60 protein-coding genes (2 of these 60 only partly in view) are annotated in these 56705 nt (G+C 54.4%); 13 read left to right on the top strand and 47 right to left on the bottom strand.

What is annotated here, in order from left to right; translation table 11 throughout:
- The 4 genes from plsX to C7459_RS11805 all read right to left on the bottom strand — a co-directional run.
- Window positions 1-224, bottom strand: partial view of a phosphate acyltransferase PlsX gene (gene plsX, locus C7459_RS11790; RefSeq protein ID WP_109689473.1) — the 5' end (the start) only. The gene continues 772 nt to the left of window position 1, outside the view; 224 of the gene's 996 nt are visible here — the first part of the coding sequence; its start codon is at window positions 222-224; the stop codon falls past the left edge of the window.
- Window positions 225-258: 34 nt separating this feature from the next.
- Window positions 259-810, bottom strand: coding sequence for a transcription factor FapR (gene fapR / locus C7459_RS11795; protein ID WP_245884511.1), 552 nt, complete (start codon window positions 808-810; stop codon window positions 259-261).
- Window positions 811-1006: 196 nt separating this feature from the next.
- Window positions 1007-1183: a 50S ribosomal protein L32 gene (rpmF, locus tag C7459_RS11800; RefSeq protein ID WP_109689477.1), complete on the bottom strand. Its 177-nt coding sequence runs from the start codon at window positions 1181-1183 to the stop codon at window positions 1007-1009.
- 38 nt (window positions 1184-1221) lie between these two features.
- Window positions 1222-1746, bottom strand: a complete 525-nt coding sequence (locus C7459_RS11805; protein WP_170119428.1) for a YceD family protein — start codon at window positions 1744-1746, stop codon at window positions 1222-1224.
- A 121-nt stretch (window positions 1747-1867) separates the two neighbouring features.
- Here C7459_RS11805 and C7459_RS11810 point away from each other — a divergent pair, with 121 nt between their 5' ends.
- Complete coding sequence (locus tag C7459_RS11810) at window positions 1868-3088, top strand: nucleotidyltransferase (RefSeq protein WP_109689481.1); 1221 nt, start codon at window positions 1868-1870, stop codon at window positions 3086-3088.
- A 38-nt stretch (window positions 3089-3126) separates the two neighbouring features.
- Here the strand turns inward: C7459_RS11810 and rluF are convergent, their stop codons facing one another.
- The 6 genes from rluF to C7459_RS11845 form a co-directional block, all read right to left on the bottom strand.
- On the bottom strand, window positions 3127-4503 hold the full coding sequence (gene rluF / locus C7459_RS11815) for a 23S rRNA pseudouridine(2604) synthase RluF (RefSeq protein ID WP_109689608.1): 1377 nt from the start codon (window positions 4501-4503) through the stop codon (window positions 3127-3129).
- A gap of 89 nt (window positions 4504-4592) precedes the next feature.
- Window positions 4593-5678 carry a SepM family pheromone-processing serine protease gene (locus tag C7459_RS11820; RefSeq protein WP_109689483.1) on the bottom strand — a complete coding sequence of 362 codons (1086 nt, stop codon included), beginning with the start codon at window positions 5676-5678 and terminating at the stop codon, window positions 4593-4595.
- Window positions 5662-6468, bottom strand: a complete 807-nt coding sequence (locus C7459_RS11825) for a patatin-like phospholipase family protein (RefSeq protein WP_109689485.1) — start codon at window positions 6466-6468, stop codon at window positions 5662-5664. Before C7459_RS11825 ends, C7459_RS11820 begins: the two co-directional genes overlap by 17 nt.
- A gap of 60 nt (window positions 6469-6528) precedes the next feature.
- Window positions 6529-7014 carry a pantetheine-phosphate adenylyltransferase gene (coaD, locus tag C7459_RS11830; protein WP_109689487.1) on the bottom strand — a complete coding sequence of 162 codons (486 nt, stop codon included), beginning with the start codon at window positions 7012-7014 and terminating at the stop codon, window positions 6529-6531.
- Entirely contained in the window at window positions 6983-7606 is a 624-nt protein-coding gene (rsmD, locus tag C7459_RS11835) for a 16S rRNA (guanine(966)-N(2))-methyltransferase RsmD (RefSeq protein ID WP_109689489.1), read from the bottom strand. The genes coaD and rsmD overlap by 32 nt, the downstream gene beginning before the upstream one ends.
- Window positions 7607-7924: 318 nt before the next feature.
- Window positions 7925-8713, bottom strand: a complete 789-nt coding sequence (locus C7459_RS11845) for a polysaccharide deacetylase family protein (RefSeq protein WP_245884513.1) — start codon at window positions 8711-8713, stop codon at window positions 7925-7927.
- A 133-nt stretch (window positions 8714-8846) separates the two neighbouring features.
- On the opposite strand from C7459_RS11845, the gene C7459_RS11850 reads away from it, so the two are divergent.
- Complete coding sequence (locus C7459_RS11850) at window positions 8847-9128, top strand: hypothetical protein (RefSeq protein WP_109689495.1); 282 nt, start codon at window positions 8847-8849, stop codon at window positions 9126-9128.
- Between the two features lie 17 nt (window positions 9129-9145).
- The gene (locus C7459_RS24000; RefSeq protein WP_281272770.1) at window positions 9146-9268 is read left to right on the top strand and encodes a hypothetical protein; all 123 of its coding nucleotides are present in this window, start codon (window positions 9146-9148) and stop codon (window positions 9266-9268) included.
- Here the strand turns inward: C7459_RS24000 and C7459_RS11855 are convergent, their stop codons facing one another.
- The 7 genes from C7459_RS11855 to C7459_RS11885 all read right to left on the bottom strand — a co-directional run bounded on the left by C7459_RS11855 (window position 9269) and on the right by C7459_RS11885 (window position 15643).
- Complete coding sequence (locus C7459_RS11855; RefSeq protein WP_109689496.1) at window positions 9269-9442, bottom strand: aspartyl-phosphate phosphatase Spo0E family protein; 174 nt, start codon at window positions 9440-9442, stop codon at window positions 9269-9271.
- 127 nt (window positions 9443-9569) lie between these two features.
- Window positions 9570-9761 (bottom strand): small, acid-soluble spore protein, alpha/beta type, encoded by a 192-nt coding sequence (locus C7459_RS11860; protein ID WP_170119430.1) that lies wholly within the window; start codon window positions 9759-9761, stop codon window positions 9570-9572.
- A 62-nt stretch (window positions 9762-9823) separates the two neighbouring features.
- The gene (gene recG / locus C7459_RS11865) at window positions 9824-11908 is read right to left on the bottom strand and encodes an ATP-dependent DNA helicase RecG (RefSeq protein ID WP_109689609.1); all 2085 of its coding nucleotides are present in this window, start codon (window positions 11906-11908) and stop codon (window positions 9824-9826) included.
- 7 nt (window positions 11909-11915) lie between these two features.
- Complete coding sequence (gene sdaAA / locus C7459_RS11870; protein WP_109689500.1) at window positions 11916-12806, bottom strand: L-serine ammonia-lyase, iron-sulfur-dependent, subunit alpha; 891 nt, start codon at window positions 12804-12806, stop codon at window positions 11916-11918.
- 16 nt (window positions 12807-12822) lie between these two features.
- The gene (sdaAB, locus tag C7459_RS11875) at window positions 12823-13497 is read right to left on the bottom strand and encodes an L-serine ammonia-lyase, iron-sulfur-dependent subunit beta (protein ID WP_109689502.1); all 675 of its coding nucleotides are present in this window, start codon (window positions 13495-13497) and stop codon (window positions 12823-12825) included.
- 76 nt (window positions 13498-13573) lie between these two features.
- Window positions 13574-15256 carry a DAK2 domain-containing protein gene (locus tag C7459_RS11880; protein ID WP_109689504.1) on the bottom strand — a complete coding sequence of 561 codons (1683 nt, stop codon included), beginning with the start codon at window positions 15254-15256 and terminating at the stop codon, window positions 13574-13576.
- 21 nt (window positions 15257-15277) lie between these two features.
- Entirely contained in the window at window positions 15278-15643 is a 366-nt protein-coding gene (locus tag C7459_RS11885; protein ID WP_109689506.1) for an Asp23/Gls24 family envelope stress response protein, read from the bottom strand.
- A gap of 245 nt (window positions 15644-15888) precedes the next feature.
- On the opposite strand from C7459_RS11885, the gene rpmB reads away from it, so the two are divergent.
- The gene (gene rpmB, locus C7459_RS11890) at window positions 15889-16080 is read left to right on the top strand and encodes a 50S ribosomal protein L28 (protein WP_109689508.1); all 192 of its coding nucleotides are present in this window, start codon (window positions 15889-15891) and stop codon (window positions 16078-16080) included.
- A 40-nt stretch (window positions 16081-16120) separates the two neighbouring features.
- Here the strand turns inward: rpmB and spoVM are convergent, their stop codons facing one another.
- The 19 genes from spoVM to C7459_RS11975 all read right to left on the bottom strand — a co-directional run bounded on the left by spoVM (window position 16121) and on the right by C7459_RS11975 (window position 35143).
- Entirely contained in the window at window positions 16121-16204 is an 84-nt protein-coding gene (spoVM, locus tag C7459_RS11895) for a stage V sporulation protein SpoVM (RefSeq protein ID WP_038091732.1), read from the bottom strand.
- 30 nt (window positions 16205-16234) lie between these two features.
- Entirely contained in the window at window positions 16235-16408 is a 174-nt protein-coding gene (locus C7459_RS23325) for a hypothetical protein (protein WP_170119431.1), read from the bottom strand.
- A 194-nt stretch (window positions 16409-16602) separates the two neighbouring features.
- Window positions 16603-17253 carry a ribulose-phosphate 3-epimerase gene (rpe, locus tag C7459_RS11900; RefSeq protein ID WP_109689510.1) on the bottom strand — a complete coding sequence of 217 codons (651 nt, stop codon included), beginning with the start codon at window positions 17251-17253 and terminating at the stop codon, window positions 16603-16605.
- A gap of 12 nt (window positions 17254-17265) precedes the next feature.
- Window positions 17266-18144 (bottom strand): ribosome small subunit-dependent GTPase A, encoded by an 879-nt coding sequence (gene rsgA, locus C7459_RS11905; RefSeq protein ID WP_109689512.1) that lies wholly within the window; start codon window positions 18142-18144, stop codon window positions 17266-17268.
- A gap of 28 nt (window positions 18145-18172) precedes the next feature.
- Window positions 18173-20173: a Stk1 family PASTA domain-containing Ser/Thr kinase gene (pknB, locus tag C7459_RS11910; RefSeq protein WP_109689514.1), complete on the bottom strand. Its 2001-nt coding sequence runs from the start codon at window positions 20171-20173 to the stop codon at window positions 18173-18175.
- Window positions 20170-20919 carry a Stp1/IreP family PP2C-type Ser/Thr phosphatase gene (locus C7459_RS11915; RefSeq protein ID WP_109689517.1) on the bottom strand — a complete coding sequence of 250 codons (750 nt, stop codon included), beginning with the start codon at window positions 20917-20919 and terminating at the stop codon, window positions 20170-20172. The genes pknB and C7459_RS11915 overlap by 4 nt, the downstream gene beginning before the upstream one ends.
- 13 nt (window positions 20920-20932) lie before the next feature.
- Window positions 20933-22009, bottom strand: a complete 1077-nt coding sequence (gene rlmN, locus C7459_RS11920; protein WP_281272771.1) for a dual-specificity RNA methyltransferase RlmN — start codon at window positions 22007-22009, stop codon at window positions 20933-20935.
- A 30-nt stretch (window positions 22010-22039) separates the two neighbouring features.
- Window positions 22040-23398, bottom strand: coding sequence for a 16S rRNA (cytosine(967)-C(5))-methyltransferase RsmB (rsmB, locus tag C7459_RS11925; RefSeq protein ID WP_109689519.1), 1359 nt, complete (start codon window positions 23396-23398; stop codon window positions 22040-22042).
- A gap of 13 nt (window positions 23399-23411) precedes the next feature.
- A complete protein-coding gene (fmt, locus tag C7459_RS11930; protein WP_109689521.1) occupies window positions 23412-24353 on the bottom strand; it encodes a methionyl-tRNA formyltransferase in 942 nt (313 codons plus the stop codon).
- Between the two features lie 25 nt (window positions 24354-24378).
- On the bottom strand, window positions 24379-24867 hold the full coding sequence (gene def / locus C7459_RS11935) for a peptide deformylase (RefSeq protein WP_109689523.1): 489 nt from the start codon (window positions 24865-24867) through the stop codon (window positions 24379-24381).
- A 61-nt stretch (window positions 24868-24928) separates the two neighbouring features.
- Window positions 24929-27385 carry a primosomal protein N' gene (gene priA / locus C7459_RS11940; RefSeq protein ID WP_109689525.1) on the bottom strand — a complete coding sequence of 819 codons (2457 nt, stop codon included), beginning with the start codon at window positions 27383-27385 and terminating at the stop codon, window positions 24929-24931.
- Window positions 27382-28635 carry a bifunctional phosphopantothenoylcysteine decarboxylase/phosphopantothenate--cysteine ligase CoaBC gene (gene coaBC / locus C7459_RS11945; protein WP_425450725.1) on the bottom strand — a complete coding sequence of 418 codons (1254 nt, stop codon included), beginning with the start codon at window positions 28633-28635 and terminating at the stop codon, window positions 27382-27384. Before coaBC ends, priA begins: the two co-directional genes overlap by 4 nt.
- Window positions 28636-28697: 62 nt before the next feature.
- Window positions 28698-28904, bottom strand: a complete 207-nt coding sequence (gene rpoZ, locus C7459_RS23675; protein ID WP_211320384.1) for a DNA-directed RNA polymerase subunit omega — start codon at window positions 28902-28904, stop codon at window positions 28698-28700.
- Window positions 28905-29519, bottom strand: a complete 615-nt coding sequence (gene gmk, locus C7459_RS11950) for a guanylate kinase (protein ID WP_211320385.1) — start codon at window positions 29517-29519, stop codon at window positions 28905-28907.
- Between the two features lie 27 nt (window positions 29520-29546).
- The gene (gene remA, locus C7459_RS11955; protein ID WP_038091765.1) at window positions 29547-29813 is read right to left on the bottom strand and encodes an extracellular matrix/biofilm regulator RemA; all 267 of its coding nucleotides are present in this window, start codon (window positions 29811-29813) and stop codon (window positions 29547-29549) included.
- 79 nt (window positions 29814-29892) lie between these two features.
- Entirely contained in the window at window positions 29893-30774 is an 882-nt protein-coding gene (locus C7459_RS11960; RefSeq protein WP_109689529.1) for a YicC/YloC family endoribonuclease, read from the bottom strand.
- Window positions 30775-30913: 139 nt separating this feature from the next.
- Complete coding sequence (gene dapF, locus C7459_RS11965; protein WP_109689531.1) at window positions 30914-31750, bottom strand: diaminopimelate epimerase; 837 nt, start codon at window positions 31748-31750, stop codon at window positions 30914-30916.
- A gap of 40 nt (window positions 31751-31790) precedes the next feature.
- Window positions 31791-34517 (bottom strand): calcium-translocating P-type ATPase, SERCA-type, encoded by a 2727-nt coding sequence (locus tag C7459_RS11970; RefSeq protein WP_109689533.1) that lies wholly within the window; start codon window positions 34515-34517, stop codon window positions 31791-31793.
- 242 nt (window positions 34518-34759) lie between these two features.
- Window positions 34760-35143, bottom strand: a complete 384-nt coding sequence (locus tag C7459_RS11975) for a DUF192 domain-containing protein (protein ID WP_109689535.1) — start codon at window positions 35141-35143, stop codon at window positions 34760-34762.
- Between the two features lie 349 nt (window positions 35144-35492).
- Here C7459_RS11975 and C7459_RS11980 point away from each other — a divergent pair, with 349 nt between their 5' ends.
- From C7459_RS11980 to C7459_RS12005, 6 genes are all read left to right on the top strand, one after another.
- Entirely contained in the window at window positions 35493-37250 is a 1758-nt protein-coding gene (locus C7459_RS11980; RefSeq protein ID WP_109689537.1) for an Rqc2 family fibronectin-binding protein, read from the top strand.
- A 261-nt stretch (window positions 37251-37511) separates the two neighbouring features.
- The gene (locus C7459_RS11985; protein WP_109689539.1) at window positions 37512-38240 is read left to right on the top strand and encodes a CvpA family protein; all 729 of its coding nucleotides are present in this window, start codon (window positions 37512-37514) and stop codon (window positions 38238-38240) included.
- Window positions 38241-38320: 80 nt separating this feature from the next.
- Entirely contained in the window at window positions 38321-39349 is a 1029-nt protein-coding gene (locus C7459_RS11990) for an ABC transporter ATP-binding protein (RefSeq protein WP_109689611.1), read from the top strand.
- Window positions 39324-40124: an ABC transporter permease gene (locus tag C7459_RS11995; protein ID WP_109689541.1), complete on the top strand. Its 801-nt coding sequence runs from the start codon at window positions 39324-39326 to the stop codon at window positions 40122-40124. The genes C7459_RS11990 and C7459_RS11995 overlap by 26 nt, the downstream gene beginning before the upstream one ends.
- 4 nt (window positions 40125-40128) lie before the next feature.
- The gene (locus C7459_RS12000) at window positions 40129-40932 is read left to right on the top strand and encodes an ABC transporter permease (RefSeq protein ID WP_245884507.1); all 804 of its coding nucleotides are present in this window, start codon (window positions 40129-40131) and stop codon (window positions 40930-40932) included.
- 81 nt (window positions 40933-41013) lie between these two features.
- Window positions 41014-42141, top strand: a complete 1128-nt coding sequence (locus tag C7459_RS12005) for a glycosyltransferase family 4 protein (protein ID WP_109689543.1) — start codon at window positions 41014-41016, stop codon at window positions 42139-42141.
- A gap of 193 nt (window positions 42142-42334) precedes the next feature.
- Here the strand turns inward: C7459_RS12005 and C7459_RS12010 are convergent, their stop codons facing one another.
- Both C7459_RS12010 and C7459_RS12015 read right to left on the bottom strand, forming a co-directional pair.
- Window positions 42335-43153: a YheC/YheD family protein gene (locus C7459_RS12010; RefSeq protein WP_109689545.1), complete on the bottom strand. Its 819-nt coding sequence runs from the start codon at window positions 43151-43153 to the stop codon at window positions 42335-42337.
- Between the two features lie 134 nt (window positions 43154-43287).
- A complete protein-coding gene (locus tag C7459_RS12015; protein WP_109689547.1) occupies window positions 43288-44907 on the bottom strand; it encodes a hypothetical protein in 1620 nt (539 codons plus the stop codon).
- A 126-nt stretch (window positions 44908-45033) separates the two neighbouring features.
- On the opposite strand from C7459_RS12015, the gene C7459_RS12020 reads away from it, so the two are divergent.
- Both C7459_RS12020 and C7459_RS12025 read left to right on the top strand, forming a co-directional pair.
- On the top strand, window positions 45034-45777 hold the full coding sequence (locus tag C7459_RS12020) for an alpha/beta hydrolase (RefSeq protein ID WP_170119432.1): 744 nt from the start codon (window positions 45034-45036) through the stop codon (window positions 45775-45777).
- A 158-nt stretch (window positions 45778-45935) separates the two neighbouring features.
- Window positions 45936-47297: an amino acid permease gene (locus C7459_RS12025; protein WP_109689613.1), complete on the top strand. Its 1362-nt coding sequence runs from the start codon at window positions 45936-45938 to the stop codon at window positions 47295-47297.
- A 170-nt stretch (window positions 47298-47467) separates the two neighbouring features.
- Here the strand turns inward: C7459_RS12025 and C7459_RS12030 are convergent, their stop codons facing one another.
- The 8 genes from C7459_RS12030 to C7459_RS12065 all read right to left on the bottom strand — a co-directional run bounded on the left by C7459_RS12030 (window position 47468) and on the right by C7459_RS12065 (window position 55827).
- Window positions 47468-48085 carry a hypothetical protein gene (locus C7459_RS12030; protein ID WP_109689551.1) on the bottom strand — a complete coding sequence of 206 codons (618 nt, stop codon included), beginning with the start codon at window positions 48083-48085 and terminating at the stop codon, window positions 47468-47470.
- Between the two features lie 133 nt (window positions 48086-48218).
- Entirely contained in the window at window positions 48219-48695 is a 477-nt protein-coding gene (locus tag C7459_RS12035; protein ID WP_109689553.1) for an NUDIX hydrolase, read from the bottom strand.
- A gap of 140 nt (window positions 48696-48835) precedes the next feature.
- Window positions 48836-49312, bottom strand: coding sequence for a DinB family protein (locus C7459_RS12040; protein WP_109689555.1), 477 nt, complete (start codon window positions 49310-49312; stop codon window positions 48836-48838).
- 335 nt (window positions 49313-49647) lie between these two features.
- Window positions 49648-50940, bottom strand: a complete 1293-nt coding sequence (locus C7459_RS12045; RefSeq protein WP_170119433.1) for a helix-turn-helix domain-containing protein — start codon at window positions 50938-50940, stop codon at window positions 49648-49650.
- Between the two features lie 331 nt (window positions 50941-51271).
- Window positions 51272-52453, bottom strand: a complete 1182-nt coding sequence (locus C7459_RS12050) for a tetratricopeptide repeat protein (RefSeq protein WP_109689559.1) — start codon at window positions 52451-52453, stop codon at window positions 51272-51274.
- A 287-nt stretch (window positions 52454-52740) separates the two neighbouring features.
- A complete protein-coding gene (locus C7459_RS12055; RefSeq protein WP_109689560.1) occupies window positions 52741-53196 on the bottom strand; it encodes a YrhA family protein in 456 nt (151 codons plus the stop codon).
- 17 nt (window positions 53197-53213) lie between these two features.
- Window positions 53214-54719 carry a pre-toxin TG domain-containing protein gene (locus tag C7459_RS12060; protein WP_109689561.1) on the bottom strand — a complete coding sequence of 502 codons (1506 nt, stop codon included), beginning with the start codon at window positions 54717-54719 and terminating at the stop codon, window positions 53214-53216.
- Window positions 54720-55122: 403 nt separating this feature from the next.
- On the bottom strand, window positions 55123-55827 hold the full coding sequence (locus C7459_RS12065; protein WP_109689562.1) for a hypothetical protein: 705 nt from the start codon (window positions 55825-55827) through the stop codon (window positions 55123-55125).
- 253 nt (window positions 55828-56080) lie between these two features.
- On the opposite strand from C7459_RS12065, the gene C7459_RS12070 reads away from it, so the two are divergent.
- Window positions 56081-56512 carry a hypothetical protein gene (locus C7459_RS12070; protein ID WP_109689563.1) on the top strand — a complete coding sequence of 144 codons (432 nt, stop codon included), beginning with the start codon at window positions 56081-56083 and terminating at the stop codon, window positions 56510-56512.
- A 117-nt stretch (window positions 56513-56629) separates the two neighbouring features.
- On the opposite strand, the gene C7459_RS12075 is transcribed toward C7459_RS12070, so the two are convergent.
- Window positions 56630-56705, bottom strand: partial view of a VWA domain-containing protein gene (locus C7459_RS12075; protein WP_109689564.1) — the 3' portion only. The gene runs 2702 nt beyond the window's last position; only the last 76 of its 2778 coding nucleotides appear in the window; its start codon lies off the right edge, out of view; it ends in the stop codon at window positions 56630-56632.

Consider the following 56705-nt stretch of genomic DNA (forward strand, 5'->3'; position numbering starts at 1 on the left):
CGTCTGACCGAGCGCACCGGTTCATCGTCCGCGGTGATCACTTCTGTGGTATGTACAATCTCGATATTCGGGGGTCTCTCGCTGCCGAGGCACCGTTGGATTGCTTCTTCGTCACCGACGAGGACCAACGTAACATCCCGGTTCGCGCGAGCCGCCTGGAGCGTGCCTTCTACGATAGCTTGAGGGGCATTGTCACCGCCCATGGCATCGATCGCGATTCTCACAGGTTGTTACCTCCACTCTGACTGTTCCTGGTGTCTATTTGTTTTTGAAAACTACAAACTGCCCTTCAAACACGATGTCGTCGCCAACTTTGGTAGCGACATCGACGCAGGCACGATCCTCGCGGTTGTCAGCGACTACCGCTTTCGATATTAATCGTTCGCCAAGTTTCACTTGCCGGGTAAACCGCACATCCGCCGTGCCGGTCAAAACGACCTCTGCATCGATGACGGAGACGGCCAGCGAATTCGCTTGGGCGAACAGATGATGTCCTCGGGCGATCTTGGTGCGGGTAAAGACATGCTCAGGGCCGATTTCCAAGATGGAGATCGCGAGGTGGTTGAGGTCGAGCTCGATCAACTCCCCGATCACTTCCGTCAATTCCAACGAGCGTACTTTGCCGTAGTTGTTGTTGGCCACTGCCTTGATGCGCTCGCGCAGTTCCGGAATTCCCAGCGATAGTCGATCCAAGCGAATCGTCTGTACGCTGACCGCAAACCGCTCAGCCAGTTCTTCATCCGTTAAAAAGGGCTCTGTCTCGATCAGCGCGGTCAACTCCTGCTGCCGTACTTGCTTGTTTCTCGCCACCATCTGCAACCGAACCCCCATGTTGAACTTGCGTATCGTGTGTTAGTACCTAGTGCTATTAGAAGTATATAAAACAGCTTCCCGTTTTACAACTCGTTTTTGCGAAAAAATTTTTTGACACGAAATAACGAGAACTATCAAAAAAAACCAAAAAAGCAAGTATCCACAAAGGGACACTTGCTTTTGGTTCACAAAATTAGTTGGACTCCACGATCGTGCGGCCCTTGTAGGTGCCACAGTTTTTGCAAATGCGGTGAGCCAGCTTCATTTCGTGGCACTGCGGGCATTCAACCATACCCGGCAGAGTCAGTTTGAAGTGGGTGCGGCGCATACGTTTACGGGTTTTCGAAGTACGGTGCTGCGGAACTGCCATCTCTAAGTACACCTCCTTATAAAAAAGAGAGAAAAACTCTACTTGTCGGTCTCAAAAAATTTAGCAAGATCTGCTAATCGAGGGTCAATCCGTTCCGTCTTGCATGAACACGTCGTCTCATTGAGGTTCACTCCACACACTGTGCACAGACCTTTGCAGTCTGGACTATGCAACGGGGCATACGGCAACGCAAGCGCTATCTCTTGCTCGACGAACGGCGCTAATTCGATGAAGTCGCCCGCAACAGGTGTGCGGTCTTCCTCCATAGTAGCTTCGGCATCGGCCAGCTTGTCCTCATCAACTTGGACAAACTCCTCGGCAAACGGCGCGCGCAGTTTGTGAGAGTAATCGACCAGACAACGGGAACAACGGAGCGTTGCTTTGGTTCTGAGGCTACCCTTCACCGTCGCAAGTCCGAATGATTCCACGCCATGAAGGTTTACATACACAGGCTCCAAGGCAATCAACTGGAGATTCTCTTTGACTAAGTTCGGTAGTTCTACCGAATCCTGAATATGAACACCATCAGTGTTTTCGCGCAAGTCACGCCAACGCAGTTTCAACGCAATCACCTCGTAAGCAACAGAGTTCATTATAGCTAGGAGTTGGCAAATTGTCAATAAAGAGGTTGCTTGCTATAATGAGACCAGTTGGAATCGTCTATCAAGACTGGAGGAAACGCCCATGCACGTCACCGGAGTGATCGTCGAATACAATCCGATGCACAACGGGCATCTCTACCACGTGGAACAATCCCGACTCCAAACGGGCGCCGACGCGGTCGTCGCCGTGATGAGCGGGCACTTTCTGCAACGCGGCGAACCTGCGATCGTCAACAAGTGGGCACGCGCACGGATGGCGTTGCAACAAGGCGTCGACTTGGTTGTCGAGCTGCCTGTCGCCTACTCGACACAGAGTGCGATGTTGTTCGCATACGGATCAGTCGCGGTACTCGATCGGCTGGGCGCTGTCGACTCGCTCTGCTTCGGTAGCGAGAGCGGCGACATCAAATCCTTACAGACGCTAAGCTCCATCATAGTCGATGAACCCCCTCTCTTGCAATCCTACATTCAGTTAGAGTTGCAAAAAGGCGTCTCCTACCCTCGCGCCACCGGTGCAGCACTCGTGCGTTATGCCGAACAAGACCCGCATCTGGACGAACGAGTGGTCGGTCAGCCGAACAACATGTTGGGATTAGAATACCTAGCAGCCTTGCGCCGCTTGAACAGTTCCATCACGCCTGCGACGATCACACGCATCGCGGCGGGCTACAACGAGGAGCGGATCACGCATCCGAAGATCGCCAGTGCGACCGCAATCCGCAAAGCCACGCTGGAGAGCGGCGTTGAGACGGCAGCACCGCTATTGCCGGAGCTGTCCTACAGCATTCTGCGCGAGGAGTTCGCAGCAGGTCGGGGTCCGATGCGCTGGGAGAACTATCGCCAGACGTTGTTCACGCTGTTACATCGAGCGACACCCGAGCAACTCGCACGCTTCGTCGGGGTGGACGAAGGCTTGGAAGCGCGGTTGATCGAGGCAGCCCGGAGGGTCGATACGGTACAGGACTTGATCGCCCATGCCAAAACCAAGCGCTTTACGTGGACGAAGATCCAGCGGGCCTTGACTTCGATCCTGCTGGGGGTGACCCGAGAGGAGCAAGCTAGTTTGCTGGTCGAGAACGGCCCGGATTATATCCGCGTGCTCGGCTTTACGGAACGGGGCCGCGATGTGTTGCGCAGAGCCTCTGAGCGCTCTGTTGTACCTATTCTCACCAAGATGCCGCGTCAACAATCTCCGATGCTCCAACTCGACCTCCGCGCCTCGCGCATCTACTCCCAAGGGTACACCGTACCGCAGTCCGGAGCCGCATTGTGGGACTTCACCACGCCGGTCATTCGATTATAGAAAAAAGAACCTGACCGCCCGTGCGGTCAGGTTCTTTTTTATCGGCGCTTGCCTGGTTTGCCAGTTGGACGTGCAGCAGGCTTTCCTTGCCCTGCACCCCCACGCGGTTTGCCGCCATCGCGGGAGTTTCCGCCGCCTTGGTAGCCACCTTCTGAGCGAGGTTTGAAGCCACCCTCACGCGGTTTGCCTCCATCGCGGGAGTTTCCGCCGCCTTGGTAGCCACCTTCTGAGCGGGGCTTGAAGCCACCCTCCCGCGGTTTGCCACCATCGCGGGAGTTTCCGCCGCCTTGGTAGCCACCTTCTGAGCGGGGCTTGAAGCCGCCCTCACGCGGTTTGCCACCATCGCGGGAGTTTCCGCCGCCTTGGTAGCCACCTTCTGAGCGAGGTTTGAAGCCGCCCTCACGCGGTTTGCCACCACCGCGGTAGCCTCCCTCTTGGCGGGAGTTGTTGCCATTTCGAGCAAATTCCTCGATCGGCTGGCCGTCCCTGAAGCCCCCGTCTTGATGACGGGGTTTACCGCCTCTAGTGCCCGCTTCCTCGGTAGGTCTGCCACCTTTGAAGCCGCCCTCTGGTCGTGGCTTGCCCGACTTCCAGTCCTGTTGGGACTTGCCTTTGCCATTGAAGGGGCGCAGACGTTTTTGCGACCGGCGCAGATTGGTGGACTGCGGGGTGATCGGCGGTTGCGGCTTGGACTTCGGCTTGGCGATCTCACGCTCCGGCTGATAGTCCAACGCTGCGAACAGCTCCTGCAACTCCTCTTCCGTCAGATTCCGGTACTCGCCTGATTTCATCCCGGCGAGGCGGATGTTCATCACCCGCACCCGTTGCAATTTGCGCACCTCATACCCCAAGTTCTCACACATCCGGCGCACTTGACGGTTCATCCCTTGCGTCAGGATGATGCGGAACACGCGCTCACCTTCCTGCGAGACCTTGGCTGGCAAGGTCTTGGTGCCGAGAATCCGCACCCCGCTCGCCATCGAGCGTATGAACTGCTGGGTGATCGACTTGTTGACGGTGACGATGTATTCCTTCTCGTGCTTGCCTTCTTGGCGCAGAATTCGGTTGACGATGTCCCCATCGTTGGTCAACAGGATCAAACCTTCCGATTCCTTGTCCAGACGTCCAATCGGGAAGATCCGCTCCTTGTGACCGATGAAATCCACAATGTTTCCCGGTACCCCTTGCTCGGTCGTCGAGATCACGCCCGACGGCTTGTTCAACGCGAGGTACACCAACAACGGCTTTTTATCCCCAATCAGTTTTCCATTGATGTGCACATCGTCGTCCTCTTCGACCACGCTGCCAAGTTCCGCCACCTTGCCGTTGATCGTCACCCGACGTTTGGCGATCAGTTGGTCGACCTCTCGCCGCGAGCAATAACCCGTCTCGGCGATGTACTTGTTGATTCTCATGCTGCTCATCGATCCACGTCCGTTTCCTTTTTTGCTTTAGAATACCCCGCTGAGAAAAAAAGTCTCACCCTCACGAGCGAGACTTTCACCTACTGTTTCTCCGGCAGTCCCTGCAGGTAATCAATCGCGTCCTGCATCGTTTTGATCGAGACGACTTTCATCTTGGTCCCGATCTTTTTGGCCTGTTCCTCCGCCACTTTCGTGTTGGTATCATCTGGACCCACATCCGCCGGGGCAAAGAAGAGATCCGCCCCTGCTTTGTCTGCTGCCACGATCTTGTGCTCGATACCGCCGATCTGCCCCACCGTACCTGTGGCATCGATCGTGCCGGTTCCAGCGATCTTGTAACCTTTGGTCAGGTCTCCCTGCGTCAACTGGCTGTAGATCTCCAAGCTAAACATCGTCCCAGCAGACGGCCCACCGATATCCTCCGCATGAATCTGCACGTCGCGCGGCGGTTTGATCTTCATCTCATTTTCTGGAACTACACCCAGCCCCACACGATGTGTCGCTTGCTTGTTGTTCGGGTCGGTGAGGTCCATCAACGCGATCTTGCTTTCCTTTTGCTCCTGCTTGTCCTTCGTGTAGCGCGTGTACTTCAGCGTTACGGTATCACCGACCTGCTTATTGTCGTTGAGGTACTTGATCATCTCATCCGACTTGTTGACACTGTGGCCGTCAACCTCGGTGATCACATCCCCGACTTGCAAGATGCCCGCCGCCTTGGAGTTGGCGGTGATGCTGCTGACGAACACCCCATCATAGGACACGTCCACCACTTGACCCGCGGCTTTGAATCCGGAGATCACGGCATTTTGCTGGGAGGTGTCCATCATGTGTTTGAGCAGTCGGTCGTACTCGCCATCCGACAAGTTACCTTTTACTTCCTCTTCCTTGCGCAATTCCGTGTTCGGTGCAAAGTACCCATAGGCGAGGTAGTAGATATTCGTCGCATGAATCGAAAGCACCGTGGTCAACATCAGGTTGCCCTTTTCATCCTTCTCCCCACCTTCGACGGTGACCTTCGGGGCCAGCACTTCCGCTGTCCCTGGCTGGTAGAGGTAGTACGGGGTGGGGATCAGAAAGGAAGCGGCGATGACCGCTGTTAGGATCACACCTTTTAAATTGCTGCGGCTGAAAAAGCGGCGGGGCTTTTCATCATGGGGTTGTGACATCGGTGAATGCCCCTCCCTTCCATTCTTCAATGGTGGTACGAATCAACTCTGCAACACGCTCTGTCGCTTCCCGACCAAGTCGAACCGCGTCATCGATCTGCGTAAAGGCCGTGGAGGAGATATGTCCGACATCTGGTCGAATCACCACGTCGGCGTCGAGCATCCGCGAACGGAGAATCTCGCGTTCCATGATCTCAATCGATTGAAAAATCACATCAAAAATACTTTTCACCTGCGCCTCGCGGTCAAACAACCCAACGTCTACCGCAATGACGAGATCTGCGCCCATCTCGCGCGCGACATGAATCGGCACGCGGTCGATGACGCCACCGTCGATCAACAGCCGACCTTGGTAGCGATGCGGGATGAAAATTCCGGGAATCGAGATGCTCGCACGGACCGCTTGATCGATCGGTCCCTCGCGAAACACAACCCGTTCTCCCTTCTCCACATCGGTCGCCACGATCGCCAGCGGGATTTTGAGATCCTCGATGTTGTTGCCTTTGGTCAAAAACTTGATCATCTCCATGATCCGCGTGCCGTTGACGAACCCCATCTTGGGCACTGTGAAATCGATCCAGTGACGGCGCTTCAAATTGATCGCCAACTGTTCTAGATATTTGGTATCCATCCCGTTGCAATAGAAAGCACCGACCATCGACCCCATCGAACTCCCGGCGATGTAGTCGATGTGAATACCCATCTGGTCCAACACTTGCAACACACCCACATGTGCAAACCCTCTGGCGCCCCCGGCGCCGAGTGCCAACCCGATTCGCGGTTTCCGCACAGGCTCTCCCCTCCTCGTGCAACGCTTAGGTTCCCATATGTATGTTCCCGTCGTGGTGTCCTAGCTCATCATTTCGTACTTCGCACGCATCGCCGTCTCCACATGCGCGGGTACCAAGTCACCCACCGGTCCGCCGTGGCGGGCGATCTCCTTCACGATGCTGGAGCTCAGGTAGGAATGCTTTTGCGAAGTCGGCATGAACAGCGTCTCAGCGCGGTCGTTCATCTGACGGTTGAGTGCTGCCATCTGCAATTCCGACTCGAAGTCAGACACAAAGCGCAGCCCTTTGATGATCACCGTCGCGCCTTGGCGCTCTGCGTAGTTGACGAGCAGGCCAGGGAAGGAATCGACCGCTACATTCGGCAGGTGCTTCACCGCTTCCCGGATCAGTTCCTTGCGCTCGTCCTCAGTAAATAGCGGATTTTTGTGCGGATTGACCATCACCGCGACGATCAATTTGTCAAAAATTTTCGAACTGCGCTCGACAATGTCCAGATGCCCGAGCGTCAACGGGTCAAACGAGCCCGGATAAATCGCGATCCTCATCTTGTTCTGCATCCCCTTCGCCAACTTCTGTTCCCTCTGATAGTTCGTAAAAACTGATGGAGATCTCTCCGTAGCTCACCTGTCTCCAACGCACCAAGTTCCCGTAGCGATCTGGCAAGTGCACATCTGCGGCATGTTCTGCAATCACATACGCTCGCGGCTCAAACAAGTTCAAATCGAGCATTTTTACGATCAATTCCTCATAGAAGCCAGTCAATTTATAAGGAGGGTCCAAAAAGACCAAGTCAAACTTCATCCCGCGTGTCGCTAGCGTATCCAAAGCGCGGCGGGCGTCGTTTTTGTACACTTCGGCCCGGTCTTTGCCCAGTCCAAGCGTGCGAATGTTCTCGCGGACGACGTTGAACGCTTTGAAGTCCGCTTCGATGAACACCGCCTGCTGGATGCCGCGAGAGAGCGATTCGATCCCCAGCCCTCCCGTGCCTGCAAACAGGTCGAGCGCCGTGCCGCCCTCAAAGTACGGGCCGATGATGTTGAACATGGATTCCTTGACTTTATCGGTCGTCGGACGCGTGTTCTGGCCCGGAACAGCAACCAGTCTACGGCCACGAAACTCTCCTGAGATCACACGCATGCTCATTCAACTCCTTGTCCTTACTTTACCATAGAACGCCGATCGCTCCAACTTTGACCAGTTGGAGAAAAAGAAAATACGACTGCCCTGTATACGCGAGCTGGAAACTGTCCATGATGTGTAGTAGCAACGGCGTGAGCTGTTGCAGGCAACCGCGGAGAAGACTTAGTTTTCCCCATAAGCTCTTCCTCCAGTTTCTCCTCTCCCAGTTCCTGTCGTGCAAGCGATAGGCAAAAACCCGCGTATACCCGGACGCGGGTTTTTGATTTTCTCCGAAAAAAAACCGTGCTGGCTGACAGGCACGGTTTTTTTTGCGCATCACAAGGTCTGCAACATGTTCGCAAATTCTTCGATCGTCACACCACCGACGACGCGCACGCGCGAGAGCAGAACATGGTCTTCCACGGCCGAAGCCAACCCATGGTGCGTGGTGACTGCCATCGTATAGCCCGCCTGCCGCACCAAACCTGCCGCCTCAGGGATCAACCCACCACCTGGGTAGCAAAACGTCGTGACGGGCGAACTCAATCCTTGTTCGAGCGTTTTTTTACTCGCCTGCAGTTCGGACGCGATCTGATCCTGCGGAGTCAAGGTAAAGTTGGAGTGGTAGACCATATGCGAGCCGAATTCCACGCCACCCGCGTGCATCTCTTGCATCTGTCCCCACTTCATATGGTTGTCGAGCTTGATTGAATCGGTGATCACAAAAATCGTCGCCGGAAAGTGATACTTTTGCAAAATCGGCCACGCTGCCGTGTAATTGTCGAGATAGCCGTCGTCAAACGTGATCACGAGCGGTTTCCCGCCTGTCACGTCATAGGTGCCGTCCCAGTGACGACCCAATTGCCCCAGCGTGATCGGCTTGTATCCATGCTCTTGCAACCACTTCATCTGGGCATCGAAATCCTCCGGGGAGACGCGCAGGTCTGTGCCTGGCGAGATCGAGTGATACATCAAAATCGGAACCCGCGGTTCCGGTATATACTTGACCATCGTGACAGCCTCTGATGTAGATCGCTGGTAGAGCACCGTGAAAACGGCCAGCACCAACACGACCAACACACCGAGTAGCAAGCCGAATTTGCGGCGTTGGGAAGCCCTCTTCATTCGCACGCGAGTTTCTTCCTCTCCTCGTATATTCGTGACCGAATGTACCATGATCACGTAACTTTTGCAAGAAAGAACCTGCATGAGAGAACTCCCTCCCACGCATGCTACATCTAGAGGAGAGTGAGCCGTCATGACGATGAGCGAAACGTTAAAACTGATGGCGATCGCCCAATCGGCACGTCAGATTGAATATTCGCTGGGTGAACTCGAAGGCGTCACCAACGCTGTGGTTTCACCAGAGTTCAACCCGCAAGTCTTGAGCCAACGGCTACAAGACATTCGAAACCGGATGCAAAAAGAGCTGCGAAACATCGAGTACGTCGTATCGCAAGGAAATGTGCCGAAGTCACAACAGGAACTTGAAATAGGGATAAAAGTTCAAGAGGCGATCAACGAAATTTCGCAGATCTAGAAAGCGGGGGGAAGGCAATGGAATTCAAATTCACAGAAGCGGAAGTGGCGATTTTCGCCTCGCTAGTATTTATCGTCATCGTCTTATTTCAATTCTTCATCCAAATCCTCATGCCTCCAAAAGACAAGCACCGCAACTGACTATAGCTTCCGTCTGTATTCCAACACTTGAAGATGCTGAAATTGTACAATCAACTCGTCCAATTCTTTGGAGACACGGAGAACGTTCGGATGCAAAAAGTCACCGCTGTAGCGGTCGACCGTTTCGAGAAGTTGCAATCGTAAAGTCTCGATCTGTCCTGCGATCCCGTTCATCGCCACACCCTCGTCCTTTCCACCGAATATTTACCATAAATACACTATAAATCAAACGGCAGTATTATGTAAGGTGTAACTGAAAATATTTTTACTAAAAAAAGAAGGACGATCCTCGCGGACCGTCCTATTTGCTGTGTCGATCTGCCAACTCGATCATGCGCTTGACCATCGCGCCATCGACTGGGTGGATCGGCAAGGGTTTTGCCCGGGCACGATCGGGTCCCAAGTCCAATCCGATCTCTCGCGCTACTTCGGTGCGGAAGACTTCACGGGCGGCTTGGGCTCCCCGCACGAACGGGATTTTCGGCTTGCTCATCCTCATCACTCCTCGCATAAACGATCAAGGTTAGGATAACCGAAAGCACCCGATCTTATGAATCAATCTCCGGCGCGCTGGAGCAAGACTTTCTCCGACTTCAAGAAATCGACGAGTTGTTGATACGCGGGCAATGTCCAGAAGTCTGGTGCGGCCACCAAGCTCTGCACTTCCTGCCGAGCAACGCCCATGATCTTGGCATCCTCCAACAGGTCGCCGATTTTAAACTCTGGAATTCCGCTCTGGCGTACCCCGAAGAACTCACCAGGGCCGCGCAGGTGCAGGTCTTTTTCCGCGAGCACGAAACCATCCTGAGTGGCGACCATCGCCTTCATCCGTTCCTGCCCTGCTTCCGTGTCAGGTTTAGACATCAAGATGCAACAGGAGGCGTGCTCACCACGCCCAACGCGTCCGCGCAACTGGTGCAACTGCGCAAGGCCGAAGCGCTCTGCGTTGTAGACCATCATCGCGGTGGCATTGGGCACGTTCACCCCCACCTCGATGACCGTGGTGGCGACCAGCACTTGGATCTCGTTGTTCGTGAAGCGGCGCATGACCGCTTCCTTCTCGACGGGACGCAATTTGCCGTGCAAGAGGCCGACTTCGTAGCCCGCGAACCATTCCTTGAGCATCAGATAGAGATCGGTGGCGTTGACGACCCCTTCCACCTTCTCCGACTCCTCTACCAAAGGAGTGACGATGTAGACTTGTCGTCCCTTGACGAGTTCGTTGCGCACGAAACGGAGCGCCCGCTCCTCCTTGTCCGGGGTGACCCAGTAGGTCTGGATCGGCTGACGTCCCGCTGGGAGTTCGTCGACGATCGAGACATCGAGGTCGCCAAACACCGACATCGCCAGCGTCCGCGGGATCGGCGTCGCTGACATGAACAGCACGTCAGGTGCGTGACCTTTTTGCCGAAAAATCGAGCGTTGCTCGACGCCAAAGCGATGCTGTTCATCCGTGACGACCACAGAGAGCGCTTGGAATTGCACGCCCTCTTCCAAAAGCGCGTGCGTTCCAATCACCACATTGACCTCGCCGCTGGCGATCTGGGCGAGGACTTCGCGGCGTTCCCTGTCTTTTTGCGAACCGATCAGCATTCCGATCCGGCACCCGAGCGGCTCGAGCAGGTCGAGCGCAGCGCGGAAGTGCTGTTCGGCGAGAATCTCCGTCGGCACCAGCATCGCCCCTTGATGCCCTGAGCTGACGGCGATGAACAGGGCGAGAAAGGCGAGGATCGTCTTGCCCGAACCGACATCCCCTTGAATGAGGCGGTTCATCGGGACGCGCTCCGTCATGTCGCGCATGATCTCCTGCGCCACCCGTTGCTGCGCCCCGGTCATCGCAAACGGTAACCGCTTACAGAACTGCTCGAAGCTGTCACCTGCAAGGCTGTGTGCCACCCCCGGTTGTTCATGGCGGTGCAACCAGCGAAAGGCTTGGAGCTTGAGTTGGAACAGGAAAAACTCTTCAAAAATCAAGCGGCGTCGCGCTTGATGCAACCCGTCGCTGTCGGTTGGGAAGTGGATCTCCTTCATCGCGTGGCGGCGGTCGATCAACTTGTAGCGTTGACGCAAGGTCTGCGGCAAGCGCTCGGGGACGGCATCGCCGTACTTTTTCAAGGCGCTGGCGAGCATGCCGCGCAGCAACTTCGGCGTGATGTCCGCCTTCACATTGTAAACCGGAACGATGCGATCGCTGTGTACCGTCTCCCCTGCCACCACGAAATCGTGTGTTGCGACCGAGATGCTGCGCCGACGAGCGTCGTACTTGCCGGTGATCGTCAGTTTCCGCCCGGGGGTCAGTTGATCCTTCACGTAAGGCTGGTTGAACCAGACGGCGTGCAGGCGCTTGTAGTCCTCCGTCACGACGGGCACGAGCGTCGTCGAATTGCGCTTGCCTTTGTACTTGACTCCCGCCATCCCGTCGACCGTCACGCGCACCGTCACCCGCGTGCCATCGCCAAGTTCGCGCCCTGGCTGGACATTGCGGTCTTCATAGCGAAATGGATAGTATTCCAGCACATCATAGACGGTTTGTATGCCGAGCAACGCCAGTGTTTTCAACCGTTGCGGCCCCACACCAGGCAGAACGCTGACCGGGGTCGAGGCGAGGTCGAGTTTTGCTGTTTCGTTCTGTGTATTCACGATCACGTCACGCTTCCTTCGTGTCGTCTCCGTAGATCTGTTTTTCCAGTTTGCGTCCGGTCGGAGTATCGGCAAGTCCTCCGAGGGCGGTTTCGCGGAGTTCGACTGGCATTTGTTTGCCGATGTTGTACATGGCGAGAATCACTTCGTCGGGCGGGATCACGCTGCGCACGCCAGCCAGTGCCATGTCAGCACCTGCTAACGCCAGCACAGAGCCGAAACCGTTGCGGATGATGCACGGGATCTCGACAAGGCCCGCGACCGGGTCGCAGACGAGGCCGAGGACGTTTTTTAACGCCAGACCTGCCGCTTGGATCGCTTGTTCCGGCGAACCGCCTGCCAATTCCACCGCTGCTGCGGCAGCCATCGCCGTCGCAGAACCGACTTCCGCTTGGCAACCGCCACCTGCACCCGAGATCGACGCATTATTGGCCACAACAAAGCCAACGGCCGCAGCTGTGAACATGCCTAGCACCAACTGCTCCTCCGTTGCACCTAGCGATTCCTTGAGCGACGAGAGCACGCCCGGCAAGATGCCACAGGAACCCGCAGTCGGCGTCGCGACCACGAGGCCCATCGCCGCGTTGACTTCTGAGGTGGAGAGTGCCATCGCCACCGCTTCGGTCGCTTGTTTGCCGAGCAGGGTCTTGCCCTTTTGAGCGTATTCGTAGACGCGCTTCGCATCACCACCGGTCAACCCGGAGAATGAACGGATGTCCTCTGTCAAACCGCGCTCGACCGATTTCATCATCACATCAAACGATTCGGTCATCTGTTGCAAGACAGTAGCGCGCGTTGCCCCCGTCTCGTGAACGTGCTCGTCGATCATCACTTCATAGATCGGCTTGCCTTCCTGCCCGCAGAGTGCGACCAATTCTGCCAAGTTGCTAAATCTCATAGCTGTCTGTTCCTCCTCAGGAAGGATCGATGCGTGCAACACGCTTGACCGCTTCCAACTGGTGTATCTCTGCAACGGCTTCCTCCGGCGGTTGTTCATCTGTCGAAATCAACATCAGCGCCTCTGACCCGCGCCCACGGCGCGAAACTTCCATGAACGAGATGTTTAACTGGTGCTTCGATAAAATCGTCGTCACTGCCGCGATCACGCCAAACCGGTCGGCATGCGGGATGACGAGCGTCGGATACTGCCCGGTCATCTTGACTTTAAACCCGTCGATCTCCAGAATCTCCACCGCTCCGCCACCGATGGAGACGCCGAGCAGGTCGAACTTGCGCTCGCCTTTGCTCAACAGGATGCGAACGGTATTCGGGTGGTAATCGGCATTCGGCGGTCCTGGCTTCATGCTCACCTGCAAGCCCGAGTCCTGTGCGATCTGCAACGACTTCGTGATGCGCGGATCATGCGTGGCAAAATTGAGCAACCCAGCGACCAACGCCACGTCCGTTCCGTGTCCGCGGTACGTCTTGGCAAACGAGCCATAGAGCAGGATCTCAGCAACGTCCGGCTGTTCCCCGAAGAGGTTGCGGGCGATGCGACCGATCCTCGCAGCACCGGCGGTGTGCGACGAGGACGGTCCGATCATGATCGGACCGATGATGTCAAATGAATGGCGAAATGATGACGACATGCTAGTTTCCCCCTAAGCCTTACCGTAAAAAACGGCCTGCCGCACTGCGACAGGACCGTCTGTCTCCCCGAATTGCTTACTCCACCGAGAAGATATAGGAATACAGCGGTTGCCCGCCTTCATGAAGTTCGAATTCACAGTGGTCAAATTGTGCTTGTGCGGCCTCCACCAGCTCCTGAGCGACTTCCTCAGAGATCTGATCGCCGTAAAAGACGGTGACCACTTCACTGTCCTCATCCACCATTTTCTCAAGCAATGACAGCGCGGTCAAATCCAATTCCTTCCCGAGCGCAACGACCTTGCCTTCTTGCATGCCCATGAAGTCGTCTTCCTTGATCTCGAGGTCTTGGTACACCGAATCGCGCACCGCCTGTGTAATCGAGCCAGACTTGACATGCGAGATCGCGGATTTCATCGTCGTCTCGTTGGCTTCTGCGCCCGCTTGTGTGTCAAAGGACAGCGCAGCCGCGATGCCTTGCGGAATCGACTTGGTCGGGATGACCGTCACCGTGTCGCCGAGCACCGTTTTGGCCTGCTCTGCCGCCATGATGATGTTCGAGTTGTTTGGCAGGATGAACACATGTTCCGCGTGCAGTTGTTTCACCGCGTTGATGATGTCCTCTGTGCTCGGGTTCATCGTCTGTCCACCCTCGATGATCCCCTCAACGCCAAGCGACTTGAAGACATCGACCAGACCCGTACCGGTCGTGACCGTCACGATCCCGTAGGGCTTTTGCACAGTTGCTTCTGCCGGAGCCTGCTCCGCAGTCGCTTCTGCCACTTCCGCTTGGTCCATCAAGCGCAGGTTGTGGTTCTGCTCGGTCATGTTGTCGATCTTGATGCGGGTGAGCGCGCCAAATCCCATCGCGGCGTTGAGCACGTTGCCTGGTTGCAGCGCGTGGATGTGGACTTTGACCAACTCATCCGCTGCCACGACGAGCATCGAATCACCCAGTTCCATCAGCGCATCGCGAACGCGTTTCTCCAGAGCTTGCTCGTCAGGTGCCGCACTCTCGAGTCGGATGATGAATTCTGTACAATAACCATATTCCGAATCCTCGTCCCCGTGTGCATACGCACCCGCCGGAGTCAGCGCTTGTGCCTTCGCCGGTTGCACATCCGCCAGCGTCTCCGTGACATCCTCGCCCTTGAGCGCAGCCAGCCACCCACGGTAGATGCAGACCAGACCTTGTCCACCCGAATCGACGACACCTGCCTGCTTGAGCACAGGCAACAGGTCAGGCGTGCGCTTGAGCGAGGCTTCCGCTTCCGCCATCGTGGCTTCCATGACGCTGAGCACGGTCGCGTGCGAATGCTTGGCCGCTTCCAGAGCAGCCTTCGCCGCGTCCTTGGCAACCGTGAGAATCGTGCCTTCCACCGGCTTGACGACCGCCGAGTAGGCGGTGGTGACGCCGTTTTGCAACGCGTCGGCGAATTTCTTCGCATCGATGCTCGCCAGCTTGGCAACCGCTTTGGAGAATCCTCTGTACAATTGAGAGAGGATGACGCCCGAATTCCCGCGAGCGCCCATCAGCAAGCCCGTAGAGACCGCTTCAGCCGCTCGATACAACGGTTCGTTTATGTAGCGACGTAGCTCGTTGACACCGGATGTCATCGACAAGCTCATGTTCGTTCCGGTATCACCATCTGGAACCGGAAAGACATTGAGTGCATTGACTTGTTCCTTATTGGTTTCCAAGTTTCGATGTCCGGCCATGACCATCTGCACGAACAAATTGCCATCTAAGTGTTGACTCATAGAGTGTAGGAACCTCCTTTGTTACCTCTCCCCGGTCACGCGAACACCCTGAACGATTACGTTCACTTGTTCCACTTTCAGTCCCAAGTAGGTCTCCAACGTATACTTCACCTTGTCCATGACATTGTGAGCGACTTCAGAGATGCGCGTCCCGTAGCTGACGATGATGTACATATCGACGATGACTTCGTCACCTTCTGTACGTACTTGCACACCACGGCTTAAGTTTTCTCGACCTAGTAATTCGGTAATGCTATCTTTGACCTGTTTTCGGGATGCCATGCCGACGAGGCCGTAGCAATCTAACGCAGCGTGGCCTGCAACCATTGAAATGACATCTTCCGCGATCTCGATCTTCCCAAGTTCCGTTACAAGTACCTTTGGCATGAACCAAACACACCTCCTGTAAACTCTCGGACAGCTAGCACCAACAGTGTACTATACTTACTGAGAAAGTAAAAGTCTAGTGCATGTCCCAAGAAAAAATTTGTCGAGTGTTTGGTCTTGGAGGCTTGCAAGCTAGGAATCGCTATGGTAATATAAGTGAGTGTTTGCGACTTATTGCGGTTTTATCAAGCAAAACTGCAGTTCGTCACGGGACTACGATTCGTCGTAAGGAGGTGCACATACAAATGGCAAAACGTTGCGAGATCTGTGGGAAAGACCCGAAGACCGGGAACCAAGTTTCTCACTCCCATATTCTGACCAAGCGTCGCTGGCTGCCGAACATTCAAAAAGTTCGCGCAAACGTCAACGGTACTGTAAAGCGCGTCAATGTCTGCACCCGTTGCTTGAAGGCTGGTAAGATCAAGCGTGCTGTCTAATTGAAGTGAGAAATAAAAAAGCACCTGTGAAGGTGCTTTTTTATTTTTCCTTTTGGAACGCATTCAACATCGCTTTGACAATCCCGCCTAAGAAACGAGGCAACTTTATCGTGTAAAAGCGCAAAGTGACCCCTCCTTCTTGCATTCATGGTGGTTAGCTTTTGAACAGAACCCATCCTACCCATACCAAGGCCAGGCCGATGCTTGCAGCCCACATCTCGGGCGGCAGGAATCGCACGACGACGAAGAGTCCGGCGCTGGCCAGCAAGATGCCAGAACTGCGTTTGACTCCGAGCTTCCACCCCCGTGATCGGTATCGGATCAACATCAGCACCTCTCTTCGCCGCAGCTGGGCATCCCGCCCATCTCACGGTACAATATATTCGTATGAGTGCATTTTGTGCAACGAAAAAACGGCCGCTCCGTCGCACGACGGGAGCGGCCGCTTCTCTTTGGGCTCTCCCGACTAGTACATCGTATGCTTGGCGATGTACTTTAGACGTCGGGACGGGCCCTGTTTTTTTATCCGCGAATGCGGCGGATGGCTTCGGTGCGGTCGGGTGCGTTGTAGATCGCGTTGCCCGCGACCAACACGTTCGCTCCTGCCTCGCGCACGAGGCGCGAGGTTTCTTCGTTGATGCCACCATCGACTTCAATCTCGACGTGCTGCAGATCCTGTGCGTCGAGATACTGGCGCAAGGCTTGGATCTTCGGCAAGGCATTCGCGATGAACTTCTGGCCGCCAAAACCTGGGTTGACGGTCATCAACAGCACCATGTCGAGGTCGGTCAGCACGTTCTCGATCAACGATAGCGACGTGTGCGGGTTGAGAGCAACGCCCGCCTTGACCCCGTGAGAGCGAATCAACTGCAAGGTGCGGTGCAGGTGCGGGGTGGCCTCTACGTGTACCGTGATCACGTCAGCGCCAGCCTTGGCGAACGCTGGGATGTACGCATCCGGGTTGGTGATCATCAAGTGACAGTCGAGCGGCAGTTTGGTGTGCGGCTTGATCGCTTCCACGACCAGCGGGCCGATCGTGATGTTCGGAACGAAGTGCCCGTCCATCACGTCGACGTGCAGCCAATCGGCGCCGCCCGCTTCCACAGCGGCGATCTCCTCGCCGAGCTTGGAAAAGTCGGCGGAGAGAATCGAAGGTGCGATACGGATGTCCATGCAGGTGACCTCCTAGTAGCGGTATTCCTTGGTTTCTTTGACTTCTGCCAAGAAATCAAGGTAGTGACGATAGCGACCCGGGCTGAGACGCCCTTCCTCTGCCGCTGGACGAACCGCACAACCGTCCTCCGTCGAGTGCAGGCACCCTCGGTATTTGCACTTCATGCCGAGGTCCCAGATATCGCGGAAGTATTGCGAGAGGCGATCTGGCTCCATGTTGTCAAACTCCAGCGTGGAGAAACCTGGCGTGTCGATCAAGTAGGTATTCTCAAACACGCGGAAGATCTCCGAATGGCGCGTGGTGTGCTTACCGCGACCGAGCTTCTGCGAAATCTCCGCGACGTTGAGGTTTAGTCCCGGCACCAGCGCGTTCAACAGCGTCGACTTGCCAACGCCGGAGTTGCCCGCGAGACCGGAGAGTTTGCCTTGCAGGAGCTCGCGCACCCGCTCCAGACCGATTCCTTGGCGCGTGGATACCGCGACTGTCTCATACCCCATGTCACGGTACGGTTGCAACCACTTATCTGCGTCGTCCGGGTTTTCCAGCAGGTCGATTTTGGTTAGCACGATCACAGCTGGCAAACTTTCCAGCTCCACGTGTACCAGCATGCGGTCGAGCAGTTTCGGGTTGAAGACCGGCTCCTGTGCGGAGAAGGTCAGCACCGCTTGATCGAGGTTGGCGACCGGTGGTCGGGTCAGCTCGTTTTTGCGCGGGAGAACTGCATCGACGATGCCTTCGCTGCCAGACGGCTCGTAGACCACGCGGTCGCCGACCAGCGGGGTGATGTTGTTTTTTCGTAAGATGCCGCGCGCCCGACATTGGCTGACGACATCTCCCTCTTGCACGTAATAAAATCCAGAGATCGCTTTGACGATGATTCCTTCCGGCATGTACAACCTCCTGCCGTTACGTATGGGTTTATTGATCTTCGTACGAAACGGGAATGGTGTTCGTCTTGGTACCGTCTTGGTAAACCTCGATAGAAGCCAGATGGTCCGGCTGGACGATACATTCAATCGTGTAGACTTTGGTCGCGGTGATTTTGTCATCTTCGACGACGTTGGAGATGCCGCGTGCGTCGGTGCGGACAATTTTCACGCTGACTTTCTTGCCGTCTTTCACTTCAACGGTGACGTTGACGTTTTTCTTTTTCGGCTGGTTCTGGTCGCTCGTCGCAGGCGGACCTGCGGAGATGACCAAACCGACCGTTTCCCCTTTGTCGACCTCAGTGCCCGACTTGAACGGAGAAGTGCTGATCACCTTGTCCTTCGGGACTTCCGCGCTCGGCATGGAGATCACTTGACCGATTTTCAAGCCAGCACCTTCCAGCACTTGTTTCGCTTCGTCAGCTGTCTTGCCGCTCACTTCTGGGATCTTCACTTTCTCGATGCCCTTCGCGACCGTAAGTTTGACTTTCACAGACGGATCGACCTGCGTGTCCGCATCAGGGTACTGCGTCAACACGGAACCCGGTGTCGCCTCTCGGTCTTCCTTCTCCGTGACGGTGATGTTCGATTCCTCAAAGTTTTTGGCTCGCAGGGCGGACTTGGCGTCGTTGACGTTCATCTTGACGACGTTTGGCATCTTGAACTTCTCCGCTCCAATCGAGACGGTGAGCGTGATCGGGCGGTTCGCCTTGATCGTCTTGCCTGGGAATTGGTCTTGCTTGATGACGACATTCGGCGGCACGTCGTTGCTCGCTTCGTCCGCACGGGTGATGTTGTTGAAATCAAGACCTGAGTTGACCAATTCGCGCACGGCGTCGTCATACTTCATGCCTTCGACTTTCGGCATCGCGACGTCTTTCTCCCCCATGAAGTTCGTAACCAACGAGTACGCGGTGACCGCACCGACTCCGAGCAGGAGGAAGATCGCGAACAGCCAGATGACCGGTCGCCAGAACTTGCGCTCTTTTTTCTTCACTCCGGCTTCAGACGGTTTCGACATCGCCTCTTCCGCTTCAGCAGAGGTGGCGTTGATCGCTTCCTGCTGTTTCTGTGCGCGCGTCGGCAACGATTCTGCTGCCGTGCGCAGACCGACCGCTGGCATCTGGATCGTCTGTTGCTCGTCGAAGTCTGGAATCGTGAACTTGGCAACGTTCGGGTAGAGCAACGCTTTTTCCAAGTCCTTGTGCATCTCACGCGCCGATTGGTAGCGGACGAGCGGGTCCTTGGCGAGCGATTTCAAGATGATGTTTTCAACCGACTGCGGAAGTGCCGGGTTGATCTGGCGTGGCTCTAGGTAGTGATCCTGCAAGTGCTTGAGCGCCACCGAGATCGGGGTCTCACCGGAAAATGGCAATTCGCCCGTCACCATCTCGTAGAGCACGACACCAAGGCTGTAGATATCTGACTTGACGTCGGTGATCCCTCCACGCGCCTGCTCCGGTGAGAAGTAATGCACAGAGCCCAGCACGGAGCCGTCCTGTGTGATCGTGTTCGATGTGATCGCCCGTGCGATGCCAAAGTCGGTCACTTTTACGCGGGCGTCCTTGGAGATCAAGATGTTATGCGGCTTGATGTCACGGTGCACGATGTTGTTTTCGTGGGCATGACCCAGTGCGGCACAGATCTGCTTGGCGATGTCGATCGCTTCGCTGACGCCCAGCGGTGCACGGTCTTGGATGATCTCCTTGAGCGTCAAACCGTCGACGAACTCCATGACGATGTAGTAGTCTTCGCCTTCAACGCCGACGTCATAGATGTTTACGACATTCGGATGGGAGAGCGAGGCCGCCGCTTGCGCTTCACGACGGAAGCGACGTACAAAATCCTCGTCGGTCGAGAACTGCGCCCGCAACACTTTAATCGAAACGTTGCGGTTGAGCAACGTATCCAGCGCGCGGTAGACGATCGCCATGCCTCCGCCACCGATCTTCTCAATCACTTCATAGCGATTGCCAAGTTTGCGTCCAATCATGTCGAGTCACCTCGATCCGACTGGTTTTGCACGAGAACGACGGTGATGTTGTCATGTCCACCAGCGAGAATCGCTTTATCGATCAATGCATCCACTTTGGCGGCCAATGACAAGTCCGAACGCAAGATGTCTGTCATCAAGCGCTCCTCCACCATGTTGGTCAACCCGTCTGAGCAGATCAGGAACAAGTCCCCCTCCGACCATTCCAGTCGCAACAGATCGGCTTGCACGCGCTCGTCGGTGCCGACGGCGCGGGTGACGATGTTGCGCTGCGGATGATGCAAGGCTTCCTCCAATGTGATCTGACCGTTTTTGTACAGTTCGTTTACCAGCGTGTGGTCATCGGTGACTTGACGAAACAGACCTTCGTGGAGCAGGTAGCCTCGGCTATCCCCGATGTGGCCGAGGTAGATCTGTACGGCATCGAACAGTGCGACTACCAATGTCGTGCCCATACCGCTCAGTCCTTGTTGGGACAGCGCGCGCTGGTGCACCGCCGTGTTCGCTTCCTTGATCGCGCCGACCAGCAATTCATCAGGGTCGGTCACGTCTTGGCTGGTGTGTTCGGTGATGTGCTTGACAACCGCTTCGACTGCGAGAGCGCTGGCCACCTCACCCGCAAGGTGGCCCCCCATGCCGTCAGCGACGACCGCGACACCATAGGGTACTTGGTGTGCCACGATCGCATAGGCGTCTTCGTTTAGTTGACGCACGAGACCCACATGGGTCTTCGCTGCATATTGCATCCTCAATCACCTCTTAGTTTCTCCCCTGTTCTGCGCGCAGTTGCCCGCAGGCGGCCGCGATGTCGTGGCCCTTCTCCCGGCGAACAGTCGCGTTGACGCCGAGACGTGTCAATTCATTGACGAACGCACGGATCTGATCCTTAGGCGTGCGCGTGTAGTTGCGCTCTGGCACATAGTTGACCGGGATCAAATTGACATGGCAATCCATGTGCCCAATCAGTCCGGCGAGTTCACGCGCATGTTCAATGTCATCGTTTTTCCCACCGACCAGCGCGTATTCAAACGAGATCCGGCGTCCGGTCTGTTTGAAGTAGTACTTGCAGGCATCCAACAACTGGTCAATGCTGTACGCTTTGTTGATCGGCATCATCGCCGATCGAATTTCGTCGCGGGTCGCGTGCAGCGAGATCGCGAGCGTGATCTGGCGCTTTTCGTCGGCCAATCGTCGGATCGCCGGTACGAGGCCGACCGTGGAGACCGTGATGTGGCGAGCCCCGATGCCCAATCCGTTCGGGTCGTTGATCAAGTCGACGAACTTCATCGCCGCATCGTAATTCTCCAACGGCTCTCCCGATCCCATCAACACGACGCTGGAGACTCGCTCGTTGTCCACGTCGAGGAAGCGCTGGACGTTGAGCAACTGTTCGACGATCTCACCGCCCGACAGGTGGCGCACCAGTCCACCAAGCGTCGATGCGCAGAACGTACAGCCCATCCGGCATCCGACCTGCGAGGAAACACAGACGGAATTGCCGTACTCGTGGCGCATCAGCACAGTCTCAATCGTAGAGCCGTCGTAGAGCTCCCACAGCCACTTGATCGTACCGTCAACCGATTCCTGCCGGGTGACTTCCTTCATCGTCGTCACCGCGGCCACTTCCTGCAACTGCTCACGAAACTTCTGCGGAAGGTTGGTCATCTCATCCACAGACGTGACGCGCTGTTGGTGCAACCAAGCGAAGATCTGCTTCCCACGGAATTTCGGTTGGCCGAGGCTTTGTACGTACACTTCCAACTCGTCCAACTTCATGTCGAGCAATTGTTGGGGTCGCTTTTGTTCAAAAAGCTCAAGAGTTTCGATTACACTCACCTTCTTTCCATTATGTTTGGCGAACAGGCTCTATGAATTTCTGCGCAGACGCGCGATGAAAAATCCGTCGCTTTCATACTGCTGCGGGAAGATCTGGACAAAAAACGCATCTGGTTCCGCACCTTCGAGGACGCGATCTGGGAGATGCCCTTGCAACGGGTCGCCTGAAAACTCCGGATGCTCCGCCAAAAACGCACGAATCATCGCCTCGTTCTCTTGCGGTGCTACCGTACAGGTCGAATACACGAGCACGCCATCTGGTTTCAGCGCTTGAGCCGTGATCTGTAACAGATCGCGCTGGATGTCAGCGATCTCTTGGATGTCGCCTGGCACTTTTACCCACTTCAAGTCCGGCTTGCGGCGGATGACACCTAGCCCGCTGCACGGAGCATCGAGCAGGATGCGATCAAACAGCCCAGCCTCTCCTACCACATCGCGGATATCGCCCGCTTGCATGGTGATCGAGCGCAGATCCAGACGATCGGCGATGTTCTGGATCAGTTCGATCTTGTGTTCGTGGATATCGACCGCCACCACTTCGCCTTCATCCTGCATCAACTCTGCGAGATGTGTGGTCTTGCCACCCGGTGCGGCACAACAGTCCAGCACGCGCATCCCCTTTTCAGGTGCCAAAGCCTGCGCGACCAGCATCGAACTCTCGTCCTGTACCGTACACAGCCCTTCGCGGAACGCGGGAAGTTTGGTCACATCCAGACCTTGATCGAGCAGGATGCCGTAGGGAGATACCTCAGAGGCGTGCGCCTCCACACCGGAATCTTGCAGTTGTTGCAACAACTCGTCCCGCGAGATGCGGTGGCTGTTCACGCGCAACGTGATCTTCGGACGTGCGTTGTTGGCGATGCAGATCGCCTCAGCGATGTCACGGCCATACGCTTGCTCCCACAGTTTGACCATCCACTCCGGGTGGGAGTGCTCGATCGAGATGCGGCGAATCCAGTGTTTTTCCAGAGACGGCATCTTGATGTCGGCTTTTTTGCGCAAGAAATTCCGCAGAACTCCGTTGACAAATCCGCTGGCCTGTCGACTGCGGCGCTTGGAGATCTCCACCGCCTCATTGATCACGGCAAACGGAGGTACGCGGTCGAGGTAAAGCAATTGGTAGACAGAGAGACGCAACAGGTTTCGCACCCAATCCTCCAATTTGTCAAGCGGAGTCTTCAAGAGCGGGGTCAAAAAGTAGTCCAGGGTGTTGATACGCCCAATCGTTCCGTAGACCAGTTCGGTCGCGAGCCCTACATCGCGGGGGTCGAGACGTGCGTGGCGCAACGCGTTGGTCAAAGCCAAGTTGCTGTACGCCCCGCGTGTTTCCACTTGCAAGAGCACATCCAAGGCGAGGTCTCGTGCATTCGTAGCTGTTTTTGTCTTCAAAAGTGGTTGCCTCCTACTCGCCGAATCGGGTGCCTGGAGCCAGTTTCACTCCGCGCAGGTAATCAGATGCCGGCATGCGGCGCTTGCCTGACGGTTGAATCTCCATCAAAGCGAGCGTGCCACGCCCACACTGAATCACGATCGCATCGGACGTGGTCGTCACGACCCTGCCTGGCTCAAACTTCGACGGTACGCTATCTTCCTCTATAACCTTAGCTTGCCATATCTTCATCACTTTATCATCGAGCGTGGTGAACGCCACCGGCCACGAATTCATGCCCCGCACTTGATTGTAGAGACGCCGTGCGTCCTTCGTCCAATCGATGCGTTCATCGTCGCGCGACAGGTTGGGAGCGAACGTCACGAGCGCTTCGTCCTGCGGTGTCTCGGTGATCGTGCCCGCTTCGATCTGCGGCAGGGTCTCGATCAGCAGATCAGAGCCTTTTACCGAGAGCTTCTGAAAAAGCGACTCCGCCGTGTCGGCTTCGTCGATCGGCACAACCACGCGCGAGATCATATCGCCTGCGTCGAGCGCCATCACCATGCGCATGATCGTCACGCCAGATTCGGCATCACCCTCGATGATCGCACGGTGGATCGGTGCACCGCCTCGCCAGCGCGGAAGCAAGGAAGCGTGAACGTTGACGCACCCGAGGCGCGGCATGTCGAGCAAGCGCTGGGGTAGCAACTGCCCGTAGGCTGCCGTGACGAGCAGGTCGGCCTCATACGTGGCCAATTCCTGCAACGCCTCCTGTGCGCGAACTTTTTCCGGTTGCAAAACGGGCAGGCCTAGACGCAATGCCGCTTCCTTCACCGGTGTCGGGGCCAGTTCGCCTTTGCGCCCCTTCGGACGGTCTGGCTGCGTGACGACCGCAACGACGTTGTAGCCATTGTCGATCATTTTTTCCAAGCAAGGCACAGCAAAATCGGGAGTGCCCATGAACAAAATACGCATCTGTGTCTTCACCTGCTTTGGCTGATTATCGTCTCGGCAACGTGCTTTTCGAACCCCCGCCACCCATGCGGCGGACGTGGTCGGTGAACAGCACGCCGTTCAAATGGTCAATCTCATGCAACAAGCAACGTGCGAGCAAGCCCTCCGTCTTGATCTCGACTTCCTCGCCGTCGCGGTTCAAGCCTTTCACAGTTACACGGGCAGCGCGCAGCACATCGCCAGTCACGCCAGGGATCGACAGACAACCCTCGGGCCCGAACTGTTCGCCCTCCGCATGTACGACCACCGGATTGACCAGTTGAATCAATCCAGGCCCGCCTTCGCCCACATCGGCGACGATGCAACGCTTGAGGATGCCGATCTGGTTAGCCGCGAGACCGATCCCTTGGTTTTCGTACATGGTTTCTGTCATATCGGTCAAGAGTTTCTGTATATTCGAAGTCACTTCCGGAACGGGTTTGGCCACTTCGCGCAAAGCCGGGTCGCCTTCCTTCCGGATGATCTTAATCGCCATGATATGTCTTACCTCCTCATCTACACAATCTTACCAAACGCGTCTACGAACTAAAAGCCTTCTAGAGAATCATTTGCGCGTTGACGTCAATTGTGAGGTACCCTCCGAGTTTTTGCGCTTCTCCTTGCAGAGATTGATATGCCTCACGAATCGGCGCGCTCACTCCTTTGAATTTCTTGTACTTCAAAACCACATTGAAGCGGTACTTGCCCTGCAACCGAGCCAAGGGGGCCGGCGAGGTGCCGAGTATGATGACATCGTCGCGTCCGTCCAACGAACGTCGCAAGCGGTCTTCCAAGGTTCTCGCGATGTGCAACGCCTTCATCTCATCTTCATTTACCGATGTAAAAGCGGTGAGTTCAAAAAACGGCGGGTTGTTCAACGTATAGCGATGCCGCACTTCATGATCAAAAAACTTCTCATACTCTTGGTGCTTGGCAAACTGGATCGCGTAGTGCTGGGGGTTGTACGTTTGCACGATCACCTCACCCGGCAATTCATGCCGTCCGGCGCGTCCCGCGACCTGTGTCAACAGTTGGAACGTCCGCTCTGCCGCACGAAAGTCGGGCAGATACAGTGAAGTCTCTGCGGAGATGACTCCGACCAATGTGACTTTCGGGAAGTCGAGACCCTTGGCAATCATCTGCGTGCCGAGCAAGATCTGTGCCTCCCCTTTGCGAAAGCGCGACAGCAAGGTCGCATGCGCGTCCTTGCCACTCGTGGTATCGACGTCCATGCGGATCACTTTCGCCTCTGGGAAAACTTTGCCGAGTTCCTCCTCGACGCGCTGGGTTCCGGTGCCAAAGTGGCGGACGTGGTCACCTTTGCAATCGGGGCAAGTCTCCGGCAAGCGCTCTGCAAAGCCGCAGTAGTGACAGCGCAAGGATTCCAGACCGCGCGCCTTGTGGTAGGTCAGAGGGATCTCGCAATCACGGCACCGTGCAACGTACCCACAAGAGCGACAAAGCACGAACGTCGCAAACCCTCGACGGTTTAAAAAGAGGATGACCTGCTCGCCGCGCTCCAACCGCTCCTCAATCCCTTGCTTCAAAGCGTTGGCAAACATCGAACGGTTGCCACTCTGCAACTCGTCACGCATGTCGATCACGCGCACCTTCGGCAGTTTTTGCCCTCTGACTCGCTCTGGCATCTCGATGCGTTGCACGATGCCTTGATGCGCCCACCACCGCGTCTCCAGCGCGGGGGTCGCCGAGCCGAGGACGACGGTGGCGCGGTGTTGACGAGCACGGTACATCGCGACTTCGCGGGCGAGGTACTTCGGATGATCGTCTTGCTTATAGGAGGTTTCATGCTCCTCGTCGATGATCATCAGTCCCAGCGAATCAAACGGGGCAAAAATTGCCGAGCGGGCACCGACGACGATGTTGACTTCTCCGTGGCGGATGCGTCGCCATTCGTCGTACTTCTCACCTGTCGAGAGGCGCGAGTGCAACACGGCGACCTCGTCGCCAAAACGCTTTTTAAACTGCTCCACCATCTGCGGGGTCAGCGCGATCTCCGGGACGAGCATGATCGCTTGACGGTCTTGTTCGACACAGGAGGCGATCGCCTGCAGATAGACCTCTGTTTTGCCAGAGCCCGTCACCCCTTGCAGCAGGATCGTTTGCGGCGCACCGCTGTCGACGGCGGTCTTGATCGTCTGGTAGGCGTTCTCCTGCGTCGGGGTGAGCGGGAGCGGTTGGCTCTTCTCCGCATGCTGGATGCCGTAGGGATCGCGATTGACTTCACGCTCTTCCTTCACGACATAGCCTTTGTCGAGCAAAGGCTTGAGCGTCGCAGAGGACGCACCTGTCACAGCGAAGACATCCTTCATCATCAGGGCCTCTCCTGCATCGAAGAGGTAGCTGAGCAGCTCTTTTTGCTTCTTGGCACGGTTGGAGAGCTCGTCGAGGGCCGTCTGCAGATCTGCTGAAGTCAGCGGTGTGAACAGAAAGGCCATCGTCTTGGCTTGGATGCCGTGCTTGACGCCGTGCAGTTCTTCGAGAAAGCCCTTCTCAACCCACGCGCGGATCAGCGGTCGCCATTCGGTATGTTCACTGACCAGTTGTTCCTTGGTTTTGTTCGGCGATTGGTAGAGTTCTTGTAGCAATTCAGATTCCCAAGAGCCTGGCAGATAGACATCCGGCGGGTCGGTTTTGATCCGCAAAAAGGTCGTCGCCTTCGCGCGCATCCCGCTTGGCAACAAGGCTTGGACAGCGGCGGCCTTCGTGCAGAGGTAGCGTTCGGAGAGCCAACCCGCGAGTTTGACCAAGTCGGGTGTCAGCGGCGGTTCGTCATCGAGCACTTCGGCGAGCGGCTTGGTCTTGTCGGGAGCATCTGTGGTCTCGCTGAAGCCGACGATATACCCCTCGACCCGACGCGGGCCGAACGGAACCAGCACACGGGTGCCGACATGGACGCGGTCGGCGAGCAACGCGGGCACCTCGTAGTGAAAGGGGCGGTCGACAGAGGCAGACTTGACCTCGACGATCACCTCGGCGTACTTGGGGGCAATCATTTTAGAAGTCGCCCTTCGCGCAGGGTGATCATCTTGTCGAGGATGCGATCAGCCACTTCGCGTTTGGAGAGCAGCGGAAGCGGTTCGTCTCCGTCATGACCGACCAATGTCACGATGTTCGTATCCACGCCAAAGCCTGCTCCAGCCTGTTTCACATCGTTGGCGACGAAGAGGTCCGACTTTTTGCGTTCCAGTTTACCGCGCGCGTTGGCGAGAACATGCTCCGTCTCGGCGGCAAATCCAATCAGCACTTGGTGGGGTTGACGTTTTTCGCCACAGGTGGCGAGGATGTCCGGGTTGCGGACAAACTCGACGAGCAGCGGCCCGTCCGCTTTTTTCAATTTGTTCTCGTGGTAGGATTTCGGGCGGTAGTCAGACACGGCGGCCGCACCGATGAAAACGTCTGCGTCGTCGAAGTGCTTCATGACCGCTTCGTACATCTCCAAGCCGGTCTCGATCCGCTCCACAGCTGCCAGTCCTTCTGGCAACGAGAGGTGGGTCGGCCCGGTGACCAGCGTGACCTGCGCTCCACGGTCCACAGCGGCTTGGGCAACTGCATAGCCCATTTTCCCCGTCGCCCGGTTGGTGACCAGACGCACTGGGTCCAGCGCTTCCACGTTGGTGCCGGCGGTGAGGAGGATGCGAAGACCTGCCAGGTCTTTTTTGGCATTGGAGGTTGGTGAAAGCGAAGTCGTTGATGAAGACGCATTGGCAAAATGGTCTTCGATATACGCGACTAGGTCTTCCGGCTCCATCAAACGCCCTTTCCCGGTCCAGCCACACGCCAGCAAGCCCTCCTGCGGTTCGGCAAACAGGTAGCCCTTGCTCTGGAGGTACTCGACGTTCTCCTGCACAATCGGGTTCTCAAACATGTTCACGTTCATCGCCAACGCAAAAAGCACGGGGGACTTGGTCGCCATGATCGTCGTGGTGAGCATGTCGTCTGCGATCCCATGCGCGACCTTGCCGACGATGTTCGCCGTCGTCGGGGCGACCACGATGAGATCCGCGAGATCCGCCAGCGCGATGTGAGCGAGTTCGGACGGGTCCGGCTCGGTGAAGATGTCGGTGAGCACCGGGTGCTTCGTCAAGCTCTGGAAGGTCAGTGGCGTGATGAACTTCTGCGCTGATTCCGTCATGATCACGTGCACCTCGGCGCCCCGCTTGCTCAATGCGCTCGCCACCGACGCCGCCTTGAACGCAGCGATACCGCCAGATACGCCGAGCACGATTCGTTTCCCCTTCAACATGCGATCCATCTCCTCTCATAAAAAGAAACAACCCGAAGCAAAGGGTTGTTTCTCTCCACGTGTTACTTAATGCTTTCTTTGGTGCGAACGAACGTCACTTTGTCTTCGGAAATTTCGTTCAGTGCGACGGTGACGTTTTTGTTGGTGTTCACGTTCAGGAGCTTTTCGGCCCCGTCTTGGATGCGGCGTGCGCGTTTGGAAGCTGCGACCACCAAGGTGTACTTGCTGTCTGCTTTATCCATGAGTCGGTCAATGGAAGGATAGATCATCTACTGACCCTCCTTTATCAAAGTAGTGTAGTATTCCAAGTTGCGTTGCACCGAGCATTGTTCCGCCGTGATAATCGCACGGATGCGGTCGGAAGCTTTTTCCACTTCGTCATTGACGACGACATAATCGTACTCGCTTATGTAACTCATCTCTTCCGCCGCTGCCCCAAAGCGCATGTTCAGGGACTCTTCGGTCTCTGAACCGCGTCCGACGATGCGGTGCTTGAGCTCTTGCAACGACGGCGGAATGAGGAAGATAAACACGCCGTTCGGGAATTTCTTTTTGACTTGCAACGCGCCTTGGATGTCGATTTCGAGCAGTACGTTCTCTCCGGCGTTCAACATGTCATCCACGTATTTGCGCGGCGTTCCGTAGTAGTTGGTGTAGACTTCCGCCCACTCCAACAGCTCGTCGCCAGCAATCATTCCTTTGAATTGCTCTACGGTCTTGAAAAAATAATTAACCCCTTCTACTTCCCCTTCGCGCGGAGCACGAGTGGTGCAAGAAACGGAGTAATGCGTCGTCTTCATCGTCGGCAGCATCGCCTTGCAGACCGTCCCTTTGCCGGCGCCCGACGGACCGGACAAGACGATCAGCAAACCTTTTTGAACCATTTCTCTACCCCTCCGGTTTGCGTGATCTTACTCTTCTTCGTCCTGGCTGTTATCCTTGGCCACGAGGCGGTGGGCAACAGTTTCCGGCTGGACGGCCGACAGGATGATGTGATCGCTGTCGGTGATGATCACCGCGCGGGTACGACGGCCATAGGTTGCATCGATCAGCATCCCGCGATCGCGCGCTTCCTGAATGATCCGCTTGATCGGCGCCGATTCCGGCGAGACGATCGAAACGATTCGGTTGGCAGAAACGATATTGCCAAACCCGATATTGATAAGTTTGATGCTCACAACCCATTCCTCCTAAAATCGCAACTCTCTGTCTAACATGTTTACCATTCTGGCACCCGCTGATACGGATGCCGCTGGCTCACTCGACGTTTTGGACTTGTTCGCGGATCTGTTCAAGCAAACTCTTCGCCTCGACGACGAGCTGTGCTGTCTGCAGATCGTTGGCTTTGGAACCGATCGTGTTCACTTCACGGTTCATTTCCTGTACCAAAAAGTCGAGCTTGCGTCCGACCGGTTCCGGGTCTTCTACGATGTGTAAAAACTGCTCAAAATGGCTGGCGAGGCGGACCAATTCCTCCGCGATACTCGCCCGATCGGCAAGGATTGCGACCTCGGTCAGCAAGCGCCCCTCGTCCAAGGTTGATTGCCCATCGAGCAAGTCACGCAACCGTTTCTCCAGCCGTTCGCGGTACTCCGCCACGACCGCAGGACTGCGTTCCTCGATGCGTTGCACCAGCGCTCGCAGTTTCGCCAGCCGCGACAGGAAGTCGTGGTGCAACCGCTCGCCTTCACGCTGACGCATCTCCAGCAGGTTGTCAGCCGCCTGCGCCGTACATCCGAGCAACAAATTCCCAAGTTCTTCTGCGTTCTCAACCGCTTCTGCCACGCTCAGCACGCCAGGATGCTTCAGCAACTGTTCGAGTTGGAGCGTCTCGTTCATCCCAAGACGCTGGGCCAACCCGTCGGCAGCCGCTTTTATCTGGACCGCCAACTCCTCGTCGACGGTGACTGCACGCCTGTCTGAACTCATGCGCTCCACGGTCAAGAACACATCAAGCCGCCCGCGTGAGATGCGTTCGTTGACCGTTTTTTTCATGAGGTCTTCGAACTGCAGATACTCTCGCGGGAGGCGCACGACGATCTCAGCATAGCGATGGTTGACCGCCTTGATCTCGACGAGAACGCGGTAGCCGCCCTGTTGCACGTCGGCGCGGCCGTATCCGGTCATACTCTTGATCATGGAGATTCCCTTCTTTCGCTCTCTAGTTTTCGCCGTTTTTCGGGCTTTTCCTGCTCATATTACGCAATTTCCCGCCAAGATGCAAGCAAAAAGGCACCGCTCCGGCGAAAAACACTCGCCGGAGGAGTTGCCTTGTCGGTTACAAAAGCCAAGTTGCCTCGTAGACCTTCACAGCAGGGCCCGTCATATAGACGCGGTTGTCCGCCGCGCTCCAGACGATTTGCAGATCGCCACCCTTGAGATGGACGGTGACTTCACGCTCTGTGTGACCGGTCAACACACCCGCGACCACGACAGAACAAGCCCCTGATCCGCAGGCCAGCGTCTCGCCGCATCCGCGTTCCCAGACGTGCATCGTCACATCGGTCGGCGTATGGACTTCCACAAACTCGACGTTGGTCTTGCGCGGGAAGTACGCATGCGTTTCGATCTGCGGCCCGACGTGGTGCAAGTCCACCTCCTCCAGTGCCTCGACAAAGATCACCGCGTGCGGGTTGCCCATCGAGACGGCGGTGAACTTGTACGGTTGACCGGATTGGGTCTCAATCGGATGTTGAACGACTTGCTCCCCAACCAGCGTGGTCGGAACTTCAGCAGCGGCGAGTTTCGGTTCGCCCATGTCAACGGTGACGCGCGTGACGACACCGTTCTCTACAACTAGATCGAGCGTTTGCAGTCCCGCGCCGGTTTGCAACGTGACTTGGGTGGCGGTGGTCATGCCAGAATCGTACAGGTACTTGCCCACACAGCGCACGGCATTGCCACACTGTTCCGACTCGGTGCCGTCCGCGTTAAAGATCCGCATCCGGAAGTCTGCTTGCTCGCTTGGCAGGATAAAAACCAACCCGTCTGCGCCGACACCGAAGTGGCGGTCGCAGACGTTTTTGGCTACTGTAGCGACCTGCTCGGGAATGGACAAAAACTCGGCAACGACTGCGAAGTCGTTGCCGAGACCGTGCATTTTCGTAAATTTCATTGGATGTGTGGCCTCCTGAATGAAGGCAACCTCGCACCCCTTAGCGACGACCGAAGTTGATCTTGGTGCTGGTTTTTTTCTTGCTGACACCGCGACCTGCCGCGAGGGCGAAGGTCGGGACGGCAGCTGCGAACAGCACGATCAGCCAATCGACACCGCCAAGCGGCACCGTGCGGAAGACCGGTTGGAACGCCGGAATGTACATGACGCCCAGCAGCAACAGCACCGACGAGAGGACCGACCAGATGAGCCACTTGTTCTCAAACAGGTTGCGGGAGAAGATACCGCCTTCTACCGAACGGCAATCGAACACGTGAATCAACTGCGCCATGACGAGGGTGACGAACGCCATCGACTGCGCCTTGATCAGGTTGTCTGGCTCCATTTGCAAGGAGAACCAGAACACCGCCAATGTCGCGATGCCGATGAGAATTCCGCGCGAGAGGATCTTGAAGCCCAAGCCGCGGGCAAAAATCGATTCGCGCACATTGCGCGGCGGGCGGTTCATGATGCCCTTTTCCGCCGGGTCGACGCCCAGCGCAATCGCCGGCAGACCGTCGGTGACGAGGTTGACCCAGAGAATTTGAATCGGGACGAGCGGCAGCGGGAGTGCTAGGATCATCGCGAGGAACATCGTGACAATCTCGCCGACGTTCGACGCGAGGAGATAACGAATGAACTTGCGGATGTTGTCGTAGATCGAACGGCCTTCCTCGATCGCGGCGACGATGGTGGCAAAATTGTCGTCGGAGAGGATCAGCGAGGACGCGTCCTTGGCGACATCGGTCCCACCGAGACCCATCGCGATGCCGATGTCAGCCGCTTTGATCGCCGGGGCATCGTTGACGCCGTCGCCCGTCATGGCGACCACGTGGCCGTTCGCTTGCAGCGCTTTGACAATGCGCAGTTTATGCTCAGGAGACACGCGCGCATACACAAAAATATCGTCGACGCGCTCTTGCAACTCTCTATCTGACATATTATAGAGATCCTGTCCGTTCACTGTCAAACCACCGCCCTGTAAGATGCCGAGCTGACGTGCAATCGCTTCCGCGGTGACTTGGTGGTCGCCGGTGATCATGACCGTCTTGATCCCGGCTTTTTTGCAACGAGCGATCGCATCAAATACTTCTGGACGTGGCGGGTCGATCATGCCGACCATCCCGATGAAGATCAGGTCTTGCTCCGGGTCGTGCGAACGGAATTGTTGCTCACTTTTCAGCGGGCGGTACGCGAGAGCTAGGCAGCGCAACGCTTCGGTGCCCATCGCATGGTTGGCGCCGAGGATGCCTTTGCGCAGCGAGTGCGTGAGCGGCGTGACTTTTCCGTCGATCAGCATGTACCCGCATCGGTCGAGCAGAACATCTGGTGCGCCTTTGGTGAGCATGAACAGCTCGCCTTTTTGGTCGCGGGTCAGAACGGACATCATCTTGCGGGTGGAGTCGAACGGCAACTCGTCGATGCGCGGTTGCGCTGCGTCCATCTCCTCACCGCGCAGGCCCGCTTTGGCTCCCAACACCATCAGTGCGCCCTCCGTGGGGTCGCCTTGGATCATCCAGTCTGGATGTTTTTTCGCGGTGTCTTGGGTGAGCAAGGCGTTGTTGCAGAGCACGGAGACTTCAAGCAGGCGCTTGAGGTCGGTGCGGCGATGCGGGTCGATCGCTTTTCCTCCAAATAAGAACTCCCCGTCCGGGTTGTAGCCCGTACCGGAGATATCATAGAACTGACCGCCGACAAAGACGCGTTGGACGGTCATCTTGTTTTGGGTGAGCGTGCCGGTTTTGTCGGAGCAGATGACCGTTGCGCAACCGAGCGTTTCCACAGATGGAAGTTTGCGGACGATCGCTTTGCGCTTGATCATGCGCTGGACGCCAAGGGCCAGTGCGACGGTGACGATCGCTGGCAATCCTTCTGGAATCGCAGCCACGGCGAGCGAAACGCCGGCGAGGAACATCGTATACAGCGAGTTGCCGTGAAAAACGCCAGTGGCGACGACGACGGCGGTGATGCCGAGTGCCACGTACACCAAAATTTTGCCGAGCTGTTCGAGGCGGCGTTGCAACGGGGTTTCCGTGTCTTCGGCCGTCTGGATCAGGTCGGCAATCAGGCCCATCTCCGTGTGCATGCCGGTCTCACAGACCACGGCGGTGCCTTTGCCACGGGTGATCAGCGTACCCATATAGCACATGTTTTTGCGGTCCCCAAGCGTTGCGTTGCCGTCGACGACGGGGGCGTTCAGCTTTTGCACCGGGAGCGATTCGCCGGTGAGGGCGGACTCCTCCGCTTCCAGCGAGGCGCTGTCCAAGACGCGCACATCAGCCGGAACGCGGTCGCCTGCTTCGAGGAAGAGGATATCCCCCGGCACGAGATCGAGAGCCGGGACGGAGACTTTTTTTCCATCGCGCAGAACTGTGGCGGTGGGGGCGGTCAGTTGTTTAAGAGAAGCGAGCGATTTTTCAGCCCGCAGTTCTTGGAAAAAGCCCAAGATGCCGTTGACGATGATGATCGCGATGATCGTGATCGCGTCGGCATGTTCACCAAGAAGTCCGGAGACGAGCGTGGCGGCCAGCAGAACCAAGACCATGAAGTCACGAAATTGATTGAAGAACAGCGTCAACAAGGAAGTCTGCTCTGCCTCATTCAGGCGGTTTTCCCCGACTTGTTCTCGCCGTTTGTCAGCCTCGGCGTTCGCGAGACCTTTTGGCGAGACGGAGAGCAGCTGGAGTACGTCCTGTACGTCCATTGTGTGCCAAAGTTTTTTCTGCACCAGGTGCCACCCCTTCTTTCACAACATTTGTCCTGAGAACATGTCTATGCCTGTACTCCGCCGCCTAGACCAAGCCTGACAGGTTATGGTTTGAGCAGTTCTGCCAGCTCTATTTCAACCCGCTCCAACACGCCTGCCTGACCTGCAGACCCGTTTGACCCAACGCATTATATTGTAGAAACATCTTTTTCACCGCACATCAAGTATTACAAACCGCCTCACACAAAAAAAGGAGCGCCTGCTCAGGCGCCCCGCGCTTCATATTCGGCTAAGCGAAAGTATTGCTCCGTCTCCATCAACACCCGATCGTGCAACTGCGTACCCGTTGCCGACAGCGTGCCCGCCGGGAACTCGATGACATGAGCGGCCTTGCGCACGAGCTTGGCTAGCTGATTCGGGCGGACTCCATGCAACATATCCACGATCCGATGCTCGTCATCCAGAAAAACCACGTCGATCTCCTCACGCATGAAAAACGTATGGATGCCATAGCACTGCCTGATCACCAGCGCCGCACCCGTCTGCAGATCTCGTCCCATCCACCCACGCAGACCCGTCCAGAACGATTGCGCCGTCTCAACTTCCCAAGCCAACCGCACACCGATGCTTTGATTCCAAACCTCCATCTCGAACTCCTCCTCTAGATACGATGCATGGACCTTCGCCAGCACCTGCCAAAACCTTGATTTCCACTTGACAACAACGTATACTAGCAATATTCGCACTCATTTCAAGTTGCGATTCATGGGCGTTTTCGAATCTATTCAGCAAGCTTTACCATGTTTGTTGAATCTTGTCTTTACTATACACCCATGTCGAATTTACCCGGAATAGGTCGATATGCCTTTTTGGGACAGTCTTTGGACTTAGTTTTCTGACAATTAAAGCACAACTTTTTAGAAGTCTTATAGGAACAATGGCACTCTCCCGCTCGGGAGTCAGTGCCTTTTTTTCCATTTCGAGAGGTGATAGACGATGGCTTATGACGGCTTGGTTTTACGCGCCGTGACACATGAATTGCATACTGCGCTCGTCGGAGGGCGCGTGGATAAAATCTACCAGCCGCTCGACCGCGACCTGTTGCTGCACATCCGCGCGACCGGCAACAACCACAAACTCTTGTTGACTGCGCATCCTTCCTACCCGCGTGCGCAACTGGTCGACGACTACAAGGGCGTCAACCCCTCGGAACCTCCGATGTTTTGCATGCTGTTGCGCAAACACTGTGAAAGCGGCCGGATCACCCGCATCGAACAGATCGGCAACGAGCGCATCCTGCACTTCGCGGTGGAGAATCGCGACGAACTTGGCGACCTGACAGAGCGCGTGTTGGTGGTCGAAGTGATGGGCCGCCATTCCAATGTGATCTTGCTGGATCCGCAGGAAAACCGTATCCTCGACTCACTGGTACATGTCAATTATGGCACCTCCCGCCACCGTGAAGTCCTGCCAGGTCGCACGTACATCGCCCCGCCCGAACAGGACAAACAAAACCCGTTCGAACTCTCCTTCGGCGACTTCCAGACCCTGCGCGCCGCAGCTTCAGAGCAGGTGTTTGACAAGTTTCTGCTGGCTGCTTTCACGGGGCTCTCCCCCCTGCTCAGCCGAGAGATCGCCGCACGTGTGACCCTCCCCGGCAACCTCGATGCGGAATGGCAGGCGTTTGCGAACTTGATCGAGGATGCGCGTGTACACCGTTATACCCCGACGATCGTCTACCAAGATGAACGACCGGTGGCGTTCTCTTGCTTCGATCTGACGCATCTGGACGGTGAACGCAAGACGTTTACCTCGATCTCCGAAGCGATCCACCAGTTCTATGCGGAGAAGTCTTGGCGAGATGCTCTGCGTCAAAAGTCCCAAGACCTCGAACGGATGCTGACCAACGAGTTGGATCGCAATGTCGGGAAACTCGGGAAATTCCAGCAACAGATCGAAGAAGCGGACCAATCTGACGTGCATCGAATCTACGGTGAGTTGATCACCGCCTATCAACATCAGATCGAGCGTGGGATGACCTCGGTCACAGTTCAGAACTTCTATGACGAAAACATGGCTGACATCACGATCCCGCTCGACCCGGCCTACAGCGCCAACGAAAATGCCCAGAGTTGCTTCAAAAAGTACAACAAAGTCAAAAAGTCGATCCCGATCCTTCAACAACAGATTGAGGAGATCAAGACGGAGATTGAATACTTGGAGAGCCTGTTGCAGCAACTGTCGACCGCTTCGTGGACAGACATCGAGGAAATTCGCGAGGAGTTGGCGGCAGAGGGCTACCTCAAGATCAAGCGCAAACCCGTTCCCAAAGGCAAGAAAGCACCCAAGGAAAAAGTCACCCCGATCAAGCCAGAGCGCTACGTCTCTTCGGATGGGATCGAGATCCTCGTCGGCAAGAACAACAAGCAAAATGAATTCCTAACCATGAAGCACGCGTCCAACAGCGACACGTGGTTGCATACGAAGGACATCCCCGGCAGCCACGTTGTGATCCGCGCGCGGGAGTTCTCCGATACCACGCTCCTCGAAGCCGCTCAACTCGCCGCGTACTTCAGCAAAGGCCGCGAATCCAGTCAGGTCCCGGTCGACTATACGCTGGTCAAGCACATCTGGAAGCCGAACGGCTCCAAACCGGGCTATGTGCTCTACGACAACCAAAAGACCCTCTACGTCACTCCCGACCTCCACATCACCGAACGTCTGGGCCAGAACGCAACCAAAAGCAAATCCTAACGAAAAAACGTCCAACTTCACACTCCGCCTCTACGTGTACAGTTGACTCCCCACTCGTTTCGCACGAGGGATGCACCAACGGTTTGAACTTGATGTGTGTCGCAATTAGCAGAAGCCTTCCTACACAACGGCCCGCGCCACACAGGGCCGTTTTTGCAAAAAACGCCACAGTTGCACCGGTGGCGTGACTAAAGACGTGCCCGCTGGACGTATCCTGTACCATTCAATCTGATACGTTCTGATACAAGGAGAGCCCACGCGATGCCCATACTCGATCTGCTGTTTCTCTTGATCATCTTGATCGGTCTGTTCACTGGCTTTTTTTCCGGGCTCATCAACGGCATCGCCCGATTGGTTTCCTATGTGATCGCCGCTGCCATCGCTTCCCGGTTTGCGGAGCCGGTCGGCAGCCGGATCTGCGAGTGGCTTGGCTTCGACAAAGTCGTCCGCGACATGCTCGCCAAGCAAATTCCGGTTCCGTTGCAGACGGCCCACCTCAGCGCGGAGCAAGTACAACCGCTGCTCCATCAAGCGCAGATCCCGCTGTTCTACCAAGCGGAGATCCTCGAAAACCTCAAGCACCACACCTTGCTCAACGCGCTCTCCATGACCTACATGCACTGGATTTCCGCGATGATCGGTCTGCTGATTCTGACCACGCTGTTCTACTGGGTGATCCGCATCCTGACCACTCCGATCGTCAAACTGTTGCGCGCCGTGTTCCCCACGCTGCTCGACCGTCTCGGCGGGGTGGTCATGGGCGTCGTGTTGTCACTGCTCGAACTTTCATTTCTCGCGCTGTTCCTGACAACGTTGTCCGACCTGCCGACCTTGCCTCAGGGAGTCAAACTGGCGATTCAAGACTCGCAGTTGCTCCCGTCGCTGAACAATCTCGCCCACGCGTTGCTGGAAGGCTTGGGTGCCAACGGTCTCTTGCCACCCGCGTTGCAGTCGCCAGCGCTGTCACCAACTCAACCACCGCAACTTTGACTGGCAATCCGAATCGAGACTCCCGTCACAGTTTGGGAGTCTCTTTCTATGGTATGATCCCTTGGGAGGCGATGAATGAGATGGCACTTATTGAAGTACAGAACTTACGCAAGGAATTCAAGCGCGTCATTCCGAAAACAGGCTTCCTCTCGGGAGTCCGCAATCTTTGGAATAGCAACTACCACACGCATGTTGCGGTGGATGATATCTCCTTCCAAGTGGAGGAGGGCGAACTGCTCGGCTACATAGGACCCAACGGGGCTGGCAAATCGACATCGATCAAGATGCTGACCGGCATCCTCGTGCCAACCGCTGGAAGTGTGAAAATCGCGGGGCTCACCCCGTGGAAAAACCGCCGCGAACACACGCAGAACATCGGGGTTGTATTTGGCCAGAAGACACAACTCTGGTGGGACATCCCGGTCATCGAGAGCTTCCGCGTCTTGAAGACCATTTACAAGATCCCTGACGACCAATACCTGCGCAACCTCAACCAGTTCCGCGACCTGTTGGAGATCGACCAGTTCGAGAATACCCCCGTGCGCCAGCTTTCTCTGGGTCAGCGGATGCGCGCGGACTTGGCCGCATCGCTTTTGCACGATCCGAAGATCCTGTTCCTCGACGAGCCGACCATCGGTGTCGACGTGCTCGCCAAGGAGCGCCTGCGCACCTTCATCAAGGAAATCAACCGCACGCGCGGCGTCACTGTCCTGCTGACCACGCATGACATGCAAGACATCGAGAAGCTCTGCAACCGCATGGCGATCATCGATGATGGGAACATCCTCTACGATGGCTCGATTGACGATCTCAAATCAAAATTTGGCAATGAGCGCACGCTGGTCATCGAATTAGACGATGCACCGTACCGCCTGAATCTGCCGGGCACACGCGTCCTGCGCGAGGAAGGACCGCGCGTCTGGCTGGCGTTCAACCGCGACCAACTCTCCGCGTCTGACATCATGATGCGGGTCGCCGAACATCACACGATCCGCGACCTGACCGTCGAGGAACCGGAGATCGAATCGATCGTGCGGGAAATCTACGAAGGCGGGATGTCCGGGCAGAAAAAGGAGGAAGAGCATGTCCCTGTTTTGGATCTTCAGTAGACAGAATTTCTATCAGCAGTCCGCCTACCGCCTGAATTTTTGGCTGGAGATCGCCGGGATCATGCTGCAGATCTACGTGGTCTACAAGCTCTGGAACGTGCTGTTCGAGCAAACACCGGAGTCATTTGGCGGGATCACCCTGCCACAGATGCTCACCTATGCGGTCCTCGGGATGTTGCTAGGCTCGATCCTGAGCATCGGTGAAGGCGTTCATACCTACATCCAATCCCAAGTGCGCATGGGGCAGATCACGTCCGACTTGATGAAGCCGGTCGATTTCATCGTACACATGATGGCGCGCGACTTCGGGCAGATCTTCGTCCGGTTGCTGTTCTTCCTCTTGCCGCCGATGGTGCTGTCGTACTTGATGTTTGACATGGTCGTCCCCACCTCCCCCGCTCAGATCGCCGCCTTTGTCGTAGCGGTCGTACAGGCGTGGGTCATTCTCTTTTTCTGCAATTTCATGTTCGGACTTATCTCGTTTAAAACCTTAGATCTCATGGGCTTTTCCTTCACCTACTTCGCGCTCGTCCGGTTCGCCTCGGGGCAGATCGTCCCGCTGTGGATGTACCCGGATGTGTTGCAACCGATCTTGAACTTCCTGCCGTTCAAGTCGGTGTTCTACACCCCGCTCGCGATCTACAACGGGGTGCTCAACGGTTCAGCGATGACCACTGCCCTGCTGGTCCAGACCGCTTGGATGGTCGGGTTGTTCGCCGTCGCCCGCTTGGTTTGGGGTCGCATCCATCACAGCCTGATCGTACAAGGAGGTTGATCCCGTGCGTGATAATCTAACTATTTACCTGACGATGATCCGCGCCGCCGTGCTGACGCGGATGGAATACCGGGCCGACTTCATCATGGGCATCATCGGTGTGTTCATCCTGAACGCGGGTACTTTGGCAACCTCGTGGGTGTTGCTCAGCCGCTTCCACGATCTGCACGGCTGGACATTCTGGGAGATCGTGTTCCTCTACAATCTGTGGTTGCTCGGACATGGCATCCGCGCTGTATTTTTCCGCCACATCAACTTGTTGGAGCAGTTTATCGTCGAAGGGACATTCGACCAGATCCTGACCCGCCCGGCGAATGCACTGGTGCAGTTCCTCGGTCGTGAAGTGCATTACCTCGGCATCGGCGACGTCCTGCTCTCCATCACCATGCTGACGTTAGCCTACCAAAACCTCGACCTGCATTGGCCGGTGTGGATGTTTGGCTGGATGGTGGTCATCGCGCTCTCCAGCGCCATCGTCGAGGCGGCGATCACCTTGCTCCTCGTCTCGACTTCGTTCCTGACCACCCGCTCACGGGCCTTGGTCAACTCGGCGAGTTTGTTCTCGTGGGGGGTTGTGCAGCAGTACCCCGTCGACATGTTCGGCAAGTTGTTGCGCAACATCGTCACGATCTTCCTGCCCTTTGCGTTCATGAACTACTACCCTGCGCTGCTGTTTCTCGGCAAGCAAGACCAAGTTTCGTGGGGCATCCTGACATGGTACGCGCCGGTAGTCGCCCTCATCCTGCTCGGTCTCTCCATCGCGATGTGGAACTTCGGCATCAAGCGGTACCAGAGCACCGGGTCCTAAAAAACAGACACCAGAGCGGATAGCAATTGTGCTTGTCTCCCCATAGAGTAGTACAAGATACACCTCTGAGGAGCCGATTCTATGCACATTTGCTATCTGTCTCCCGGTTCTGTCCCACTTCCCCCCGCACCTTGCACCTCTGTAGAAATCTACGCCAAAGAAATCGCAACCGCCCTCTCCACCCGTCATCCCATCACCCTCTACGCCAAGTCCAGCCAACCTAGCACCCGACAGACCGGCAAGTTGACAACCCGCCGTCTCGTCACCCAGGGAGGACTTCCCTACGCTCGGCAAGTGATCCGTGATCTGCAAGGTCATACGCAGCACCCCGACATCTTGCACATCGAAAACCGCATCGCCTTCGTCCCCGTGCTACGAGCCGCGTATCCGAAGACACCCCTCATCCTCAACCTCCATTCCAACGTCCTGATCGCCTCCACGCCGCTCCAAACTGTCAACAAAGGTCTCTCCAAACTCGATGCATTGGTGGTGAACAGCCACTATCTGAAGCGCTCGCTCGTCCGGCGCTACCCCGCCCTCCCGTTGAACAAGATCCATGTCATCCACCCCGGTCTCGACGTGCGCCGCTTTCCCTCGCGCTTCTCTGCACAGGGTCAAACGTTGCGCAAAGCGACCCGCAAGCGGCTCGGCGTGCCCTCCGATCGCCGCGTGTTGCTATTCGTCGGACGCTTCATCTCGCGCAAAGGCATCACCGTCCTGCTCGATGCCTTCCGCATAGTCCGGCAAAAACACCGCAACACCGAACTCTGGATCATCGGCGGACGCCCGCACGGCACGTCCGCTTTTCACGAAGCGGTACGCGCCAAGTCCAAAGCCCTGCCCGTTCGCTTCCTCGGCTTCATCCCGCAAAATCGCTTGCCCGCGTACTACTGTGCCGCCGACCTGTTCGTCTGTCCCTCGCAAGCCCCAGAAGCATTTGGCCTCGTCAACACCGAAGCGGCCGCCTGCGGATTGCCTGTGATCGCCAGCAAGGCATGGGGCATCCGCGAAGCCGTCGCTGACGGGATCAGTGGCCACCTCGTGCAAAACTACACCTCGCCTGTCGCATTCGCCACCGTCATCAACCGGTTGCTGGACAACCCGGCCCGGCTCGAAGTTCTCGGACGCACGGCCCACCATTGGGCGGTGACCAACTTCTCTTGGGAGCGCACTGCACAGAAATTCGAGACGTTATATCGCAAGCTATGACCCCTGTGCTACCCTAGAGGAAATGACAAACCACGGAGGTTCACACCGCATGCCGATCTTGCACACCGAACGACTGTCCTGCACAACCTCGGCTTGACTTGTATCGCGCAGACCAACGTCGGAATCTCCTACGAACTCCGCCGTCCGTAACGAAAAAAGGCTTGGATTCGCCCGTGCGAACCAAGCCTTTTTCTCAGCGACGTTGTTCCCGTTCCGCTCGTTGCCGTCCGCGATACTTCTTGGTCGCCATGTCGTTGGCTGAGCTGTACAAGTCCCACAATTTCTTCGCCCGTGCGTAACTGCGCGGCATCTTCAACAACAGGAAGATATCGATCCGTGGCACTGTATTCGCCTCGATGAGCAAGAGCTTGCCCTGCCGATCAAGCCCGATGTCGAGGCCATAGGTGGCGTTGCCATACGTCCGTCCGAACTGCCGGGCAATGCCCAACGACACCGAATTCAGACTGCGGAGGATCGCTTGCGATTCGGTTTGCTTGTAGCCAAGGGCTGTCAGATATTCCTCGACGGAGTGCGCAGTTCCACCTGCGCTGACGTTGGTGATCGCCAAGTCTTTGCCAGCGATCTTGGAGAACATCCCGGTGACTTCCCAGTCCCCGCGGTGGTTTTTCTGCACAATCGTGCGCAAGTCGACCGGCCGCCCGCGCCAGAGCGCGAGGTCGATGCCTTGCTGAATCATGAAGGTGCGATGTTTTTGCCGGGCAGATTCTGTGATCCAGTCATGAATTCGACGCAGCGACGATGTCTGCATCCGCTTGCGTTCCATCTTGACCAGATACCCGCCCTCCTCCAAGCGTTTTACGCAAAAGATGTTGTGACCGCCCCCGCCGATCGTCGGCTTCACGAACACCGTCTTGTACCGGTTCAGATACCGCTCCAACTGGGCATAGGAGTACAGCGCCGAATCGGGTAGACTTTTGCGCAGTTCTGCCGACCGTGCGATGATGCTGTGTTTCAGCCACTTGCTACCCGGCAGCATGGGTTTCGTGCTCATCAAGCCGTCGCCTCTCTCTCCGTCATGATTCACCACAGTCTATGGAGGCGGTCAACCCTGTGCAACGGACAACGGTCTACACGGCAAAAAGCAACCCGGCTCCAACGAGAGCCGAGTTGCTTTGTAGACGATCCTTAGTACGCCATCCAATACGAGATGCCCAGCAGGGAAAGCCAGACGTTCAGCCCCATGAAGTAGCTAAACTCGAGGATCGCATTGCGTTCATAAATCAGCTTGCGGAACATCAGGGTGAACAAGTAGCAGACGAGGGCAAAGCACAAGAACAGCATCACGATCGCGAAATTGGACTGGAGCCACTCCGGTGCATAGACCCGGAAGTTGTCGAGGTTGCTGTAACTTACGAAGATGAAAATCTGTGAGGCCAAGTACAGGAGCACGGCCACCCAGAAGTGTCGGCTGGCGTTGTCGTAGAGCTCATCTTCCTTTTTAATGATGAAGTACATCAAATAGATGTAGGAAATGCACGGCCAAGCCAGTGCGACGAAGACCTGCACGATCACAACGCCGAAGTAGAGCGGGACTTGCCCCGCCGCTTGCTTGAGATCTGTAGACGTCAGCTTGTTGGAAGCGGCTGCGTACTGCGGGTTGTTGGTGTTCGCGAAGATGTCGAACGTATCGTAGGTCGTCTCCTCGGTGAAGATCGCGGTAAGTTCCTGACCGTTGTACTGGACGACAGGGTTGAGCGCGACTTTCTGGATGTTAGACACTTGGGCTGCGTCCTGATTCCAAACGCCGTTCTGCAACGAGCCGATGAATACTTCATACCCACCGACACGCGGAGAGATTGCATAGTTCGCGACAAAGGCAAATTTCAAACCGTCGTCGCCCTGCTCCTGAGCAAGCGTCGCCCCATATACGCCCTTGGCTTCGTGCCCCATCATCGTGTTCGTCACGACAGCCGACTGCTGTACCTCGGTCGGGTGGGTCAGCGGGAAGGAATACACGTTCAACGTCTTGCTGCCGAGCTTGCCGATTTTGATCGTGGTGAGGAAGTACCCGTGGGTTTTGTCGACACCAAATGTACTGCTGTCAATCGAGGTATCGGTCGACATCGAAAGTTCGCGCAGGACGATCGGGTCGGCACCCTGCCAAGTCTTCGTGTCGAGCGTCATGTAGGACAGGTGGTACATCTCGCCGCTGAGCTGGTCAACCGCTCCGATGTGGTAGATGCCTTGGTCATCGAGTGCAGCGGTCACGTTGGTGACTTTTTTCAACGGATAGCTTTTCAGCAGGTTCGGTGTGTTGGCGCTGACGTCATAGACGCGCAGATCGCCTTCCCTGCCGACGGTGAGCAACGTTTTGCCCGCGACCGCTTGGAGTTGGAGCGCGGTGGCTTGCTTGGTGATCTCTTGGGGCTGGCTCCATGCGGACCCTTGCCACTTGGCCCATTTCAGCGTCTGCCCCTTGCCGATCCAGAACAGGTCGTCGCCCAGCAATTTGTAATTGGTATAGGCAAAAATATCGTCGGCCGGAATCGGCCGTTTTTCCTCAGTGGTAGATTGTGTGGCCGGGTCGAGCGTGGCGAGCACGAGACTTTTCTCACTGAGGTACGCGAAGCGGTGTTCCCCGATCCATTCGACCGGGCGGTTCGGTGTCATCGTGCCGACTTTGACAGCGCGGCCATACGGATCAAGAAACGGCTGGTTTTTGGCCGTGGTTTCCCAATACGTCTGTAAGCCAAAGATGACGATAAAAATCAAGAAAAAAGGAAAAATTCGTAAAAATTTCTTCATTCGTCGAGCCCCCTCATATTTTTCCAGATTACTACAAATCATGATTTTTGAAAAGTAGAGATGTGTCTGATCAATAGCCGAAGGTTTTGGTATAATGAAAAGGACTTGAACGAGGAGGAATGTTGCATGTCGTCCACGGAACAGCAGACAGGTACTGTCGAGCGCGTTGAGATCGCCAGCCGATTCTTGAAGGAGACGCGCGAGGTCCATGTCTACCTGCCGCACAACTATTCACAGCTCTACAAATACCCGGTGCTGTACATCAATGACGGCCCCGATTACATGATGATGGGGCGGATGATCTCGCTCCTGAACGACCGTTTCCAAGACCGCCTCGCGGGGCGTTTCCTCGTGGTGTTCGTACCGGTCGACAAGTCTCGTCGCCGCGAGGACTACCACCCGGAGGGCGCACGCAACGAAGCGTACATCCGGTTTTTCGCAGACGAACTCGTTCCGATGATCGAGGAGAAGTTCGCGGCGTTCCCGATGGGGCCAGCGCGTGGGATCATGGGGTCGTCGCTCGGAGCGACGGCAGCGTTGCACACGCTGTTGAGCTATCCGAAAAAATTCCACTACCTCGCCTTGCAGTCGGGGGCGTTCCACGAATCGAGCTTCGCGTCTGTAGCAGGTCGCCGTGACCTGGCGACTGTGCCGGTCTACCAAGTGGTCGGACTGCAAGAGGATCAGTTCAAGAGCGGCTCCGGCAAAGTGATCGACATCCTCGCGCTAAACCGCCAGATGCGCGATCTGTTGCAAGCGCAAGGTGTCGAGGTGGAATACGGTGAGTACGACCATGACCATACGTGGGGCTTTTGGCAAGAGGATCTGCCGCGAGCGTTGGACCACTTCGTTAGACACACTTCCTTTTGATGCGTTACATGGAAAAAGCGACCAAGCCGCGTGCGGCTGTGGTCGCTTTTTTGTACAATAGGTAGACATCCCTATTGTCGAAACATGTCGACTGTGCTATTTTAGAACGAATCAGGACTCGAGATGAGCTGAGTGAGATGAGCAAAGGAGAGATCGAGATGAGCAGGGACAAGCAAGAGTTGGCGCGCAGTTTAAAAGAGCGTCACATCATGATGATCGCGCTTGGTGGGGCGATCGGTGCCGGGATCTTCAAAGGCAGCAGCAGTTCGATTACGATGGCGGGTCCGAGCGTTGTGTTTGCCTACTTATTGGGTGGCATCATTTTATTGTTCGTGATGCAAGGGTTGGCGGAGATGGCGGTGCGCAACACCCGTGCCGTCACGTTTCGAGACCTGCTAGAACCGATACTGGGTCGCTTCGCCGGGTACTTTGCCGGTTGGATATACTGGATCACGTGGGTGCTGGTCATGGCCGCCGAGATTGCCGCAGCAGCTGTGTTTCTGAGCCATTGGTTCACCACCGTGCCCCTGTGGGTGATGGCGCTGATCGTGTCGATCGCCCTCACGGTTTTGAATCTGTTCCAAGCCAATGTGTTTGGCGAAACTGAATTTTGGTTGACCGGCGTTAAAATCATCACGCTGGTGATGTTCATCCTCATCGGCGGCCTGCTGTTGTTCACCGGATTTGGCGATCATCCGGCGACAGGATTCCAGCATCTCACAGATGCCGGTGGATTTTTCCCGAACGGGCTGTCCGGGTTGGCACAATCGATGCTCGTGGTCATGCTTTCTTTTGGTGGAACCGAGATGATCGGGATGACACTCGGGGAGACCCAAGATGCCTCGGTCACCATTCCGCGTGCTGCACGTGGTGTGATCTACCGCGTCTTGGTGTTTTACATCCTGCCGATCCTCATCATCACAGCGCTCGTACCGTGGAATCAACTCGGTGAGGACTCCCCGTTCGTGTCTGTTTTCTCAGCCATTGGCATCCCTTATGTCGGGGACATCATGAATTTCGTGATGTTGACAGCTGTGCTGTCAGCCGCGAACACAGGTATGTATGCCACGTCGCGCATGCTCTTCACACAAGCTACAGACGGTGAGGCACCCCGTTATTTTGCGAAACTCTCGAAAAACAAAGTGCCCGCGCGCGCACTACTCGCCTCCACGGCCTTTTTGTACATCAGCGTGATCATCGCGTTTTTTGCAAAGGGGCACACGTTCGACTACCTGATGGTCATCCCCGGTTATTCGATCATGATCACCTGGATGCTGTTGCTGGTCGCGCACCTCAAGAGCCGACAGAACGTGTTCGACGCGCATGAGTACCACGTGAAGGCGTTCCCTGTGACCACTTGGATCGCATTGATCGCGTTGGTCGTGATCTTCCTTGCGGTGGTCGCGACTTCCCCTGTGCCGGGGACGCTGGTCGCTTTGCTGGTGATGGTGCTCGTCGCCATGTCTTATCAGCTACTGAATCCCAGAAAATCAACAGACGCTCGCAACTCCGCGATGTAAAAAAAGACCGTGCATCCCTACAGGGGAGCACGGTCTCTTTTTCGGCCAATGAGCTGCGGACGAGCCGATGCTTGCGACCAAGCCTTGTGAGCAGTGGTCGTTTTTTGTAGGCGAAGTCGCTGGGTGGCCATTTAGTTGAAGAAAGGCGACATGGGCTCGTCGTCTCTTCTCTATAAAGTGGCTTTGTGCAAAGCAATTGCCGCTTTCTTGACTCCGGCTTTCAAGTCGTCTAGATAACGGGCGGCGAGTTGGTGGAGTTCAGCCTGGAAACTCGGCGCATGGGTGGCGACCACGAGCAGCCCTTGGAGGGCGCGAGATCGCTGTTTTCCTTCTAGTGCTTCTACAAGCAAGGGATACACATCGGTGGACGCGGTTTCTCCCCGAATTGCATAGTTGCCCAAAAGTTCTACGGCGTAGTCGCGTACAATGGTGCTCGTCTCCACGCTCTGCATCTCGCGCAACTTCGGAAGCAACTCGACCACCACATCTGGTGTGAGGTGCGCAACGAGTGCCAGCGCATGCATCGCTTCCCAGCGTACCCGTGTAGCCTTGTGGTTCAACAGCGCGACGAGTGCCGGGGCGTAGGGCGATACGTAGGCAGGATGGCTCTCTGCTACTTGGGTCAACACTTCGGCGGCGTCGCCGACGAGACCTTTGTCCGTGCTGTCCAACCCCTGCACGATGTGCTGCAAAAGTTCTGGATGCTCCACGCAGTCGGCCACAACTCGACGGTTCGCCGCTTCCGTTCTGTCCCCTACTTGTGAGGACAATTGTTCCAAGATGCTCATGTCCGTACTCCTCCAGTGCATCGATTCAGTGTGATGAAAAAGCCATCGCTCCGTCACAGATGAACGATGGCAGGTAGGTGTGGTCTCGTTTATTGAATGGTCTTCTGTAGTCTGTTGTAGTGAAAATGCCAACTCACCGAGGTTGCCGCCATGCTATTGTTTTGAGATACGCGCGAATCACCGGAAGCATCGGCGGCGCGATCTCGCGGTCTGCCGGAAGTTCATTCCGTGCAAAAAAGCGGACTTCCGACGTTTCCGTCTGGTCCGCCTTCAACTCCCCCGTGTACTCGGTGGCGAGATAGGCGGCTGTTACACTATGTACTTGATCCCCATTGGGGTAGGTGTAGAAAAACTCCGGTCCGGAGTACACATCGAGGAGCTGGAGTTCACGGACGGTGATGCCCGCCTCCTCCCAGATCTCGCGTCTCGCCGTCTCCTCCAACGATTCCCCCGGTTCCATGATCCCCCCAGGCAGCCCCCAGAATCCATTGTCGGTGCGGTGGTTGAGCAAGAGCCGGCCTTGTTCATCCACCAGCAGAACGCAGGAGCCCGTCAGGATCAACGGTCGTGAGCCGACGAGTTGGCGGATTTCTTGGACATAGTCCTTCATGTACGGATCACCTCGGGGTTAGAGTAGCATTTTTGGGGAGAGGAAGGTATATCTGACCAACGCCGAGCGTGAGAAAAAAACCTCATTCGCGATGGTAAACGCGGCAAGGTCCTCCCTTCTCGCTCTCTTCAGCGTCGTTTTTAATCAAACAATCCTCTGCGAATCAAGTTTGCGGTAACCGGTGGCTTTCCAATTTCTCGTGACCAGATTGACAATTGTCCGATGTGGTGGATCTCATGGGCGATCACATGTCGTATAATCTCCCCGTATTTGTAGCTTTCCCATTCGCCGGTATCTTCGTTTTGATCGGACAATCTATTATCTTCCATGCTGCTATTCCAAGCGTAGATGAATGGGGCGATTTCCGCATGGCATCGTGCTGAACAATCTCTTAACGTTTGCACGCTGGCATCCTCAGGCGACGGAAGCGTTTTAGGCTCCTTTCCTTGCAACAAACTGATCCAGCCGTACTCGACATAAACAATGTGGTACAGCGTGTAGAGAATGCTTCCCAGACCGCCTGTTCGTTTCTTCAACAACTCTTCCTCGAGAACTTGGTCGCACCAGTCAAACCAATCTTTGCGAACTTGCCAGTTATACTCGAATAGTTTCAACATGTATGTATCCCCTTTATTTAATACTATGTTCCTCCTACCATTCGCTAAATAAATGTGTTATCCTGCGGGGCGACATGACAGGTACGATTAGGCTTTCCTCTGCACGACTGTTTAGGTTGGTAAGCACCCGAATCATGGAGAGATGGCCTAAAAGTAACCCCAAGTCCAATTCTACGGTTGAGTTGTTGCCGTATTCTCGTGCCATGTTTGCTCGTTCAACGGGATTGTCCGCTGGAGGGAATGCCCGAACGATTGCTCCAATAGTAACAGGAGGAGGTGTGAGCCAGAATCAGTGCGGACAAACTCACTGACGTTCTTCGGCAAAACAACCTGACTCATAGCACGATCCCCTTTTGCTCCCGTGCTTGCCGATTGAATGACCACATCTCGTGCATGACACGTAACGCACTTTGACAGTCATCGTGGGACTCGTACAAGTGAGATAGTTCCTGCATCGTCTCCTCGTATTCCATGTGGCAATCGGTGAGCTTGAAGCAGTCTGCCGCCTGTTTCATGTATTTGACCGCGACAGTCTGTTGATTTCTGGCCTTTGCGATACCAGCTTGAATCCTGGCTACCCATGCTTGGTAGGAATGAACGGTTGGCAACAGTTTGCGAGCCGTTTGACACGCTTCCTCCGCCAGATCGAGTTTCCCACCAGCAAGATAGAGTTTCGCAAGCTCTGTTACAGTGATCCCCGTTTCTTCATCCCGCCGAAGTCTTCTATAGTCCTCCACAAGAAACTCTAAAACACTTATCGCCTTGTCACAATTCCCCATCTCCCCTTGGAGAACTGCAAGCCGGACTTCAAGACTCAACTTCTCCGATTTGTTGTTCAACGCCTCGAAGCACCATTGGGCACGTTTGGCGTAGTCTGTAGCTTGCTCGTACTGGTCGGCAACGTGGGAGGACTGAGCTAGTTTCATATAGAGATTCCCCAGTCCTTGAATGTCCTCACGTTCATCAAAGATCGGCAAGGCCAATTGAAGCGTAACAACTGCTTGTTTCAATTGACCCGACTTTTGTTGAATCTCCGCCTTCGTCAGCAACAACGAGCATTGGAGATGTACGTCCTTCAAATGAGAAGAACGCATCTGTGCGAGCGCATTTGTCAAATAATGCTCTGCGATCTGAAATCGTCTGCGTTTCAACTCTAGCTGCCCAAGTTGATGAAAGACACGGATGAGCATGATGGGGCTTCCGCTATTTGATTGTGCGTGGTCTAACAATTGCTGGAACGACTCTTCGGCTTCTTGAAACTGATTCAACCCAAGCAGACAGCAGGCGTAGTCATAGCGAATTTCAAACGGATCGAGTTTGCCATTATTCGTTTGGATGACTTTTTTCAAATACGGCAACGCACCTGAAAATTCACCGGCAGATAGCATGCCTTTTGCCAATCTGTACTTACTGATGATGACAAGGTTCAGTTCCAAGTTCCCAATCAGTTCGTCTAGGGGGATTTCAAGTTTCTCCGCGATCTTCCCCAAGACGTGATAGCTTGGTTTTGCCTTGTCTGATTCGATCTGTGAAACCATTGATGGGGTTACGATCCCTTCTGCTAGTTGGATTTGGGATAAGCCTTTTTTCATCCGCAGTTGACGGAGCCGTTGACCGAAGGTTTCCATGTAACTACCACCTCTCATTGATTACTAAACTGTTTTCATAGTATCACCTCCGTTTAATATATTGTTAGATATTTATCTAGTTGTTGCCGCTAATTACATACACAATAATTGTCTGACTATTTCGCAAAAAAGCACCTTCATAAAAGAAGGCGCTTTTGCGCTGTTACTAAATCCGAGATAAAGTTATCGAATCTGGTCTAATAGGGATAGTTTCTGAAATCTTTACAGAATCTCCACCAATTGGAGTCGTTTCAGCTAGAGTCTTACTGATAGTATTTGTGTAAAATGCCACGCACACAAAAAGTAAAGCTATAATGAGTCCCTTTTTCATCTACAACTCTCCTTCATCTAAGAAGTCAGAGAAATCAATGCACATCTTCTCTGCTACCTCATGATAATGTAAAAACATTGGTGCGTCACCAGAAAGCCTATAATGCTCTAGCAAGCATTTGCAAGCAAGGTAGCGAATCTTCAAGGAATATCCGTTATCATCAAGAATGGCTTTGGCATAACTTGGCTGATCTGTGGCTAACGTGTAGAGGATCAACAACTTCCCCAACATATCGCGCCAATTCATGTCCCTCGCTTCCACTATAGCAGTCTCAAGCACAGTAACTGCGCTGGATTTTAACCCTTGTTTTAGAAGTGTCTTGACAATCTCTTTTCTAGTGATGATTCGCGATCTACTATCTTGATCAAATTCTTTTATGGCATCCGTTAGTAATACTTGCGACTTACTATAGTTGGCCATCTTGAACTCAAAGTGAGCTAGATTGAATTTGGTTTGAGCTAATAGAACTTGGTTTCCGGATTCTTTAGCGTGTTGGACTGATTCAACAGCAAATTTGTGTGCTGCAACGATATTGCCGTTTGATTCTTCAATCATAGCCTTCTGATAGCTAATTGATGATAGTCTGCTTGGTGTCTCTTCAAAAAATGGCATGATCTCGTTAAGTAGATCGGAGGCTGACTTAAAATCTCGTATGGCAGTGTAAGATGCCATGAGTTGATACATGACACTATATAATATATCTGTCTCACCGTAATGCTCTTTAGTCCTCAATGCTAGTTGATGTGCCTGTTCGAGCGCATTTTTCGATTCAATGAATTGATAAGAATCGTTGAATGCTTGCCCAAGTCTAAGCATCGCATTGCATCTCTCTGACAATCCTAAAGCTTGGTCAGCTAACTTTAACGCTAGTTTCAAGGTTTTATCTGGATGTTTACGTTCTAGCAACAGTGCTATTAGTTCTTCCGTTTCCTTCTTTACATCTACCTGCAAGATTCGTTCGACTGGTAACTTTAAGTCTATTGCAATTTTATCTAGCTCAAATGTATATATTTCACGTTTCCCCTTCCACATCAAACGAAGAGTCTCATGGTTAGTACCTATACGGCCAGCCATCGCCACATTGGAATAATATCCGCCCTTCTCCTTTTTGATCTCCTCGATCCTTCTACCCAATGGTATCTTGTCTACCGCTGTAAAAGATGGAGCTACAAGCGAATTCATTTCGATCCCCCCAGAACTATGTCTCTATGTTCAACTTATTAGTCGAAAGTCACTACTTATCAGTAATCAATTATACTAAAAGACCCAAATTCTGTACATATTCTCATAGAATATTCCGAACTATTACGATCTTACTGTTTACACAGGGTTCAAAGGTGCGTTGTTTCGAAAAAACCGCAAGAAAACGAACAAAAATAACAGGTCAATCATGGTAGTATCTGACCATAATTGACCTGTTCAACGAAACGGAACAGGTTGTCTTTTTCGAAAATATCTTCAATTATCTCTTAGTATAATCTTGATTTAAGCGCATCTTCTAACATCGTACTAAATTCATAAAAATCATTCATGACGGTACACGAAGGTTTATCAAGTTCCAAATACATCTTTTTGGTTAAATCATAACAATACAACGCTATATCAGAATCCCCAAAGAAAACGTACTGTTTTTGCCATTCATTCTCATACCAAATCTCATTCGTTTCAATAAAACCATGGATCGCCTCTTCTACTTCAGTTTCTAATAGAGATTTATCAACCCCATAAATAACTAAACCATCGAAGTCCAATCCATTTACTTCCATTAAAAATTGCACGAAGTGGTCAGGTAAAATAAACCCATTCAATTTTAATACAACATTTTCCTGTAGTCTCTCGATTTCTTGACTAGTTGCAGGTTCTCTTAAAGTAAAGCCATATTCGCCTACTATTTTTTGAATATCTGCTAGTAAATCTCGCCACATAGTCGAACTCCTCCTAATCATTCTGTTTTTTTGGGGTATACAAACCCTTCTGGGATTGGCCAATCCATCGTCTTACTTTCGCCAGGCTTTAACCCTCTAGTCGCCTCCATTTGGGCATTTGTAATAACTTTATGGTAAGGGTCATTATTTATTAAAACTAAATTATCGAATAAATTTGTCCCACCATCGTCCAGTGGCAATTTGTGATGCACCTGCCAACCTATTGGAACGTTGCCATTCCTCATGAAAGCAATATCAGCTTCTGCTAAGCCTGCTTCCCTAAGTTGTTCGACTTTTCCAGGGTCATTCGCTAGGTCTTTAAGAAACTTTTTTCTGACGCTATTAAAATCTTTCCGAAGCTGAGCCGTATCTTCCGGTGCTCTCTTGTTATACACGATTTTCTGCGTCTTTACATCTTTAAGGATAACTTTTTCTCCCTTCAACGTACCTGCAAAAACACCCGTCCTCTCAGCAACTTTTTCAATGGCTTGGGAAGTAGCAGCATGTTTAGCGACCTTACCTGCAACCTTTCCAAAGCCGCCTACGAACACTCCAGCCAGTGCAAATCCACGATCAAACCAAGATAGATCGTGTGAGGTGATGTAGTCTTTGCCGGTGACTGCTTCCACGAGACTTTTCAGGTTTCCCAAAACGGGAATAAAGTCAGCGCCTGTTGAAATGGTGTCATTCATGACCGCTATTTCATCAAGATCAGTTTGGGCTTGATTTTTGAGTAGACGGGCAAAAACCTGCGCTTTCAACTCATCTATGGACATGTCTCCATAGTCTTGCTCAAATACTTGTTGAACTGTAGTTTCATCCCAATAGCCCATTCTTTCTTTTTGGGTCAACTGTTTTAGCAAACCCAGTAAACTTACTTTTACTTCCGCATCCTGTTGAATAAATCTCTCATCAGCCTCTTTCACCGATGCCCAAGAACTCGTGCTTGCAACTTCCGCAGTTGAATCATCTTCCAACAACTCAGGATGCCTTTTGTAGTAGCTTCTCTTGGGCTCTGGCAGGTCGTCAAGGTCACCAGAACGCCCAACCCCATGAACGTGGCTCAATACGTTTGGAATCATCGACATGATCTGTTGGAACTGACCAACCGCCATCGAATCCGCCTGATTCGCTTCCATTTCGGCTTGTTGGCGATAGTAAGCCGCTTGTCGTGCTAAGTTCTGCCTATGGTGGAGATCGTCTTGGGAATCACCGCTGTACTCCCAACTGGCCATCTCACATTGCTCCGCTTGTCTACGAAGCTCCATGACATGCTCCATCTTATTCGCAAGGCTATTCAATACAGTAGTAGCATTCTCCAAAACCTCGGCGTTTTTTCTCAAATGGGTGACTTGGTGCTCCACTTGCGCGTCAAAGGATTGCGAAGCTGTTCCTTTCCATCCGTTTGAGACAAGCTCTATTTTGCTTCCAACAAGTCGAGACGCTTGAAAGCGAAACTCATTCGCTCCAGCAGAGAAACGTGAAGCCGTATACCGAAGTGCATACGGATCTGCTTGTAACATCGGCTCACCTCAATTCAGTAATTTTTATTTTATATTTATTACACCCCCTTTGCAACGCTACATTCCCCATTGTTTACAGCTACAACTGGTCGCCGCCATACTCTGAACAGTTCCTCCGCGATAAGGAAAACCTGTCGATCCCACTCACCGAAACTGAACTACCATTGACCAAACAAAAAAGAGAAGGCATTTGCCTCCTCTAATCCTTTTTGATCGAGATCCAAATTATGCACCAGTACGGATGCAGTTCTATTGAGTGGAGATTTCGTAGCATCGGACATCTCTTCTGAATCGATCTTTTTTCCAATGGGAGTCGATTCGAAACGCTAATACGACATCAAGTTTAGCAATCGAGGGGACTCCTATTTTGCTTGCCTATGTGTCGATCAATGCCACAAAAAAGCTAGGAGAGAGAATTAAAATATTGGACTAGTTCCTTCTTTCCTTTGCCTGCATGCTCTTTTTGTAAGAAAAAGAGTTCTTCCTTAAAGTGACTTTCAGCTACCGTAGTCACTGCCATGTTTTTCTCATCATCATATCTGAACTTACCTTGAACGGAGCCAAGGATATTGTAACCCCACTGTGCATCCGGGTTTTGTTTCAGGAACACGAAATAGCTGTGACCCTTTTTCATGACCGTCGAACCTTCAATTGTTGTTTCCATTACACCAGTTTGCTTAGGCTTACCGTCTGAAGACTTTCCGATATCAGGTATTTTGGAGAAATCAACAGGTCCGCCAAGTTCGGAAATGAGTAGACCACTTGGCCCTTTCCCCTTAAATGCTTGCTCGATAGAAACTTGAGATTTCGTTGTCACCAGCGAGTCTGAATGACTGACAACTTCTTGTTCATTGACCTTAACAAGCGCAACGATATCTGCTTCCTTGAACATTTCCTTATCATTGTGATACAACTTTCCAATACTGGCGGAAGACTCAGTGGTAGGAAGGGAGGTTTCTTGAGAATATGGAATTTCCTGAGTGGTCGAGGAAACGCTCAAATCAGTCTGGGGACTGTTCGAAGTTCCTAACGGGTTGTAGTTGTATGAAAACACTCCTACACCAACGAGAACGACAAATGCCGTAGTAAGTAGCATGTTCTTTTTCATGTTGTTATCCTCTTTTCTTAATAAAGTTTACCATAAATCGCTTGAACTCCGGCAACGTCATATGAAAGTGTTTAGTTTTGGAACTTTGCAGGATTCGAATTCACTCGAGAAATATAATATCATAACTACTTGTATATTTTTAATTTTACAAAAAAAAAAAAAAGATTCCTTAGACCTATTTACTCCAAATGCTGGGAGCGTTTTAATAGAGTCGCAACTAAATTAGACAAAAACCTTTTTGGGAGTGAAAGATTTGAAACGTTCACAAAAAATCTTATCCGCTGTTGGATTGGCTGGCATTCTTGCAGTAGGTCTCGCTTGGGGCGGTTCTGTTTACGCATCGCAAGAAGAGCTGAAATCTGCGAAAAAAGCGGCACAGGAATACGTAGTCGCTTTTGAACAACACGACGTTGATGCGATGATCAAGTACATCAAAGATGCTCGCGTCAAAAACAATACCGAACTACGTGCTTCTTTTGAAGAGTTCGTAAAGCATGATAAAGAGGATGACACCAAACTGAAACTGGTTGATGTCGTCCCGGTTTCGGATGGCGTGTTCGAAGCAAAGTTTGAGGAAAAGTCCAAGCGCTATAATTCTGTACAGTTCTCACTTCCGATCGTCAATGAGAACAACCAGTGGAAAATCTACGTTGACGGCAATCAAGTCGTCAATACCCAGAACTAACATAATAACAGGGGACATTTTTGTTTCTAACCACTAAACGGCATTATCGGATTTTAAACAGCACTTTTCCCCACGAAAAAAGGAGATCCCCGTCATACGGGCATCTCCTTTTTTTTGCTACTTCCTCCGCTTCTTCGCCAGCAACTTCGAGATCGTCTCGGAGTCTGGTGGCGAGGTCTGCGGTGGCGGTGGC

This window comes from Tumebacillus permanentifrigoris (assembly GCF_003148565.1).
In the GTDB taxonomy this organism is placed as follows: Bacteria; Bacillota; Bacilli; order Tumebacillales; family Tumebacillaceae; genus Tumebacillus; species Tumebacillus permanentifrigoris.

What these genes read in the sequence shown, in the direction of transcription:
- rpmF (WP_109689477.1), bottom strand. Translation starts at nt 1,183, where the DNA reads ATGGCAGTTCCGCAGCACCGTACTTCGAAAACCCGTAAACGTATGCGC.
- C7459_RS11810 (WP_109689481.1), top strand. Translation starts at nt 1,868, where the DNA reads ATGCACGTCACCGGAGTGATCGTCGAATACAATCCGATGCACAACGGG.
- rluF (WP_109689608.1), bottom strand. Translation starts at nt 4,503, where the DNA reads ATGAGAATCAACAAGTACATCGCCGAGACGGGTTATTGCTCGCGGCGA.
- C7459_RS11820 (WP_109689483.1), bottom strand. Translation starts at nt 5,678, where the DNA reads ATGTCACAACCCCATGATGAAAAGCCCCGCCGCTTTTTCAGCCGCAGC.
- coaD (WP_109689487.1), bottom strand. Translation starts at nt 7,014, where the DNA reads ATGAGGATCGCGATTTATCCGGGCTCGTTTGACCCGTTGACGCTCGGG.
- rsmD (WP_109689489.1), bottom strand. Translation starts at nt 7,606, where the DNA reads ATGCGTGTGATCTCAGGAGAGTTTCGTGGCCGTAGACTGGTTGCTGTT.
- C7459_RS11845 (WP_245884513.1), bottom strand. Translation starts at nt 8,713, where the DNA reads ATGAAGAGGGCTTCCCAACGCCGCAAATTCGGCTTGCTACTCGGTGTG.
- C7459_RS11850 (WP_109689495.1), top strand. Translation starts at nt 8,847, where the DNA reads ATGACGATGAGCGAAACGTTAAAACTGATGGCGATCGCCCAATCGGCA.
- C7459_RS24000 (WP_281272770.1), top strand. Translation starts at nt 9,146, where the DNA reads ATGGAATTCAAATTCACAGAAGCGGAAGTGGCGATTTTCGCCTCGCTA.
- C7459_RS11855 (WP_109689496.1), bottom strand. Translation starts at nt 9,442, where the DNA reads ATGAACGGGATCGCAGGACAGATCGAGACTTTACGATTGCAACTTCTC.
- C7459_RS11860 (WP_170119430.1), bottom strand. Translation starts at nt 9,761, where the DNA reads ATGAGCAAGCCGAAAATCCCGTTCGTGCGGGGAGCCCAAGCCGCCCGT.
- sdaAA (WP_109689500.1), bottom strand. Translation starts at nt 12,806, where the DNA reads ATGAGATTTAGCAACTTGGCAGAATTGGTCGCACTCTGCGGGCAGGAA.
- sdaAB (WP_109689502.1), bottom strand. Translation starts at nt 13,497, where the DNA reads ATGTCGTCATCATTTCGCCATTCATTTGACATCATCGGTCCGATCATG.
- C7459_RS11880 (WP_109689504.1), bottom strand. Translation starts at nt 15,256, where the DNA reads ATGAGTCAACACTTAGATGGCAATTTGTTCGTGCAGATGGTCATGGCC.
- C7459_RS11885 (WP_109689506.1), bottom strand. Translation starts at nt 15,643, where the DNA reads ATGCCAAAGGTACTTGTAACGGAACTTGGGAAGATCGAGATCGCGGAA.
- rpmB (WP_109689508.1), top strand. Translation starts at nt 15,889, where the DNA reads ATGGCAAAACGTTGCGAGATCTGTGGGAAAGACCCGAAGACCGGGAAC.
- C7459_RS23325 (WP_170119431.1), bottom strand. Translation starts at nt 16,408, where the DNA reads ATGTTGATCCGATACCGATCACGGGGGTGGAAGCTCGGAGTCAAACGC.
- rpe (WP_109689510.1), bottom strand. Translation starts at nt 17,253, where the DNA reads ATGGACATCCGTATCGCACCTTCGATTCTCTCCGCCGACTTTTCCAAG.
- rsgA (WP_109689512.1), bottom strand. Translation starts at nt 18,144, where the DNA reads ATGCCGGAAGGAATCATCGTCAAAGCGATCTCTGGATTTTATTACGTG.
- pknB (WP_109689514.1), bottom strand. Translation starts at nt 20,173, where the DNA reads ATGATTGGACGCAAACTTGGCAATCGCTATGAAGTGATTGAGAAGATC.
- C7459_RS11915 (WP_109689517.1), bottom strand. Translation starts at nt 20,919, where the DNA reads ATGCAATATGCAGCGAAGACCCATGTGGGTCTCGTGCGTCAACTAAAC.
- fmt (WP_109689521.1), bottom strand. Translation starts at nt 24,353, where the DNA reads ATGCGTATTTTGTTCATGGGCACTCCCGATTTTGCTGTGCCTTGCTTG.
- def (WP_109689523.1), bottom strand. Translation starts at nt 24,867, where the DNA reads ATGGCGATTAAGATCATCCGGAAGGAAGGCGACCCGGCTTTGCGCGAA.
- priA (WP_109689525.1), bottom strand. Translation starts at nt 27,385, where the DNA reads ATGATTGCCCCCAAGTACGCCGAGGTGATCGTCGAGGTCAAGTCTGCC.
- coaBC (WP_425450725.1), bottom strand. Translation starts at nt 28,635, where the DNA reads ATGTTGAAGGGGAAACGAATCGTGCTCGGCGTATCTGGCGGTATCGCT.
- rpoZ (WP_211320384.1), bottom strand. Translation starts at nt 28,904, where the DNA reads ATGATCTATCCTTCCATTGACCGACTCATGGATAAAGCAGACAGCAAG.
- gmk (WP_211320385.1), bottom strand. Translation starts at nt 29,519, where the DNA reads ATGGTTCAAAAAGGTTTGCTGATCGTCTTGTCCGGTCCGTCGGGCGCC.
- C7459_RS11960 (WP_109689529.1), bottom strand. Translation starts at nt 30,774, where the DNA reads ATGATCAAGAGTATGACCGGATACGGCCGCGCCGACGTGCAACAGGGC.
- dapF (WP_109689531.1), bottom strand. Translation starts at nt 31,750, where the DNA reads ATGAAATTTACGAAAATGCACGGTCTCGGCAACGACTTCGCAGTCGTT.
- C7459_RS11975 (WP_109689535.1), bottom strand. Translation starts at nt 35,143, where the DNA reads ATGGAGGTTTGGAATCAAAGCATCGGTGTGCGGTTGGCTTGGGAAGTT.
- C7459_RS11980 (WP_109689537.1), top strand. Translation starts at nt 35,493, where the DNA reads ATGGCTTATGACGGCTTGGTTTTACGCGCCGTGACACATGAATTGCAT.
- C7459_RS11985 (WP_109689539.1), top strand. Translation starts at nt 37,512, where the DNA reads ATGCCCATACTCGATCTGCTGTTTCTCTTGATCATCTTGATCGGTCTG.
- C7459_RS11990 (WP_109689611.1), top strand. Translation starts at nt 38,321, where the DNA reads ATGGCACTTATTGAAGTACAGAACTTACGCAAGGAATTCAAGCGCGTC.
- C7459_RS11995 (WP_109689541.1), top strand. Translation starts at nt 39,324, where the DNA reads ATGTCCCTGTTTTGGATCTTCAGTAGACAGAATTTCTATCAGCAGTCC.
- C7459_RS12005 (WP_109689543.1), top strand. Translation starts at nt 41,014, where the DNA reads ATGCACATTTGCTATCTGTCTCCCGGTTCTGTCCCACTTCCCCCCGCA.
- C7459_RS12010 (WP_109689545.1), bottom strand. Translation starts at nt 43,153, where the DNA reads ATGAGCACGAAACCCATGCTGCCGGGTAGCAAGTGGCTGAAACACAGC.
- C7459_RS12015 (WP_109689547.1), bottom strand. Translation starts at nt 44,907, where the DNA reads ATGAAGAAATTTTTACGAATTTTTCCTTTTTTCTTGATTTTTATCGTC.
- C7459_RS12020 (WP_170119432.1), top strand. Translation starts at nt 45,034, where the DNA reads ATGTCGTCCACGGAACAGCAGACAGGTACTGTCGAGCGCGTTGAGATC.
- C7459_RS12025 (WP_109689613.1), top strand. Translation starts at nt 45,936, where the DNA reads ATGAGCAGGGACAAGCAAGAGTTGGCGCGCAGTTTAAAAGAGCGTCAC.
- C7459_RS12030 (WP_109689551.1), bottom strand. Translation starts at nt 48,085, where the DNA reads ATGAGCATCTTGGAACAATTGTCCTCACAAGTAGGGGACAGAACGGAA.
- C7459_RS12035 (WP_109689553.1), bottom strand. Translation starts at nt 48,695, where the DNA reads ATGAAGGACTATGTCCAAGAAATCCGCCAACTCGTCGGCTCACGACCG.
- C7459_RS12040 (WP_109689555.1), bottom strand. Translation starts at nt 49,312, where the DNA reads ATGTTGAAACTATTCGAGTATAACTGGCAAGTTCGCAAAGATTGGTTT.
- C7459_RS12045 (WP_170119433.1), bottom strand. Translation starts at nt 50,940, where the DNA reads ATGGAAACCTTCGGTCAACGGCTCCGTCAACTGCGGATGAAAAAAGGC.
- C7459_RS12050 (WP_109689559.1), bottom strand. Translation starts at nt 52,453, where the DNA reads ATGAATTCGCTTGTAGCTCCATCTTTTACAGCGGTAGACAAGATACCA.
- C7459_RS12055 (WP_109689560.1), bottom strand. Translation starts at nt 53,196, where the DNA reads ATGTGGCGAGATTTACTAGCAGATATTCAAAAAATAGTAGGCGAATAT.
- C7459_RS12060 (WP_109689561.1), bottom strand. Translation starts at nt 54,719, where the DNA reads ATGTTACAAGCAGATCCGTATGCACTTCGGTATACGGCTTCACGTTTC.
- C7459_RS12065 (WP_109689562.1), bottom strand. Translation starts at nt 55,827, where the DNA reads ATGAAAAAGAACATGCTACTTACTACGGCATTTGTCGTTCTCGTTGGT.